General features: G+C 40.0%; 41 protein-coding genes (2 of these 41 running past the window's edge). 17 read left to right on the forward strand and 24 right to left on the reverse strand.

Going from position 1 to position 57,671, the window contains the following annotated elements; translation table 11 throughout:
• Positions 1–774, reverse strand: partial view of a phosphoenolpyruvate carboxykinase gene (locus GGR21_RS05380; protein WP_183306160.1) — the 5' end (the start) only. It extends 960 nt beyond the left edge of the window; 774 of the gene's 1,734 nt are visible here — the first part of the coding sequence; it begins with the start codon at positions 772–774; its stop codon lies off the left edge, out of view.
• Between the two features lie 253 nt (positions 775–1,027).
• Here GGR21_RS05380 and GGR21_RS05385 point away from each other — a divergent pair, with 253 nt between their 5' ends.
• Positions 1,028–2,086, forward strand: a complete 1,059-nt coding sequence (locus GGR21_RS05385; RefSeq protein WP_183306161.1) for a class I fructose-bisphosphate aldolase — start codon at positions 1,028–1,030, stop codon at positions 2,084–2,086.
• A 683-nt stretch (positions 2,087–2,769) separates the two neighbouring features.
• Here GGR21_RS05385 and GGR21_RS21120 read toward each other — a convergent pair.
• Positions 2,770–3,177: a DUF3795 domain-containing protein gene (locus GGR21_RS21120; RefSeq protein ID WP_183306162.1), complete on the reverse strand. Its 408-nt coding sequence runs from the start codon at positions 3,175–3,177 to the stop codon at positions 2,770–2,772.
• Positions 3,178–3,238: 61 nt separating this feature from the next.
• Between GGR21_RS21120 and GGR21_RS05395 the strand changes: the two genes are divergently transcribed.
• Positions 3,239–3,907 carry an HD domain-containing protein gene (locus tag GGR21_RS05395; protein ID WP_183306163.1) on the forward strand — a complete coding sequence of 223 codons (669 nt, stop codon included), beginning with the start codon at positions 3,239–3,241 and terminating at the stop codon, positions 3,905–3,907.
• Positions 3,908–3,912: 5 nt separating this feature from the next.
• Here the strand turns inward: GGR21_RS05395 and GGR21_RS05400 are convergent, their stop codons facing one another.
• The 4 genes from GGR21_RS05400 to panB form a co-directional block, all read right to left on the reverse strand.
• Complete coding sequence (locus tag GGR21_RS05400) at positions 3,913–4,311, reverse strand: hypothetical protein (protein WP_183306164.1); 399 nt, start codon at positions 4,309–4,311, stop codon at positions 3,913–3,915.
• Positions 4,312–4,313: 2 nt separating this feature from the next.
• Positions 4,314–5,045, reverse strand: a complete 732-nt coding sequence (locus GGR21_RS05405) for a hypothetical protein (RefSeq protein WP_183306165.1) — start codon at positions 5,043–5,045, stop codon at positions 4,314–4,316.
• Positions 5,042–7,114, reverse strand: a complete 2,073-nt coding sequence (locus GGR21_RS05410) for a DNA topoisomerase 3 (RefSeq protein WP_183306166.1) — start codon at positions 7,112–7,114, stop codon at positions 5,042–5,044. The genes GGR21_RS05405 and GGR21_RS05410 overlap by 4 nt, the downstream gene beginning before the upstream one ends.
• A gap of 331 nt (positions 7,115–7,445) precedes the next feature.
• A complete protein-coding gene (gene panB / locus GGR21_RS05415) occupies positions 7,446–8,264 on the reverse strand; it encodes a 3-methyl-2-oxobutanoate hydroxymethyltransferase (protein WP_183306167.1) in 819 nt (272 codons plus the stop codon).
• A gap of 263 nt (positions 8,265–8,527) precedes the next feature.
• Between panB and mfd the strand changes: the two genes are divergently transcribed.
• Positions 8,528–11,854, forward strand: coding sequence for a transcription-repair coupling factor (gene mfd / locus GGR21_RS05420; RefSeq protein WP_183306168.1), 3,327 nt, complete (start codon positions 8,528–8,530; stop codon positions 11,852–11,854).
• A 224-nt stretch (positions 11,855–12,078) separates the two neighbouring features.
• On the opposite strand, the gene GGR21_RS05425 is transcribed toward mfd, so the two are convergent.
• Positions 12,079–13,329, reverse strand: coding sequence for a hypothetical protein (locus GGR21_RS05425; protein WP_183306169.1), 1,251 nt, complete (start codon positions 13,327–13,329; stop codon positions 12,079–12,081).
• 40 nt (positions 13,330–13,369) lie between these two features.
• Positions 13,370–16,096 carry a TonB-dependent receptor gene (locus GGR21_RS05430; RefSeq protein ID WP_183306170.1) on the reverse strand — a complete coding sequence of 909 codons (2,727 nt, stop codon included), beginning with the start codon at positions 16,094–16,096 and terminating at the stop codon, positions 13,370–13,372.
• A gap of 267 nt (positions 16,097–16,363) precedes the next feature.
• On the opposite strand from GGR21_RS05430, the gene GGR21_RS05435 reads away from it, so the two are divergent.
• From GGR21_RS05435 to GGR21_RS05470, 8 genes are all read left to right on the forward strand, one after another.
• Positions 16,364–16,933, forward strand: coding sequence for a hypothetical protein (locus tag GGR21_RS05435; protein ID WP_183306171.1), 570 nt, complete (start codon positions 16,364–16,366; stop codon positions 16,931–16,933).
• Complete coding sequence (locus GGR21_RS05440) at positions 16,896–18,284, forward strand: TolC family protein (protein ID WP_246347998.1); 1,389 nt, start codon at positions 16,896–16,898, stop codon at positions 18,282–18,284. The genes GGR21_RS05435 and GGR21_RS05440 overlap by 38 nt, the downstream gene beginning before the upstream one ends.
• Positions 18,285–18,295: 11 nt before the next feature.
• Positions 18,296–19,513, forward strand: a complete 1,218-nt coding sequence (locus GGR21_RS05445; protein WP_183306172.1) for an efflux RND transporter periplasmic adaptor subunit — start codon at positions 18,296–18,298, stop codon at positions 19,511–19,513.
• 124 nt (positions 19,514–19,637) lie between these two features.
• A complete protein-coding gene (locus tag GGR21_RS05450; protein ID WP_183306173.1) occupies positions 19,638–20,381 on the forward strand; it encodes an ABC transporter ATP-binding protein in 744 nt (247 codons plus the stop codon).
• A 41-nt stretch (positions 20,382–20,422) separates the two neighbouring features.
• Positions 20,423–21,643, forward strand: a complete 1,221-nt coding sequence (locus GGR21_RS05455; RefSeq protein ID WP_183306174.1) for an ABC transporter permease — start codon at positions 20,423–20,425, stop codon at positions 21,641–21,643.
• 116 nt (positions 21,644–21,759) lie between these two features.
• Entirely contained in the window at positions 21,760–22,866 is a 1,107-nt protein-coding gene (locus GGR21_RS05460; RefSeq protein WP_183306175.1) for a sensor histidine kinase, read from the forward strand.
• Positions 22,863–23,585, forward strand: a complete 723-nt coding sequence (locus GGR21_RS05465) for a LytR/AlgR family response regulator transcription factor (RefSeq protein WP_183306176.1) — start codon at positions 22,863–22,865, stop codon at positions 23,583–23,585. The genes GGR21_RS05460 and GGR21_RS05465 overlap by 4 nt, the downstream gene beginning before the upstream one ends.
• A 607-nt stretch (positions 23,586–24,192) precedes the next feature.
• Positions 24,193–26,589, forward strand: coding sequence for a family 20 glycosylhydrolase (locus GGR21_RS05470; protein ID WP_183306177.1), 2,397 nt, complete (start codon positions 24,193–24,195; stop codon positions 26,587–26,589).
• 82 nt (positions 26,590–26,671) lie between these two features.
• On the opposite strand, the gene GGR21_RS05475 is transcribed toward GGR21_RS05470, so the two are convergent.
• The gene (locus GGR21_RS05475) at positions 26,672–27,880 is read right to left on the reverse strand and encodes a hexokinase family protein (protein ID WP_183306178.1); all 1,209 of its coding nucleotides are present in this window, start codon (positions 27,878–27,880) and stop codon (positions 26,672–26,674) included.
• A 346-nt stretch (positions 27,881–28,226) separates the two neighbouring features.
• Here GGR21_RS05475 and GGR21_RS05480 point away from each other — a divergent pair, with 346 nt between their 5' ends.
• The 3 genes from GGR21_RS05480 (at position 28,227) to GGR21_RS05490 (ending at position 34,021) form a co-directional block, all read left to right on the forward strand.
• Positions 28,227–29,330 (forward strand): efflux RND transporter periplasmic adaptor subunit, encoded by a 1,104-nt coding sequence (locus tag GGR21_RS05480; protein WP_183306179.1) that lies wholly within the window; start codon positions 28,227–28,229, stop codon positions 29,328–29,330.
• 16 nt (positions 29,331–29,346) lie between these two features.
• Positions 29,347–32,412 (forward strand): efflux RND transporter permease subunit, encoded by a 3,066-nt coding sequence (locus tag GGR21_RS05485; protein WP_183306180.1) that lies wholly within the window; start codon positions 29,347–29,349, stop codon positions 32,410–32,412.
• Between the two features lie 292 nt (positions 32,413–32,704).
• Complete coding sequence (locus GGR21_RS05490; RefSeq protein WP_183306181.1) at positions 32,705–34,021, forward strand: TolC family protein; 1,317 nt, start codon at positions 32,705–32,707, stop codon at positions 34,019–34,021.
• 206 nt (positions 34,022–34,227) lie between these two features.
• On the opposite strand, the gene GGR21_RS05495 is transcribed toward GGR21_RS05490, so the two are convergent.
• From GGR21_RS05495 to GGR21_RS05505, 3 genes are all read right to left on the reverse strand, one after another.
• A complete protein-coding gene (locus tag GGR21_RS05495; RefSeq protein ID WP_183306182.1) occupies positions 34,228–35,382 on the reverse strand; it encodes an acyltransferase family protein in 1,155 nt (384 codons plus the stop codon).
• A 110-nt stretch (positions 35,383–35,492) separates the two neighbouring features.
• Positions 35,493–36,254 (reverse strand): TIGR03915 family putative DNA repair protein, encoded by a 762-nt coding sequence (locus tag GGR21_RS05500; protein ID WP_183306183.1) that lies wholly within the window; start codon positions 36,252–36,254, stop codon positions 35,493–35,495.
• A complete protein-coding gene (locus GGR21_RS05505; protein WP_183306184.1) occupies positions 36,251–37,519 on the reverse strand; it encodes a putative DNA modification/repair radical SAM protein in 1,269 nt (422 codons plus the stop codon). The genes GGR21_RS05500 and GGR21_RS05505 overlap by 4 nt, the downstream gene beginning before the upstream one ends.
• A gap of 222 nt (positions 37,520–37,741) precedes the next feature.
• Here GGR21_RS05505 and GGR21_RS05510 point away from each other — a divergent pair, with 222 nt between their 5' ends.
• The 3 genes from GGR21_RS05510 to GGR21_RS05520 are packed head-to-tail and all read left to right on the forward strand — an operon-like array spanning position 37,742 to position 41,011.
• A complete protein-coding gene (locus GGR21_RS05510) occupies positions 37,742–38,950 on the forward strand; it encodes a C40 family peptidase (RefSeq protein ID WP_183306185.1) in 1,209 nt (402 codons plus the stop codon).
• A 15-nt stretch (positions 38,951–38,965) separates the two neighbouring features.
• Positions 38,966–40,105, forward strand: coding sequence for a dipeptide epimerase (locus GGR21_RS05515; protein ID WP_183306186.1), 1,140 nt, complete (start codon positions 38,966–38,968; stop codon positions 40,103–40,105).
• A 60-nt stretch (positions 40,106–40,165) separates the two neighbouring features.
• A complete protein-coding gene (locus tag GGR21_RS05520; protein WP_183306187.1) occupies positions 40,166–41,011 on the forward strand; it encodes a hypothetical protein in 846 nt (281 codons plus the stop codon).
• A 54-nt stretch (positions 41,012–41,065) separates the two neighbouring features.
• On the opposite strand, the gene GGR21_RS05525 is transcribed toward GGR21_RS05520, so the two are convergent.
• From GGR21_RS05525 to GGR21_RS05575, 12 genes are all read right to left on the reverse strand, one after another.
• Positions 41,066–44,092: a golvesin C-terminal-like domain-containing protein gene (locus GGR21_RS05525; protein ID WP_183306188.1), complete on the reverse strand. Its 3,027-nt coding sequence runs from the start codon at positions 44,090–44,092 to the stop codon at positions 41,066–41,068.
• Positions 44,093–44,516: 424 nt separating this feature from the next.
• A complete protein-coding gene (locus GGR21_RS20885; protein WP_317169864.1) occupies positions 44,517–45,167 on the reverse strand; it encodes a polysaccharide deacetylase family protein in 651 nt (216 codons plus the stop codon).
• Between the two features lie 35 nt (positions 45,168–45,202).
• A complete protein-coding gene (locus tag GGR21_RS05530) occupies positions 45,203–47,008 on the reverse strand; it encodes a glycoside hydrolase family 9 protein (protein WP_246347999.1) in 1,806 nt (601 codons plus the stop codon).
• A 160-nt stretch (positions 47,009–47,168) separates the two neighbouring features.
• The gene (locus GGR21_RS05535) at positions 47,169–47,924 is read right to left on the reverse strand and encodes a creatininase family protein (protein WP_183306189.1); all 756 of its coding nucleotides are present in this window, start codon (positions 47,922–47,924) and stop codon (positions 47,169–47,171) included.
• Between the two features lie 112 nt (positions 47,925–48,036).
• Entirely contained in the window at positions 48,037–48,798 is a 762-nt protein-coding gene (locus tag GGR21_RS05540) for a sugar isomerase domain-containing protein (RefSeq protein ID WP_183306190.1), read from the reverse strand.
• A 176-nt stretch (positions 48,799–48,974) separates the two neighbouring features.
• A complete protein-coding gene (locus GGR21_RS05545) occupies positions 48,975–50,135 on the reverse strand; it encodes an MFS transporter (protein ID WP_183306191.1) in 1,161 nt (386 codons plus the stop codon).
• 6 nt (positions 50,136–50,141) lie between these two features.
• Positions 50,142–51,101: an ROK family protein gene (locus GGR21_RS05550; protein WP_183306192.1), complete on the reverse strand. Its 960-nt coding sequence runs from the start codon at positions 51,099–51,101 to the stop codon at positions 50,142–50,144.
• 40 nt (positions 51,102–51,141) lie between these two features.
• The gene (locus GGR21_RS05555) at positions 51,142–52,629 is read right to left on the reverse strand and encodes a glycoside hydrolase family 10 protein (protein ID WP_183306193.1); all 1,488 of its coding nucleotides are present in this window, start codon (positions 52,627–52,629) and stop codon (positions 51,142–51,144) included.
• Positions 52,630–52,722: 93 nt separating this feature from the next.
• On the reverse strand, positions 52,723–54,189 hold the full coding sequence (locus GGR21_RS05560) for a glycoside hydrolase family 10 protein (protein ID WP_183306194.1): 1,467 nt from the start codon (positions 54,187–54,189) through the stop codon (positions 52,723–52,725).
• 23 nt (positions 54,190–54,212) lie between these two features.
• Entirely contained in the window at positions 54,213–55,694 is a 1,482-nt protein-coding gene (locus tag GGR21_RS05565; protein WP_183306195.1) for a DUF4623 domain-containing protein, read from the reverse strand.
• Between the two features lie 31 nt (positions 55,695–55,725).
• Complete coding sequence (locus GGR21_RS05570) at positions 55,726–57,603, reverse strand: RagB/SusD family nutrient uptake outer membrane protein (protein WP_183306196.1); 1,878 nt, start codon at positions 57,601–57,603, stop codon at positions 55,726–55,728.
• 19 nt (positions 57,604–57,622) lie between these two features.
• Positions 57,623–57,671: the end of a SusC/RagA family TonB-linked outer membrane protein gene (locus GGR21_RS05575; RefSeq protein ID WP_183306197.1), read on the reverse strand. It continues 3,467 nt past the right edge of the window; 49 of the gene's 3,516 nt are visible here — the last part of the coding sequence; its start codon lies beyond the right edge, outside the window; the stop codon is at positions 57,623–57,625.

Consider the following 57,671-nt stretch of genomic DNA (forward strand, 5'->3'; position numbering starts at 1 on the left):
ATCTTTATGGAAATATACGAAAGTAAGCATGTTACCGACCTTGGCAGGGAAGACAAACCAGTCGTCTTCGTTAAGAACTACGTTCAGTAACGGATTTTGCTGGTGTTCCTGGAATATACCATCGCGGGTATTACGTTTGGTATACGAAATATAAGGTGGTTGAAATACGACAGAGCTTATAAATGGTATAGAGGTTAGGCCTTTATATTCTATCGGACAGTTCCAGTTTACATCGTTAAGGGTAAGACCTGCGTTTGCCCCGGCTACCGACTGTCGATAGACACGGGATTCGCGCCCTACTACGGTTGCCTGTATACGGCGACCGGTAGAAAGGATAAGTTCGTTGAACATATCATTGGCCTGTATGAAGCGGACATTCTGAAGCCCGTCTCCTACCCTGTTGTTACGTACTATTGTATAGCGTTCCAACCTTTTCCAGTAGGCAAAGAGTACTTCTGTTACTTCGATGAAAAGATCCTTGTCTTCGAAGAATTTGGAATACTTATTATCAACAGCTACAACTTCCTCTATATTGAATACTGTCAGCAGTTTAAATACTTCGATCAAGGAATCTACAAGTTCATCTTCGCTACCAAAGTGATCGATATAGTAGTCGTAAATGACAACTTCTTCTTTTTTCAGTACTGTCTTTATAAAAGATTCTACCACACGCCTAAATCCGAAGCTATTAAGAAGTTTTTGCTTGGTATCGCAGTATTTTAGTGTGAAGTTGATCATTGCTCTTCCTCTCGAAAGGGTAAATTCATGTAGCATAATGTTCTATATATTGTTAAATTAATACAAAAGAGTTACTTCTTTTTGACAAACCAAGCAAAGATAACCAAATAAATTAACTTTTCAGTTATTTTGACACATTATAAATAAGGGCACTTTGTTAAATTATCTTTTACCTGAAGATTAATTAATATATTTTCAAAACTAAAGATAGACATGTTTTGTTTTAGTATGTAACAATAATTATATAAGAAATAAATCAAATTAAACTTATATATAAAATTTTAACATTATGGCAAATTCTAAGATTATTTCTATTCTGGGAGATCAGGCTGATTACCTGTTGGGACATGTGAGCAAAACGATAGATAAATCATTGATTCATGCACCGGAGCCGAATATTATCGATAATGTTTGGATAGACTCAGATAGAAATATACCGACATTAAACAATCTGCAAAGGCTTTTAGGGCATGGACGTCTGGCTAATACAGGTTATTTGTCCATCCTGCCTGTAGATCAGGATATAGAGCATTCCGCAGGAGCATCTTTTGCTCCTAATCCGATATATTTTGACTCAGAGAATATAGTGAAATTAGCCGTTGAAGCAGGTTGTAGTGCAGTTGCATCTACCTATGGCGTATTAGGGTCCGTAGCACGTAAGTATGCACATAAAATACCGTTCGTAGTAAAGATTAATCATAATGAGTTATTAACTTACCCTACTGCTTATGACCAGGTATTATTTGGTACAATAAAAGAGGCGTGGAATATGGGTGCTGCTGCTGTGGGGGCAACTATTTATTTCGGATCTGAACAAAGCCGCCGCCAGATTGTTGATATAGCCAAAGCATTTGAGTATGCTCACGAACTGGGAATGGCTACTATCCTGTGGTGTTATCTAAGGAACAGCGATTTCAAAAAGGATGGGACGGATTATCATACAGCTGCCGATCTTACCAGTCAGGCTAATCATATTGGGGTAACAATTAAAGCTGATATTGTTAAACAAAAGCTTCCAACAAATAATGGAGGTTTCAAAGCTATCAATTTCAGCAAATGGGATGAGCGCATGTATACCGAACTTTCATCAGATCATCCTATTGATCTATGCCGTTATCAGGTAGCGAATGGCTATATGGGTCGTGTAGGGCTTATCAATTCCGGGGGTGAATCGCATGGTGCTTCCGATCTGAAAGATGCTGTATACACTGCTGTTGTAAATAAGCGTGCCGGAGGTATGGGCTTGATTTGTGGACGTAAGGCATTCCAACGCCCCATGAAAGAAGGGGTAGAACTCATACATGCAATACAAGATGTATATTTAGACAAAGATATTAAGTTAGCGTGAGCTAAGTCTAGTGTTTTTTATTATAGTTGCTGGAGAATGTCCCTGTGCTTTTGTACAGGGCTTCTTTTTATTATTCATTTTCAAATATTCGATTAATTTTTGGCTGAATAAACCAAATACCTATGATTATAAACCAGAACATAAGAAAATAACCTATATAGTCTTCGGTAATAGCTGTATTATTGATTTCTATTGACTTCAGTGCTTTTGATATGAAATACATACAATAAAAAACACAAAACATCGAGAACAAATGTAATGGTAATACAATCAAAAATATTATAGGAAATATACCCAGCATCATTTCATTCATTTCTTGTATATTATTGATATTATAGAACATAATACTAAGAAGTATAAAGATAGATGAAATATATATTGTTGGAATGAAAAGGAATATCTTGAATTTATGTATACTCATATTCACATTTTCCGGAAGTTTCTTGTAAAGATTTGTTCCCAAGGCGTAATACCAACCAAAATAGAAAAGAATATATAAAATAAAATATACGAGAAATATTACAGGTATTGTAATGAATATAGCATCTGTATTAATATTTGCAATAACGCTATATACAATTAAGCAGATATAGATAATAAACGGCATAATATAAAGCATGCAAAACAATTGCCAATGCTTGATTTTAAGTAAAAATTTCATAGAAATAGATTTATTGATGTTATTAAACTAATTTTTTATTACATGTTGTACAAACGGTCTTATGCATACTCCTTATTTTGTTACAATGAGGACAAGTCCACTTTATTGATTCAGCTTTCATGAAAATTTTCGATCCGTTAACTTGAATATTTCGAAGATTCTCAATCAGGCTGATATGGTAATTCTGACTGTATCTCACATCCATTCGTCTAAGCCGGATACAGGGAAATTTTTCGCAATTGTAACAGAATCGGGTTCCTGTTTCTACTAGTTTTTCACAATTAGATATTCCACATGTAACGCAATGTTTCGGCTTATTCTCATTCAATCCGTTGCAACCTGGACATGGTTTACTGCTACGTAAATAAACGTAACAAACTCCACAATTGATTCCACATGGAGCAATCAGTTTTTCGTCCCAATTATTCATATCTAAAAAGATAAAGTTATCAAAATTTCTTATTTTTGCATACTTTTTTATAAGTTATAATATGAGCAGTAAAATTACATTCGACGATATAAAGGATTCTAAAGAGATACAAACATACATAAAGCAAGCGGATGCTTCGCTAAAAGCATTAGGATTTACGGAACACAGCTTTGCGCACGTAACCAAATGTGCAGAAGAAGCAGGTAAACTACTTCAGGAACTCGGTTACTCCGACCATGAAATAGAACTGGTTAAAATTGCCGCTTATATGCATGATATAGGCAATGTGATAAACCGGGTGAACCATGCGCAAAGCGGGGCTGTTATGGCCTTCCGTATTCTGGATAAGATGGGAATGGAACCAGAAGATACCGCCGCGATAATAACAGCTATCGGCAACCATGATGAGAAGGCGGCTTTCCCGGTAAATGCAGTTGCTGCAGCTGTAATTATAGCTGATAAAACGGATGTGCGCCGTAGTCGGGTACGCAACAAGGCAACTATTTATACCGATATCCACGACAGGGTAAATTATGCTGTGGAGAAGGCCGGATTGAAACTCAATAAAGACGAGAAAACCCTTACTCTTCACCTCTCTATCGACACAGGAATCTGCCCGGTAATGGAGTATTTCGAAATATTTATGGACAGGATGCTGTTATGTCGTAAAGCTGCGGATTTCTTTGGGCTTGCCTTTAAGTTGAATATAAATGGGACTGCATTGTTGTGATTAACTCAGATTTCTATTGGCTTAAAATCAAATGTTTCAAATATTTCATTAATGTCCAAATTACAATCCTTAGGTAAGTTTATAGTCGCTATTTTACCAAAATCTACTTGCCAATAACCTCCTGATTTCGTTATTTCCTCACCTAAAAGTTGATATTCCGATTCTTTAAATTGAGATGTGAGCTGAAAACGCTTTGTGATATATTCCGATTGTTTTATGATTCTTACTACTTCGTGTTTCTTTTCTGTATTAATTTTTGTCTCAAAAACAGTATCTAAAGTAAGTCGGCCGTCAATAATTTCATTTTGAATTGTTCGGAATATATTAGAGGAAATATGTTCTACTGATATTACCGTTGACGCCTCATTTTCAGAATTATGTATAGAAATCTCCACAACTTTCATAATTATTCATTACAATAATCAAATTCATTAATAGTCTTCCATCCTTTATCCTCATAATCAGGATTTACTGAGAATTCAGCCACGCCTATATCAAGATCTCCCGAGCAAGGAATACGGTATTGTCCCCATGCACATTTTTTTGATTTTCCGGTACGGTAGCTTTTCCATGTTCCAAGGTATTGATTGTTACAATAACCATCTGCATCAGCCATCAGGTCATCATAGAGCAGGTCATTGCTATTGTCCTTATACCAGTAAGATACCATTCGCCCCTTAAATTCACCGCTAGCAGACTGGCTTTTATCTTCCTGTAATGAAAAATCAGCGATAATATAACCTTGTTCTTTTACCTGTCCTTTCATTTCGTCATCGACACCGTAATAAAGTTGATCGAGCTTCCTTAATGCGCTGATCTTTATTATTCCGGTGAAATTGCATTCATTGTCCTTTACCCGGCTCTCTCCTTTTACGGAATATTCCGTGGCAGATATTTTTTCTATTTCGGTGAAGTATATGTAGAATCGTTGATAATCGTCACCAATATATCCCAGATAACAGGTACTGTTATCCATCAGGATATTGCTGAAGTTATAATTCTTCAGAGCAGTTAAGGGTAATGGTTTTGATTCTTCAGTAAGAATAATTTCATCTGTCCATGCCTTCGGATTACAGTTGTCCTGAGCATTTACAGGCAGGCTTAATATAAAGATCACAAATAAAAGCGACTTTTTCATTTATTCAGTATTTTAGACAGTTCTTCATCTGTAAGGTTTTCCCCCACTTCATCAAAAGATAACCTGAAAGTACAACCGGCTTTCCACTCTGAACATCCATAGGCAGACTTGCCTTTCAGTATTGTCCCTTTTTTACACAGCGGGCACACTAAAGATACTGTTGTTTTTTCTTTTATTGCTTTTTCCGCCTTCTTTTTTTCAGATGGTTTCTTTTCCTTTGGTGCTTTTTTCTTCGATTTTACGGCCTCCTCTTTCACTGCATCCACAATAGTAATGCTGCTGCCCCACTCGTTTTTCACATTGGTAACAATACCTGTCAGCATTTCTTTCAGTTCTTCTATAAACTGCCGAGGATCATATTCTCCCTTTTCTATCTGGCGAAGTTTCCTTTCCCAAATCCCGGTCAGTTCAGCGGATTTCAGCAATTCTTCTTTGATAGTGCCTATCAGTTCTACACCGGTTTGTGTCGCATACAGATTTTTACGCTCTTTGCGGATATAATTCCGTTTGAATAAGGTTTCGATGATAGCCGCACGAGTAGAGGGACGCCCTATCCCGTTTTCTTTCAAGGCATCTCGCAATTCATCATCATCTACCAGTTTCCCGGCTGTTTCCATTGCCCTTAGCAATGTGGCCTCGGTATAATATTTAGGAGGTTGTGTCCATTTCTCATTCAAAGCCGGTTCATGGGGGCCTTTTTCTCCTTTTGTAAATGCAGGAAGTATGCCGTCTTCTTCTTTTTCGGCATCATCTTCTTCCTGATTCTGATTTCCTGTATTGGCAGGTTTTTCGAAAACCACACGCCAGCCGGACTCCAGAATTTGCTTGCCACTAACCTTAAATTCTACTTTTGCAGCCTCACCTAAAACGGTAGTTGTGGATATTTTGCAATTAGGATAAAATGCTGCAATAAAGCGTCTTGTGATCAGATCGTAAACCTTCCGTTCATCACCTGATATATTATTTGCCCGCACGCCTGTTGGGATAATTGCATGGTGATCGGTTACTTTGCTATTATCGAAAACCTTCTTCGATTTTGGTATTTTAACTGCTAGTACAGGTTGCGTAAGTGTTTCATAACCGTAAAGCCCACGCAGTATAGCCGGAACTTTCGGATACATATCATCACTCAGATAAGTAGTATCCACGCGGGGATAAGTAGTCAGTTTTTTTTCGTATAACGATTGTATGGTTTTCAAAGTATCTTCGGCTGACATTGAAAATTTCTTGTTGCATTCCACCTGCAAGGCTGTGAGGTCAAATAATCGTGGCGCAAGTTCTTCACCTTTCTTTGTTGTGACATCGGTTACTTCAAATTCGGAACCTTTAATCTCCTCCAGAAATTTTTCACCTTCTTCTTTGGTTGTAAACCGGCCTTTTGTCGCCGAAAAGGTAGTATTCCGATAAATTGTTTTCAGTTCCCAGTAAGGCTCGGGGTTGAAGTTCTCTATTTCGAGTTGGCGGTTGACTATAAGGGCTAATGTAGGTGTTTGCACGCGCCCGATAGACAAAACGGATTTGTTTTGCCCGTATTTAACCGTATAAAGCCTTGTGGCGTTCATTCCCAATAGCCAGTCGCCAATGGCACGGGATAATCCTGCTTCATACAGTTTATCGAATACCGACTGGTCTTTCAGGTTACTGAAACCGTCTCGCATCGATTCTTCCGTCAGTGAGGATATCCACAAGCGCTTCACAGGGACTTTACACTGTGCCTTTTGCATTACCCAGCGCTGTATAAGTTCTCCTTCCTGTCCGGCATCACCGCAGTTTATTACTTCGTCGGCTTTTTCAATTAAGGATTCGATGACAGCGAACTGCTTTTTTACCCCGTCATTTTCTATCAGTTTGATACCGAAACGTGGCGGAATCATTGGAAGCACAGCTAAAGACCACGATTTCCATTGCGGAGAATACTCGTGTGGCTCTTTCAGTGTGCAGAAATGGCCGAAAGTCCATGTGACCTGATACCCATTCCCTTCGAAATATCCGTCACGGCGGGAATTGGCTCCCAATATGGCGGCTATTTCGCGGGCTACGCTTGGTTTTTCGGCTATGCAGACTTTCATATATTATATAAATGAAAAATTAAAAATATTTGTAATTGTTAAAACCTGACAAACCTGACATTTTTCTGGTTTCTTATAGGGGCAATCCCTTGTGGTTGCCCGAAAGTATAATAAGCGGGCAGGAACAAGCCACTGCCCCTACAAAACCTGACACATCTGACAGATTATTTCGCAAAGTCGCTAAGTTTAATTTTCCTTATTTGGCTCCGCCGATACTTTGCATTCATAATTTATAATTCATAACTCATAATTCTTAATTCCTTTATTTACATAGATAAAGTTTTTAAAGAAAAATGAAATTTATAACTGCTAATTCACAACTTATAACTATTTAATAACTTTCCTTTTCGTTCGGGAAATCCGCAGATTTCACATCTCTTATATATCCCTGTACAGCTTCGGTCATCACAGTGTGTAGGTCGGCATAACGGCGAAGGAATTTTGGTGAAAAACTCTTGTTTATACCCAGCATATCATGTACAACAAGTACCTGCCCGTCAGCATGTGGGCCTGCACCAATACCAATAATAGGTATAGTCAGTTGTTCAGCGATTTTCTTTGTCAATTCCGATGGTATTTTTTCCAAAACGATTCCAAAGCAGCCAATTTGCTGTAATAATAGAGCATCTTTTACAAGTTTGTCAGCTTCTGCGTCATCTTTTGCCCTTACGGCATAAGTGCCGTATTTGTTTATCGATTGCGGCATCAGTCCTAAGTGTCCCATTACAGGTATACCTGCATCTATTATTTTCTTTATATCGGCGGCGATTTCTTCTCCCCCCTCAATTTTAAGCGCGTCTGCCCCTGTTTCTTTCATCATACGGATAGCAGCATCCAACGACTTCAACGGATCGCCCGAAACAGTGCCAAATGGCATATCCACAGCCACAAGTGCCCTTTTTACAGCATTTGTCACCGAACGGCCGTGATAGATCATCTGATTGAGTGTCATCGGCAGAGTGGTAATATTACCTACCATCACATTCGATGCGGAATCTCCAACGAGGATAACATCCATTCCGGCCTGATCGATAATGGAAGCCATTGAATAATCATATGCAGTAAGCATTGATATTTTTTCGCCACGCTGTTTCATTTCTATCAGGCGGCTTGTGGTAACCTTCCGGTTGTCTTCGGTATATGTTGACATATTCTTTATGATTTGTTTGTTAATAATCCCGGCAAAGTTATAAAAAAGTAGTCAAAGGAGTTAAGTAGTCAGAATAGTTAAGTAGTTTTTTATCAATATTAAACTAATAACAGGTGGTATACAATATTTTACTAAACTACTAAGTAGCTTTGCTACTGATAACTACTTGACTACTTTGACTACTATATATTTCATGAATTATGGCATATTTTTTGATCAGTTTTTATTAATTTTGCACTTCTTATATTAAATAGGCTATCACATTGAAACTATCGACACTACAAGAGGCTTTTGAAACTCACAAGAATATATCTGTTGTTACAAATATATTAGGTAAGCATAAGAATATTTATGTAAAAGGATTGCAGGGATCTTCCTCTGCCATACTTGCCGCGGCATTATATCATAAATCGAACGATTGTTTCCTGTATGTACTTAACGATCTGGAAAGTGCCGGATATTTTTATCATGATCTCAATCAGATACTGGATTCCGAAAATGTGCTTTTCTTCCCTTCTGCTTATAAACGGGCTATCAAATACGGACAGATAGATGCTGCCAATGAAATTCTCAGGACTGAAGTATTGGGGAAGATCCAAACGAATGATAAACACCTGATCATTGTTTCATATCCTGAAGCTTTAGCAGAGAAAGTGGTTTCGAAGAGTATTCTTGAAAAGAATACGATACACATGAGGGTAAATGAAGAGATAGACCGGAACTTTGTTTCAGAAATGCTCGATTCATTCGGGTTCGAATATGTAGACTATGTATATGAACCGGGGCAATATGCTATCCGTGGTAGTATTCTCGACGTATTTTCTTTTTCGTACGAATTTCCCTTCCGTATTGACTTCTTTGGAGATGAAGTCAGTACGATACGTACTTTCGATATAGAAACACAGTTGTCTAAAGAAAAACTGCAACAGATACAGATAATTCCAGATATGCAGAAATCTGATCTGGACAGGGAATCTTTTCTTAAACTTATCCCGGAAAATACCATCATTGCATTTAAGGATTATGCCTGGGCCAGCGAGAAAGTAGAAGCTGTTTATGTTGATTCGACCATTCTTGACAATCCTGAATATGAAAAGGATGTACAGAATAAGCTAACGACAAGGGAAGAATATGATAACCTTGTAAAAAAATATAAACATTTACATTTCGGAGCGAGGGAACAAGGTGTAGCTGATGCTGTTGTTGAATTCAAGACAAATATTCAGCCTTCTTTCCACAAAAATTTCGATCTGATAAGTGAGACTTTTCATAAATATATTGACGATAATTATAAGATATACATACTCAGCGACAGTGAGAAGCAGCATAAACGCCTGCAATCAATATTTGAAGACAGGGAAGACAAAATCAATTTTGTTCCTGTGGAAAGAACCCTTTCCGCAGGTTTCATAGACGAAACGCTGAAAATATGTTGCTTTACCGACCATCAGTTATTCGACCGTTATCATAAATACAATCTGAAATCAGACAGGGTACGCTCGGGAAAATTCGCTTTATCCTTAAAAGAACTGCAACAATTCCAGATCGGGGACTATATTGTACATATCGACCATGGAGTCGGTCAGTTCGGTGGATTGGTACGTTCGGACATGAACGGAAAGATGCAGGAGTTGATAAAACTTATATATCTTAACAACGATACCATCTTTGTATCACTGCATTCGCTACATAAAATATCAAAGTACAGAGGCAAGGAAGGCGAACCTCCCCGCATCAATAAACTGGGTACCGGCGCATGGAATAATATAAAAGAACGTACCAAGAGCAAGGTTAAAGACATTGCCCGTGACCTGATACAACTCTATGCCAAACGACGTCAGGATAAAGGATTTAAGTTTTCTCCCGACTCATTCCTGCAGCACGAACTGGAGGCTTCATTCATTTATGAAGACACCCCTGATCAGTTCAAGGCTACTAATGATGTAAAACTGGATATGGAGAATGAAAAGCCCATGGATCGTCTTATTTGCGGTGACGTGGGTTTTGGGAAGACAGAAGTAGCCATACGTGGAGCATTTAAGGCTGTGGCCGATAATAAGCAGGTTGCTGTACTTGTTCCTACTACGGTACTTGCCTATCAGCATTTCCAGACATTTAAGGAGAGACTGAAAGATTTTCCGTGCCGGGTGGAATATATCAGCCGCGCCCGTAGTGCCGGAACAATAAAGGACGTACTGAATGATGTAAAAGAAGGTAAAGTCGATGTATTGATCGGCACACACAGGATTGTAAGCAAGGATGTACAATTCAAAGATTTAGGATTACTTGTTATAGACGAAGAGCAAAAATTCGGAGTAGCTGTAAAGGAAAAGTTGAAGCAAATGAAATCCAATGTAGATACATTGACAATGACAGCCACACCTATACCACGCACACTACAATTCTCATTGATGGGTGCCCGTGATCTGTCTTCGATAACAACACCTCCACCAAATCGTTATCCGATACAAACCGAAGTACATACATTCGATCCACGCATTATTCGTGAGGCTATCGAATTTGAAATGAGCCGCAACGGGCAGGTGTTTTTCATCAACAACCGTATAAAGAATATTTACGAGATAGAAGATATAATCCGCCGTGAAGTTCCTGATGCCCGTGTGGCTGTAGGCCACGGACAAATGGATCCCGCAAAACTGGAATCTACTATTATTGACTTCGTAAATCATGAATACGATGTATTGCTTGCCACAACTATCATAGAATCAGGCATAGACATACCCAATGCCAATACGATCATTGTAAACAATGCCCAGAATTTCGGATTGAGCGACCTGCACCAGCTCCGCGGGCGAGTGGGACGTAGTAATAAAAAGGCGTTTGCCTACCTGCTTGCTCCCCCACTCCATACGTTAACTCCCGAAGCCCGCAGACGGTTACAAGCCATAGAAAACTTTTCAGAGCTTGGACATGGATTTCATATCGCCATGCAGGATCTGGATATCCGTGGCGCCGGCAACCTGCTTGGAGCCGAACAAAGCGGCTTTATTGCCGACTTGGGATATGAAGTTTATCAGAAGATACTTACAGAGGCTGTAAATGAACTAAAGAATGACGAGTTTGCAGATATTTATCACAGCACCGAAGATGATGAAAAGATAGAGGGAGATAAATTTGTAGATGACGTGCAAATAGAGAGCGACCTCGAGCTTCTGTTCCCAGCAACATATATACCAAACGATTCGGAGCGTATCACCCTTTACCGGGAACTGGATAATATGTCCCGCGAAGAGGATATTTTTAAATTCAGGGAAAGGCTCGAAGACCGTTTCGGCAAAATCCCGGCAGAAGGGCGTGAACTGATTCAGGTAGTTCGTCTTCGTTCTCTGGCAAAAATACTGGGTATAGAAAAAGTTGTACTGAAAAGCGGGCGTATGAATCTGTTTCTGATATCAAATTCGGATTCACCTTATTATCAGTCTAAAGCATTCGATAAATTATTGGATTATATACAAAAATATCCACGCAATTGCGAACTTAAAGAACGAAATGGAAGACGATCGGTCGGCATCCAGCATGTCCCTAATGTAGAAACAGCCTGTATGGTACTATCGGAAATTATCGGATAGGGGGGTAAATCAAAAGAGCACCGGGGAGGCACTCTTTTTGTGTAGTTTGAGATAAGTGTGATAAGTTGGGGATCTAATTCATTCATTACAAAAATATCTGTTTCGATTGAGATATTTGTAAATATTTACAATTCCTAACCACAAGTTTTTTATTCAAGCATAAAAATAAAAACGGGCAGAGATAAAATCTCTGCCCATCTCATTGTTACACAGCGTGTTTTTTATTATAGTTGTCTAGTCCATCCAGCTGTCCAGTTGTTGTCGGCAGGTACAGCTCCTTTGTATTCGGCTTTTGTAAAGAAGCTATCAGAAGACAAATCTTTACCTCCGGCGACAGTGCCAACATATCCGTTTGTAAATGTAATGACCTGGTTTACTGCATTGCCTGTTTTATTTTCAAGGCCGAGTGCTGCATTGTTCTCATATTTAAATGCTTTGTCGGCATACAGATACTCTACAACAGATTTACCATCAAGGAAACTTTGTTCTGTCTGTGCAGTAGCTGTTGTCAGCGAATTAGTTTTGCCCTTTACCAAAACATTATACATTTTAACGTAAGTTCCTGCACGCAGGCGGATTCCTCTTTGTTGTTGGTTTGTATCATTATTCCCCACCAGAGTCAGATTGGCTATTGTAGGACAAGATATTGGAGTATTCGTAAAATTATCTTCTCGGTTATCTGCTTCAATAAGGCAATCACCTTTGGCTGTACCATCAGCTCCCGGAGCAGTCTGATCTTGTATAGCTACCCAGAACTGTCCTTTTCCTATCCATCCGTCTGTCCAGTCGAAAGAATCATCTTCACTCGCTGTAGAAACAAGATATTTTGCATTTACCGTACCGCCAAACCATTCGAAGCCATCGTCTGCTCCTTTATAAGTTTGTACATACTCTATAGTTGTTCCGTTACCTACACCATACATTGTAAGTCCATTCGACTCTTTTATTTCACTAAAAGCAAAACCCGTATATTCGAGGCGTACATATCTTAGTGTTCCCGAATTATCAGCCGGATTAGTTCCACCGAATACCACGTCTCCAATTTCAGATATACCCTTTCCTCCTGTCAGGTTTATAGGAGCTCTACCACATATGTGCAAGCCACCCCATGCCCCTGCTTTTTGTTCGGAAGATGTCATCACAATCGGCTTATCCTTTGTTCCGTTCGCTTCTATTTTACCACCCTGCTCTATTAGTATATAGTCCGGATTTCCACTCGAACGTGTAGCTACAATTGTTACGCCTTCTTCAATAATAAGCTTTCCACCGTCCTCTACATGGTATCCTTCTATCAGGTTATATGTATTGCCAGCCAATAAAGTACGCTCTCCTGTTAATGATCCTTTCAGTTCGAATTCGGTAGGATCGGTCTCTCCTGTTATTTTTTTATCATCGCTACTACAACCTATCGATATTGCAGCCACAGAACACATTGTTAAGATGTAAAATCCTAATTTTGAAAAATTCTTCTTCATAATAATTGTCATATTAAAAAATGGTTGATAATCTGTTTATTTAAAAATTCATTGAAAATCCGATCCCTAGCGATAAGCCTTTCTTATAGTATTCTACAACTTCATCCTTACCTGTTTCAGATATTTCCTGTGTAAATTTTTGCTTTTGGTTTATAAGGTTTTTTGCCTGTAATTTCAGTTTCATACGGGGATTGAAAGAATATCCTGCGACAAAATCGAGGGAATTAAATGATTCTTCGATCACATTATTCACACCGTTTATACCTACCGAGCTGATACGTGGTCCGCGCAGATTATATACGATAGAAAAGGAAGCCTCTCTTTCCTTTGTGAATTTAGGTGAATAATTTATATCAAGATTGAATAAATATGGAGAAGCTCCCTGTAGTTCACGTTTTTTATCTGTGTAGATTCCATCCTCGGGTAGTGATATATGCGTATAAATGTAGGATGCATTAAAATCTACCCTGACATCCTTTATCAAATATTTGCGGACTTCCAGTTCCGCACCGGCTACGGTGCCTTTGTCTACATTGTCGAAACTTTGCATTGCCGATCCTGAATATTTCTGAATACGTTCTATTGGAGTTTTCAGATGCTTATAGTATGCCGATAGGGAAAACATATCGCCCGAGGCCGGAAATATTTCATAGCGAAGGTCAAAATTGTAATTATAGCCATTTTCTATATTCTCATTACCCCTAACTGATGCCCCTCCATAAGATTCTTTGTATTCGAACGGAGCCATTTCGATAAATGAAGGACGGGTTATCGTACGCGAAAAACTTAATCGCAGGTTTTGCTTATCATTCAGGCTATACCGCAAATTAACGGCAGGAAAGAAGTCATCACTGTTAAGTTCGGCAAGCTTTTCTTGTCCTTTATCATCCCAGTAACGTACCCATTGCTCGGAATGTTCGTAGCGAACTCCGGCGGCAACCAATAATTTATCGACAGGATAATACTCCGCATCCACAAATACCGCATATATATCAGACCCTGCGAAATATTTATTACGTTTAGGAGCATTTTTTTCAATGGAAATAATTCCGTTTGCGATATTATTGTAATTCAGATAATTATCAGTGCTAAATATATCGTTTACATTAATATCAATGTTATCAATATTATAGTAATAATTAGTCGAATTGAAGTCGCGTGTTTTTTTACGTAACGATCCGCCCAGTCTTACAAAATCCTTATTTTCTTTGGCATCATTCAATACATATTTCAGCTTCAGATCACCGTTCCATTCGTCTTCGAACAATTCGCCGAAATAACGCATCGTCCCTTGCTGGTTTAGTTTAAATAAGGAATATTTGCCATCGTCATTTTTTGTATATACCACCTGTCTGCGATCTGGTTCGTCGCTCGTTGTACGGCCATATGACACCTGCCAGTCTGTATATATATTACTGAACTGATGCTTACCTGTTAATTGGCTGTTCAATAGTGTATACAGGTGATAAACACTATTACTGTTTTTTATTGCCACTCCCTCCGCATCATATCCGTCCCGTATCGAATAATTGTCTTCGCTATTGTTCACATACATTGCGTTGAGTGATATGATATCATTTTTCCTCAATGTATAACTCAACTGCCCTATGGCTGTCGCAGTAGTTTCATAGCTGTATTTATTGTAATTGAACATATCACGGACTACACCTTGCGCATTGACGGTGGACACATAAGCATCGTCGTATATAGTGTATGAGTTATCAAAATTGATGCCGAGCATCGCATTCAGTTTTTGCCCGCCGACATTCCATGAGTGGCCTATACCAAATTCGAGCCCCAGTTCGGGCAATCCTTTATTTTTACTGATGTTGAATGTCGTTTCGAAAGGATTATTATTGAGGATATATGTAGAAAATTCACCGGGTGTAAGGTCTTTTATATTACCTGACTGGTTAAACCCTTTGCTGATGCCAAAGAAAGGTATACCTACCCCACCTTTATCGGAAGAATAAAAGTCTTTGAATAGCGTATTTGTCTTTCCGCCGGTAGACACTCCCACGGTGATATAGTTATTCCCAATATTCTCTTTTGTTTCCACATCGATATGGGCTCCTGAATAATCCCCGAATACAGACGGCTGATATACTTTGCTTACAGTCACATTTTTTACGACAGATGTAGGAAATAAAGTCAGAGGAATAAGCTTATTATCAGGATTGGGCGAGGCGATGGGAAAACCGTTGAGTGATGTCATGCTGTAACGGTCTCCCAGTCCCCGCACAAAAACTTTAGTGTTGCCCTCCATAGATATTCCTGTTATTTTCTTTATCCCATCAGCGACTGTCGACAAGCCCTTATTCGACATTTCCCTTGCACCTAAATTTTCCACTGCCACAGTAGCTCTCCGCCGTTCCATCATCAGATTCATTTCCGACTCCATGTTCTTGCGGGCTACCACTATCACATCATTTAGATTTTGGGCAGCTTCTGTCATTGGTATATCCAGTATAGCCGGTTTATCTTTCTCTACGACTACATCTGTTATCTCCATTGGCTGATATGCGATGTAAGATGTTATCACAGTATATTTTCCCGGAGATACATTTAGTTGATAATTACCGTTCTCATCACTAATAGCTCCTAATGTTGTACCTTTTATGGAAATGGTTACTCCGGGAATAGTTTCTTTAGTTTTCGAATCCCTTACATTCCCTTTTATTATTGTCTGAGCAGACAATACATTTACCACCAGTATGAATATTGCAGTAAACAGAAATTTTAATACATAAATCTTGTTCTTAAACATAGTTTGATTCAATCTTTAATTATCCTTGAAATTCACATTGCAAATCACACTTATTTTTGTTACAGGCAAACTACGTATCTGATAAGCTTGAGTAAAGGAATTTTCTCTTTTTTATTACGTCAGGCTTAACATCGTTAAGAAATACCAGAGATTTGGGGGCTATTATGCCTCTCAAAACGGCTATACGTCGATAAAATCAACCTGTCTGTCGATTCTTATTGACCACTTGCGCAGAAGGGTATAATTTCGGTGTAAAATGAAAATAAAATGAAAACATTAGCAACAGTAATATTGTTATCAATAAGTATTAATCTGGTAGCACAACCTCCTATGGGAGGGGGCGGAGGTGGCAGACCACCGGGAGGTCCGGGTGGCGGGCGTCCTCCAATGCATAGTATGAATCAGCAGGAAGATAACTTTATTATAACCGGATTGCCGGATATTCAGGACTTGTCACTGAAACAACGGGAACAATTAAGTAAAGCTCTTTCAGATGAAAGAAAAGATGTTTCGAAGCTAATGAAAGAGAAACAGGAACTGGAAAGAGAAGCCCAGAATCCGGGACTAGCCAGTAAAGATCGGGTGAAAATGATGGAAAAGGCTGAAAAGACAGATGATAAAATAAGGAAGAAAGAAGAAAAATACGATAAAAAAATACGTAAAATTCTTTCTGACGAACAATACTTGCAATTTAAAGAAAAGAAGAATGAAATCCGTTTCCTGGATCAAAGAAGACCTAACGGGCAAAGACAACGTCCCGATGGTAAAGACAGGCAGGATCGTCCGATGACACCTCCTGATGAGCCTATGGGCGGAATGGGTGAAGATATGTTTTAAACAAGAGAAGAATACTTTTATGCACACACAAGGTATAATAAAGTTGTTTGGTTTTATAGTTTTCACAGTAGCCGGACTAACGTTCCCGGCTACTGCCTTTTCACAAAGAGTGTGGACTTTGAAAGATTGCATCGATTATGCCCGTAAGGAAAATATTCAGGTAAAGAAATCGAGCATTACAGCAGAATCGTATAAAGTCGATCTGTCGCAATCGAAAGCCGAATTGTTTCCTTCATTGAGTGGTAGTATAACGGGCAGATATACGAATTCCAAATCACAGGAAAAAAATTACCAGTACGAAGGTTTATTTAATGGTCAATATGCTATCAGTGCCAGTTGGACATTATATAATGGTGGTAAGAACAGGAATAACATCAAACAGGCCCAATTGCAAAAAGACGCGCAGGACCTGACTACCGAATATACCCGGAACGAACTGGAAATATCAATTACTCAGGCTTATCTGCAAATACTTTACAGCAGGGAATCTATCAAAAACAATGAGAATATACTGGCTTCGTCAGAAGAGCAGCTAAAACAGACCAAAGATTTTCTTGATGCGGGTAGTATAACCCGTAGTGAATATGCACAGGTAGAAGCGCAATACAGTTCAGACAAATACAATCTGATACAAGCGCAAAGTTCGTATGATAATTACAAATTGCAATTGAAATTGTTACTTGAATTGGATTATGACAAAGATATAGACCTGGAGTTCCCTGTCATTGATGATAACGATGTTTTACAGTTCATTCCTTCAAAATATGAGGTGTATAAACGAGCTTTAGCTATCATGCCGGAAGTTGCCAATAGCAAATTGAATATACAGATCGCTGATCTGAATAAAAAGAATGCCAAAGCCGGTTACCTGCCGACAGTATCGCTGACAGGAAGCCTTGGAACAGGGAATATATTCAACAATTCACCTTCATTCGGCACACAGATCAATCATAATTTTAATCAAAGTATAGGTGTTACTGTAAGTATTCCTATATTCGACAATAAGAGTAACAGTTCGAATGTAAAAAGAGCCGATTTACAGATACAAACAGCCCAATTAGATTTATTGGATACCGAAAAAACGTTGCAGCGTACTATCGAAAGCCTGTACCAGGATGCCGTATCGGGGCAAAGCAAATATAATGCGGCTAAGGACAAGCTTAATTCGGCCCTACTTAGCTATGAACTTGTGCAGGAACAATACGCCCTCGGCATGCGCAATACAGTGGAATTGACTACCGAGAAAAATAATTATGCCAATGCGCTTCAGGATCTGTTGCAAGCTAAATATACAGCACTGATTAGTGTGAAGTTATTGAATTTCTATCAAGGACAAGATATTACTTTATAAAGAATAAGGAGATGAATAAAAAAGTAAAAAAATACCTGATCATTATTGCTTCGGTGGTTATCGTTGCAGCTCTGGCGTACTGGCTATTGCCGTCGAATAGAAAAACATCTATTACTTTAACAACAGCTAAAGTTGAAAAGGGTAATATCTCAACATCGGTCACAGCTACAGGGACAGTAGAACCCATAACACTAGTCGAAGTAGGTACACAGGTTTCGGGTGTTATATCTAAAATATATGTCGATTTCAATTCGGAAGTAAAGGCCGGACAAATACTTGCCGAACTGGATAAGAGACTTTTATCTTCGGAATTGGAAAATGCGAATGCGACCCTTCAGTCAAGACAAGTGGATCTTGATCTGCAGAAAAAGAATTACGATCGGCAGAAAATGCTTTGGGAAAAACAAGCGATAAGTAAGGTTGATTGGGAAAATGCCGAATCCACTTATAAAACCGCACAGCTTGCGGTTACTTCATCCAGAGCAGCTGTGTTGAAAGCGGAAACAAATCTGGGGTATGCAACCATTACTTCTACGATTGACGGAGTAGTAGTGTCAAGAGCCGTAGAGGAAGGACAGACTGTTGCCGCATCGTTCAGTACTCCTACCCTTTTCACTATTGCCAACGACCTGACTAAAATGCGTGTGATTGCCAATGTGGACGAAGCCGATATAGGTGGAGTGAAAGAAGGACAACGTGTTTCCTTTAATGTTGATGCTTTTCCCGATGACCAATTCGAAGGAAAAGTTGTGCAAGTAAGACTGGAAGCGACAACGACATCTAATGTAGTAACATATGAAGTAGTGATTGATGCTCCCAATCCCGATCTGAAACTTAAACCCGGGCTTACCGCCAATGTATATATTTATACGCTCGAAGAAAATGATGTGCTGACTGTTCCTTCCAAAGCCTTGCGTTTTAATCCAGATCCTGATATAATAAAACAAATAGAAGGGTTAAGTATGGATGATAAACCTGCTGCTATAAACCCTGATGAGAAGAATAAAAAGGTAGTTTGGGTCAAATCCGGGAATGTTATTACAGCGAAACAGATCACTACCGGAGTTACCGATGGGGTAAATATTGAAATTAAAGATGGTATTGCTGCCGGAGAAGAGGTCGTGACAGGCATTGCTCAAAAAACAGATAGCCCTGCACCTGAAGCAAACGGATCGAACGGAGAATCAAGCCCGTTCATGCCTCAGCGTCCCGGTGCGAAAAAGAAATAAATATACTGTGTTTTTTACTGAGAAAATACTGGTAAGGTGCCCGTTAGTATTACAAATCCCTTATTCATAACTGCAATAACCCAACCGAACCGGTATTTTCTCAGTTTCACTAATGATACACGATATGACAAAGGAAATAATACGGGTAGAAAATATAAAACGAGACTATGTAGTTGGTGAAGAAGTCGTGCATGCCCTGCGTGGTGTCGACTTTACCATACATGAAGGCGAGTTTGTAACCATTATGGGAACAAGCGGCTCGGGGAAATCTACCTTATTAAATATTATAGGATGCCTTGATACTCCTACTGAAGGTGAATATTTTCTTGACGGGACATCTGTCCGCAAAATGGGGAAGAACGACAGGGCTACTTTGCGCAACCGCAAAATAGGTTTTATATTTCAGTCATATAACCTGTTAGCAAAGACAACAGCTGTGGAAAATGTTGAGTTACCATTAATGTATAATCCCGATATATCATCAAAGGAACGACACGAAAGAGCTATTAAAGCATTGCAGGATGTAGGTTTGGGCGACAGGTTGAATCACAAGTCGAACCAAATGTCGGGAGGCCAGATGCAACGTGTGGCCATAGCCCGGGCTTTGGTAAACGAGCCTGTGATTATTCTGGCCGACGAAGCTACAGGGAATCTCGACACTCGTACGTCGTTCGAAATATTGTCGTTAATGCAACGTCTGCATGCGGAAGGCCGCACCATTATATTTGTTACTCACAATCCTGAAATATCTGCATTCAGCAGTCGCAATATAGTTATTCGCGATGGGCGTATTAAGGAGGATAAGGTGAATAATAATATCCAATCGGCCAAAGAATATCTGGCAAAACTACCTAAGGAAGATAATTAAAAAGCAGTCGGTGAAGTCACGGAGTTAAAGTAGTAAGAATAATGAATATAACTAATCTGTTCAAAATAGCACTCAAAGCCCTTAGTGGTAATAAATTCAGAGGATTTCTTACCATGCTGGGAATTATCATAGGGGTGGCTGCCGTTATCTGTATGCTCGCCATAGGCCAAGGTTCTAAAAAGAGTATACAAGACCAGATATCTACCATGGGTTCAAATATGATAAACATACGCCCCGGAACAGGCCAGTTTGGAGGAGTACGCCAAAGTTCATCGAGTATGCAGACTCTCAAGCTTGAAGATTATGAGGCCATTGTAAACAATGCAGAGTATATTACCGCCGCAACACCCGAAGTGCAATCTTCGGGACAGGTGATCTTTGGGGCAAATAATGCACCGACTTCCATTTACGGAGCCAATCCGTCTTATCTCGATATACGTAAATATAGCATTGCACAAGGTGAAATGTTTGATGAACAGGATGTAAAAACATCGGCTAAAGTATGTATCATTGGACAAACTGTTGTAGAAAACCTGTTCACTAATGGAGAAGACCCCGTGGGACAAACAATCCGTTTCAATAAAATACCGTTCAGAGTAATCGGGGTATTGACATCTAAGGGAGATAACACAATGGGTATGGACCAGGACGATCTGGTGATTGCACCCTATACTACTGTGCAGAAACGTATTCTGGCCATTACATACATACAATCTATAGCAGTTTCGGCCGTAACGGAAGATGCTACAGAAGATGCCATAGCCAGTATTGAAAGTATTCTTCGCCAGCAGCATAAGATAGGACCTAACGATGAAGATGATTTCAATGTACGATCCCAGAAGGAACTTATCTCAATGATGAGTTCTACTACCGATATGATGACAGTCCTGTTAGCTTGTATAGCCGGGATATCACTTCTTGTAGGTGGGATTGGCATCATGAATATAATGTATGTATCTGTAACCGAACGCACAAGAGAAATTGGTCTGCGTATGTCTATCGGGGCAAAAGGGATAGATATACTAATGCAGTTCCTTATCGAAGCTATTCTGTTGAGTGTGACAGGTGGTATTATCGGAGTAATATTGGGAGTAGGCAGTTCTTATGTAGTTAATAAAGTTTTGGCATGGCCTATCGACATACAGGTGTATACCATTGCTTTATCATTTATTGTATGTACGGCGACAGGTATATTCTTCGGCTGGTATCCTGCAAAGAAAGCGGCGAAACTGGATCCGATAGAAGCTTTGAGATATGAGTGATAAAAAATTATAAATTATAAGTTATGAGTTATAAATGAAAAAAGTGAAGAATGCGACAAATCACAGCTTATAACTTATAACTCTTTTCTTACCTTTGTTATACGATTCGATTGATTATGAAAAACTTTATCAAGATATTTCCGCATATAATTATCTGGGCCATTATTCTCATTGTGCCTGTATATCTCATTTCCAGAGAGGGAACTATAGATTATAAGCCGTATTTGAATTATGTATTGCAGATAGGGGTGTTTGTGATTTTGTTCTATGCGAATTATTTATATCTGATTGATAAATTCTTCTTTAATAAGAAATTTCTTCTGTACATATTAATTAATATAGGTCTTATTGTAGTTTCTGTAATTATTCGCTATTATATATCCGAATCGATGCGCCCTATTCCTATGGATATGCCTGGAATGGATATAAGAATAGATGATATGAATATGGAAGGCCGTCCTCCTAAATTTGAAGGTCATCGCCGTCCGGTAGGACCTCCTTTCTTTATGCGGATGATATTCGATTATGTTTCTATTATCTTCGTCATAGGGCTAAGTGTGGCCATTAAAACGACAGCCCGCTGGTACAGGGATTCAATCAATCTGGAACAAGCGAAAACTGTGCAGCTGGAAGCAGATCTCAGAAATCTAAAAAGTCAGTTGAATCCGCATTTCCTGTTCAATACACTTAATAATATATATTCGCTTATAGCTGTTAATCAGGATCGTGCACAAGAAGCTATTCATCGGTTGAGTAATCTTCTCCGGTATGTGATGTATGATAATAATGAAAAATTTGTACCGATGGACAAGGAACTGGAATTCACCCGTAACTATATTGACCTGATGAAACTTCGCCTTAGTCCCGAGGTTAAACTAAATGTCACTATTGATGGCAATGGCAGCAGGGATCTGATTGCTTCACTTATGTTTATGACACTGATTGAGAATGCATTTAAGCATGGTATCAATAGCGGGAAAGACAGTTTTATTAATATAAGTATACTGGTAGACTCAGGGAAAGGGGTTCTCTGCACTGTTGAAAACAGTACATTTGAAAAAGAAAAAAATATGGAGTCACGCACAGGTATTGGTCTGACCAATTTATCCAAAAGGCTCGAACTATTATATCCCGACAAATATGAATTTGTTACAGAAAAGCGGATTGATAGCTTTTTTGCCTTATTAAGGATAGATTTCGGTAAACAAAAAGAATTGTCATGAAACTGAAATGCATAATTATAGATGATGAACCTCTGGCCATTGACCTGTTGAGAACCTATGTGGACAGAACTCCCTATCTGGAACTGGTCGCCACTTTCAATAATGCGCCGTCAGCAATGGAAGCCATAGGCAGCAATCATGTCGATATCTTATTTCTCGATATAAATATGCCCCAGATTACAGGCCTGGAATTTTCAAGAACCATCCCCTCCTCCACCCGGATAATATTCACTACAGCCTATGATCAGTATGCTGTGGAAGGCTTCAGGCTCAACGCACTCGATTATTTGCTGAAGCCGATCAATTATACTGAATTTTTGCAAGCTGCAAACAAGGCTTTGGAATGGTTTAAATTAACATCTGAAAAGAATAGCACGGACGAAAATACAATATCAGGCTCCAGTATCTTTATTAAATCGGGATACCGGATTGAAAAAGTAGATTTTGAAAACATTCTATATATCGAAAATCAAAAAGATTACGTAAAATTTCATCTGGAGAATGAAAAAGAGCCGGTCAGTTCTCTTATGAGTATGCAATCACTGGAAGAGAAACTGCCTTCAAAGCTTTTTATGAGGGTACACCGTTCATTTATTGTTAATCTGGATAAGATTAAGACCATTGAGCGTAACTGCATCGTTTTTGGCAAAGAATATATCCCTGTATCTGAATCTTATAAAGCTAAATTTATGGAATTTCTGAATAAGAATTTCTTTTAAAATTTCTGTCTGCGACTTCTGTTTTTTCTAATTTATGCCAATTAGCAGTTGAAATTATTATAATTGTAAAAAATAATCGTTCAATATTACTAATGCGCCATCGAAGATTGCTTGTGTTCCTTTTGCCCAAAGCCGCAAAAGGAACCAAAAACGCTTTTGCGCCATCTTCTTCCGACGGATGCCCCGTACGCTCAGCTAATGGCGCTGGCTGACGCACGATAAGGCTGATTAGAAGAAACTCTCGGGCGCATTGCGGCTCCGGCATCATGTCCGCAGCAGGGGCACCCACCCTGCGAAAGCAGCGTGAAACTAAATACTGTCTGAGCCGAAGGCGAGTTTATTTAGTTTAGTCGCTGAGCAGATGGTGGGTCTGTGAGGACTGCAGCCTTGATTTTTTGTAACTTTTGTATCAAGACAAAAGTTGAGAAAACAAGCCGGCAGGCGCATTAGTAAAATGAACGATTAAAGTTTACTACTGATTCGCATATTTTATTAAAAGTACATTAATCTCATCAGATGTTAATTAACGTTTTTCGTACATTTACAATATTAACAATTCTTATATTTGTTATACGAAAGAAAATCTATAAATTAAATCAATGTGCTGATGAAAAAATTATTCCCCTCTATTTTGCTGACAACAACTATGTTAGTAGCATGTGGCGGACAAGAGAAAGTTGTTGAAAAACCTTATAACAAAGGAATAAACATCACTCCCCTACCGGCCGAACTACTCCAAAAGGAAGACACATTCAAATTATCGAAAAGCATAGTTTTTGTAGCCGATAATGTCACAACAGAAAAGGTAGCGGTTTATTTTGCTGCAAAAATTAGAAACTCTACCGGTTATGACCTTAAAATCGAAAAAGTAAAACCTGCTATCGGATATATCAATCTGGAACTTACTCAGGATCCAGATATAAATGAAGAAGGTTATTTATTAGATGTTTCCAAAGACGGAATAGATATAAAGGCGAAAACTGCCAATGGAGTATTTTATGGCATGCAAACAGTGATGCAACTATTTCCGGCAGAAATAGAAAGTCCTGTTATCGTTAAAAATATAGCATGGCAGGCATCAGGCGTGACAATTAAAGACGAACCACGTTTCAAATACCGGGGGATGCATCTCGATGTATGCCGTCATTTCGCGAGTGTAGAATTTATTAAAAAGCAGCTGGATGTACTGGCAATGTTCAAGATCAACAAATTTCACTGGCATCTGACCGAAGATCAGGGCTGGCGTATCGAAATAAAGAAATACCCTAAGCTTACCGAAAAAGGAGCTGTGCGCACCGAAGGAGAAGGTAACACTTATGGTCCTTTCTATTATACTCAGGATGAAGTAAAAGATGTGGTAGCTTATGCCAAAGAACGATTTATAGAAGTAATACCTGAAATAGAACTTCCCGGTCATGCCGTAGCCGCTATTCATGCCTATCCCGAGTTATCGTGTACTGGTAAAGAAATAGATGTCAGAAACTACTGGGGAGTTGCCAATGATGTATTTTGTGCTGGTAATGATAGTGTATTTCAGTTCCTCGAAGATGTGATTGCCGAAGTTATTCCCTTGTTCGAAAGTGATTATATCCATATCGGAGGGGATGAATGTCCTAAAGACCGTTGGAAAGTATGCCCTAAATGCCAGGCCCGCATCAAGGATCTTGGCTTGAAGGCAGAGAAAGGGCATTCTGCTGAAGAAAAACTTCAAAGTTATTTCGTACAGCGTATAGGTAAATTCTTAGAACAGCATAATAAAAAAATGATTGGTTGGGATGAAATACTGGAAGGTGGCCTTGCTCCTAGTGCGACAGTTATGAGCTGGCGTGGTGAAGAAGGCGGAATTGCTTCTGCCAATATGGGGCACGATGTGATTATGACTCCGGGTGCCTGGTTGTATCTCGATAAATACCAGGGAGACTCTAAGCTTCAGCCTGTAACTATCGGAGGATACCTCACTTTGAAGAAAGTGTATGGATATGAACCTGTACCTGAAAAAATAGCAGAAGATAAGAAACACCATATATTGGGAGCGCAGGCTAATGTATGGAGAGAATATAAATACACAGATGAGGGAACAGAAAACGATATATATCCCCGCATTATTGCTCTGGCCGAACTGAACTGGACTCCCAAAGAAAAAAAGGATTATAATGATTTTGAACGCCGGATCGGCAATCAACGAGTAAGACTGGATATGCATGGCATCAATTATTATATACCAATGCCGGAGGACAAAGGCGCTTTCACTGTAAATTATTGGGGAGACTCTGTCAGTGCGCCGGCATCCTGCAATTTTGTAGCGTTTATTGATAAAGCCACACTTGAATTTAAAATAACGGAGCCTGCAAAAATAGTTTACACTACCGATGGTAGCGAACCTACACTAACGTCGGCGATATATAATAACGCTCTTACATTTACTGAAAATACGACATTGAAACTCCGTTCGGTGTTATTATCGGAGAAGATGAGCCCTGTGCGTACAATCACTATAGAAAAACAAACTTATGCGCCTGCCGTGGAAAAGACAGAAGGTACACAGCCCGGACTTAAAGCCGAATATTATAAAGGTATGTGCCTTACAGTAGCAGGACTCGAAGGTAAAACTCCGGATGAAACAGAACAGGTAGCCACGCCACAAAATGGCAAGTACCGGGTAATGAATTATTCTGAAATTTATCCTGAAGATTATTGCTCTACTGTTCTTACAGGCTATATAAATATACCGGAAGACGACATATATTATTTTAATACTGACAGTGAACTATGGCTGGATAATAAATACCTGATATCTAACGAAAAGGATAATAATGGCACCGCCCGTCGTTTTTCCCGTAGCGATAAATCGATTGCACTGGCAAAAGGAGCTCATGCTATAAAGATTGTAAGGCTTGGTGCTATATTTGGCGGATGGCCTACTCAATGGGAAAATGTCACGGTATGGATGCGTAAAGCTGAAGAACCTGTATTTACACTTCTTGATGAATCTTATTTTAAGTAAATATATATATATATGCACATTGTAAAAAATCCCTTGTAGATAAATTCTACAAGGGATTTTTATTTTGATATATATTTTATATTTAAGATAATGCTGCTATAGCCGACCCAATCAGATTGGCATTATCCATTTTAGATACATATACATGAACATCTTTCAGACCCATTTCATCAAGAAGATCCTGAAGCTCAGCCATTACAATATTTTTATAGTTTTTACCTTTTCTGTATTCACTCCAGAATAAGCTACCTTCGGCAACAAGCTTAATGCGTTTTATTGATGGATCGTTCTCTACAAGGACCAAAGCCAGTCCTGCCAGTGATGCAGCCACAAGCTTAGCCGAACGCTCATATATCTGGGCAGCCACTTTTACATATTTTTTCTTATGTATATCAGGATAGTTCATTATACTGGTCAGCTTTTGAGCATCGAATCTTTCTTCAAATTCATCGCAAGGGAAAACAGCTTTCAATATTTCACCCAGATACATTCCCGATACGGCTTTCTCGAAGCGTTGAGCTCCTTTAGCATCAGAACGGGCATCGACATTCTCATCAACAACTGTCAGATGTGGAGGGTTGAAATTTCCGGATTCCAGATTTACCGGGATCAGGCCACCTTCTTTATAATCCGGGTTCAGCTTTTTAATGTTTTCCGATTTTATGAAAGTCGCCATATTTGTACCCGTTCCTACGATCAATCCAATGTATGCATCGTAATTGCTTTCAGTAAGTCCGGCGAACAGGCTGGCAACAGTGTCATTAATGACTTTTATCCCGGTAAATTTCACTTCATTTCTTTTGTTCAGATAATCTACCAGTGGTTGGCCTACAGGCTTACCTATCATTTCTTTGATATCTACCCCTTTAGTCCAGCGAAGAAGTTTGGCATCTCCGTTAAGCATCGACTCGGCTGGATAAGAAAAACAATAGCCGATTGGATTTTCTTTTGTACGCTTGATTTCACCTATCGGATCTGCTTGTTCTTTAAACAGATCTTCTTCTGTGAATCCCGGGGTTTTCATTACTGACAGATCTTTTTTCCATCCGTTTTCAGGGTGAATTGTAGGCTCTCCGTTCTCGAAATCAACCACAGCTACCCGATAATTTGTTCCTCCCAAATCGAGAACAGTAGCCTGGCCGTTTATTCCCGAAGTTTTAGGATTTATATAGGTCGGGATACATTGCACCTCGGCACCTTCTTCTCTTAGTCCTGTTTCTACTTTTAATTTCAAAGACTGCGCAATTTCCACAAGCTGCTTCGTTTTCAGATGAAAGACATTCTTCTTCATATGGTATTTTTGTTAATTAAGATGTTTCTAGACATGCAAATATAGATAATTGATATCATATTACAGCTTCTACTTTCATTATAATAACTATTTTTATACAAGCATTTATATTCATTATCGATTAAATTTGCAGTTTAATTAATAATTGTTTATCAATGCAAATAAATACTAAAGTTACTTCTCCGAATTAAACCTTTTGTGTTATTTTAGATCGGATTAGCGTGAGTTTTTGAGTTAACTCGGTTTTAGGAAAGATTTAAAGAAATCAATCTGTTGTAATTTTACTGGATTCTATGCTTTTTATATAATAATAGCATAGTTTTCCATATTATCTATAATTCTGATTATGAATAAAAAAACGAGAATTGCTCTTATTGTTGTTATTGTCCTGTTCATTGCAGGAATGGCTTTATACCCGAAAATTAGTGCATGGATGTCGGCTGACAACAACCCTTCATCCTCTTCCGGTACAGAAAATGGAGGCTCTGGCCGTCGTTCCCTGAATGTAAACGCCCAGATATTAAGGTTTGAGAACCTGACGGACGAGATACGGACAAAAGGATTGTTAATTCCGGATGAAGAAGTAGACCTCTCATTTGAGACCTCCGGTAAAATTACAGAAATTCATTTTAATGAAGGTTCTGCTGTTAAAAAGGGACAATTGCTGGCGAAAGTAAATGATAAACCATTACAGGCCGAATTGAAGAAACTGGAAGCACAGATCCCTTTGGCACAAGACCGGGTATTTCGTCAGAAAGCCTTATTAGCCAAAGATGCGGTAAGCCAGGAAGCTTATGAATCGGTAAATACCGAACTGGAAAAACTAATGGCCGATATAGAGCTGGTAAAATCTCGTATATTACAGACTGAATTAAGGGCTCCTTTCGATGGAATAATAGGTCTTCGCCTTATAAGTGAAGGAACATATGCATCTCCTACAACAATAGTATCCCGCCTGACAAAAATTTCTCCACTCAAAATAGAATTTTCAGTTAACGAAGCGTATGTAAATAATGTAAAAGCAGGCACACCACTGACATTTACAATAGACAATGATATGAGTACTTATCACGCTTCGGTCTATGCCGTGGAATCCAACCTTGACAGAAGTACGCTGACATTGAAGGCCCGTGCATTATATCCTAATCCGGGAGGAAGGCTCAAACCGGGACTTTCTACTAATATCAATATAAAATTACAGGAGATAAAGAATACTATAGTAATTCCCAGCCTTTCTACTATTGCCGAAATGGGACGGGATATTGCTTATGTATACAAGAACGGTAAAGCCCAGCAAGTAGAACTCCGCAAGGGTATGCGTACGGCTTCATCGATACAGGTAATAAATGGGCTGAATGCAGGTGATACATTATTGGTTACAGGCGTAATGCAATTACGTGATGGAGCCCCTGTAGTTATTGACAATTTTGTAGATAATGTGAGCAATTAAGATTTGAAATAAAGAGATGACAGTATCAGAATTAAGTATAAAACGCCCCGTATTATCCACAGTATTTGTATTGATCATATTCCTGCTGGGAATGATCGGTTATACATATCTTGGAGTGCGGGAATATCCGAATATCGATAATCCGATCATTTCTGTGAATGTTTCATATCCGGGAGCAAATGCAGAAATAATCGAAAACCAGATAACCGAACCTCTCGAACAGAATATCAATGGGATTCCGGGAATCCGTTCTTTGTCAAGTAGTAGCAGCCAGGGACAATGCCGCATTACAATTGAATTTGAATTATCTGTCGATCTGGAAACAGCGGCAAACGATGTGCGCGATAAAGTTTCACGTGCACAGCGCTACCTTCCCAGCGACTGTGACCCACCAACCGTTTCAAAATCGGATGCCGATGCCAGTCCTATCATTCAGATAAGTATCCAAAGTGAAAAACGCTCATTATTAGAATTGAGTGAAATCGCCGAACTTACTGTAAAAGAACGTTTACAAACCATACCAAATGTAAGTGCTGTAGAATTATGGGGACAAAACCGTTACTCGATGCGTCTTTGGCTCGATCCGGTAAAGATGGCTTCTTATGGCATTACTCCTATGGATGTAAAAAGCGCAGTGGACAGGGAAAATGTAGAATTGCCTTCGGGAAGCATCGAAGGTGACGCTTTGGAATTATCTATCCGCACATTAGGGTTAATGCAGACACCAGAGGAATTTAACAATATGATTATCAAGGAAGATAATTATAATGTTGTCCGATTCAAGGACGTGGGTACGGCAGAACTGGGAACAGAAGACCATCGTAGCCTCATGCGCCGTAATGGTGTACCGGCCGTAAATACGGTTATTATACCACAGCCGGGAGCAAACCAGATAGAGATATCGAATGAAGCGATGATTCGTATCGAACAACTGAAGAAAGACCTTCCCGAGGATGTTATCATAGATGTAGCCTTTGATAACACCAAGTTTATCCGGGCGTCCATTTCCGAAGTGGAAGAGACTGTATATATTGCCTTTATACTGGTAGTAATTATCATATTCCTCTTCCTTCGCGACTGGCGTGTAACACTTATTCCTTGTGTGGTGATACCCGTTTCGCTGGTAGGAGCATTCTTTGTTATGTATGTTGCAGGATTTTCCATTAATGTATTGTCTATGCTTGCGGTAGTATTGGCAGTGGGGCTTGTGGTGGATGACGCCATTGTGGTCACGGAGAATATCTATCTGAAAATAGAGGCCGGAATGACGCCAAAAGAAGCCGGGATAGAAGGTTCGAAAGAAATATTCTTTGCAGTAATATCCACGACGATAACAGTGGTTGCCGTATTCTTCCCTATAGTTTTCCTCGAGGGTATGACCGGGCGTCTGTTTCGAGAATTTAGTATCGTGGTGGCAGGAGCTGTGCTTATTTCAGCATTCGTAGCACTGACATTTACCCCGATGCTGGCAACTAAGTTGCTGAAGAAAAGAGATAACCCGAATTGGTTCTATCGCAAAACCGATCCTTTCTTTGTCGGAATGACCAATGGCTATCATAACTTGCTTAATAAATTTCTGAAAGCAAAAATTATTATCTGGCCTATAATTATTGTAACTCTCGTATTAATTGTATATCTGATGAAAGCAATACCGTCTGAAATGGCTCCATTGGAAGACCGCTCTCAGATAACAGTCAGAACAAGCGGGCCAGAAGGTTCTACTTACGAATATATGCGCAATTATACAGAAAAAATAGCAGTTATAGCCGATTCTGTCGCACCGGAAAGACTTATAAACACAATGCGTGTATGGACAGGAGGAGGGTTTATTAATGTGAGTCTTCCCGATATAAAAGACCGTAAGCGCAGCCAGATGGAAATTGCAGGTGAACTGACAAAAGCCGTAAGGGGAGAAACTGCTGCAAGAGCATTCGTCCAGCAGCAATCTACATTCGGCGGACGGCGGTCAAGTATGCCTGTGCAGTATGTTTTGCAGGCGCAGAATCTGGCTAAACTGGAAGAGTTTATTCCCGAATTTATGCGCAAGGTTTCGGAAAGCCCTGTATTCCAGATGTCTGATGTGAATCTGAAATTTACTAAGCCCGAAACACGTATTATTATTGACCGCGACAAGGCAGCACTTTTGGGTGTAAGTACGCGGGATATCGGGCAAACACTACAATATGCACTTAGTGGCCAGCGTATGGGATATTTCTATATGAATGGTAAGCAATACCAGATTCTGGGAGAGATAAACCGTCAGCAACGTAATACCCCACTCGACCTGAAATCTATCTATCTGAAAAACCTCACAGGAAATATGATCCAGATGGATAATCTTGTAAGGTTGGAAGAAAGTGTTGCCCCACCTCAATTATACCGGTATAACCGTTTCAACTCTGCGACCGTTTCGGCCGGACTTGCACCGGGAGTAACTATCGGGGCGGCTCTCGACGAAATGGACCGTATAGCAAAAGAAACTCTTGATGATACTTTCCGCACTGCATTGTCGGGAGATTCAAAAGAATTCAGGGAAAGTTCGTCCAGCCTTATGTTTGCCTTTATTTTAGCTATTCTACTAATATTCCTCATATTGGCAGCGCAGTTTGAAAGCTTCAAAGACCCGTTTGTGATCATGCTCACGGTACCACTGGCTATTGCAGGAGCACTTATCTTTATGTATCTTACGGGGGTCACGATGAATATATTCAGCCAGATCGGTATAATTATGCTTATCGGATTGGTGGCCAAAAATGGTATCCTTATCGTTGAATTTGCCAACCAGCGGCAAGAAATGGGTATGAGCAAAATGGAAGCAATACAGGGAGCTGCAGTCCAGCGTCTCCGCCCTATTCTTATGACTAGTTTTTCTACCATACTGGGGCTGATCCCATTGGCGTTGGCTAGTGCCGAAGGAGCTAACGGACGTATAGCTATGGGTACGGCTGTAATAGGTGGAATGCTTGTTTCCACTATGCTGACCATATTTATTGTTCCGGCTATGTACCTGTATATATCCACAAACAGAGGTGGAACGAAGACCGCAGAAGAAGTTGTGAATGAAAATAATGATATATTATAAATTTGCATTTTTCTTGGGAAACTTTATCTATGTAAGTAAAGTAATTATAAATTATGAGTTATAAGTTATGAATGTGAAATACAAAAACCTGAAAATTATTCTTTGCGTCTTAGCGACTTTGCGAGATAATCTGTCAGAAGTGTCAGGTTTTGTTTTCTGTCATGCTAGAGCGAAGCGAAGCATCCGTAATGTAGAACCTTTGTCCCTGAGGATGACAAAAAAGCATATGCTCTGCCCAAACGAACAAAGAAAAAATTAAAATATGCGTCAACTTTGTCAACTTTTTTATAATATGAAAAAATATATACCACTAATATTATTTATATTAACTCCTGTTGTTTGCAGTTCGCAAGCCATATACGATCTGAAAAGTTGTATCGCATTAGGTTTACAACAAAATTATGATATCAGAATTATTCGTAATAATCAGGAAATATCGGATAATAATTTCACAATCGGTAATGCCGGCTATTTACCTACTGTCGATCTGACCGCAGGATATTCAGGTACATCAAATAATGTTACCCAAAATCTGGCAGATGGAGGACAGAATAAAAACAATGGTGTAAACAACCAGTTGCTGGATGCTGGAGTAAGCCTGAACTGGACTGTATTCGACGGATTCAATATCCAAACAAATTATAAACGGCTGAAAGAATTACAACAGATGGGCGAACTGAATACCCGTCTCGAAATCGAAAATTTCATTTCTAATCTTACAGCAGAATATTATAATTATATCCAGCAGAATATACGACTTAATAATCTGAAGTCAGCAGTTAAATTGTCGAAAGAGCGTCTTCGTATCGTTGAAGCCCGTTACGAGATAGGTGCAGGTTCGCGCCTGGAGATGCAACAAGCCCGTGTTGACTTCAATAGTGACAGTTCCAGCCTTATAAAACAGCAGGAAATCCTATATACTTCACGTATTACTCTTAATCAGTTGATGGCGGTAGATCAGATAGATCAGTTGATAATAACCACTGATACAGTAATAAAATTTGATGAATTCCTGGATCGAAGTAATGTATGGGGTAGGACGTTATCTCAAAACACATTCTTGCTATTGGCCGATAAAAATAAGAATCTGAGTGTTTTAGATCTAAAAACCGCACAAAGTGAAAACTATCCGTATCTCAGACTGAATGCAGGATATGGTATATCTAAGAATATATATAATACGGGAACTATTGATAATCAGCGTACGTTAGGTTTAAATTATGGCTTTACTGTCGGCTTCAACCTTTTCAGCGGATTTAATAGAAAAAGAAAGCAACGTAATGCTAAAATAGAGATAGAGAATAAGCAACTTCAATTCGAACAAACAACATTATCCTTGAAGGCCGACCTGTCGAATATGTGGATGGCTTACAAGAATAATATAGAATTGACAAACCTGGAACGGGAAAACGTAGAAACTGCCCGAGAGAACCATGAAATAGCAGTGGAGCGTTATAAACTGGGTGATCTGGCCGGTATAGAATTACGTGAAGCTCAGAATAGTTTGCTTGAAGCCGAGGAGCGTCTCGTTACGGCCGAATATAATACAAAACTCTGTGAAATATCGCTTATGCAAATCAGCGGACAGGTAATGAATTACGCAGAATAATTATTAGAGTTTATATTCAATAAAAGAGTAAGCTACATATTTTTAGTTTTTTTTTAGTTGCCACGACTTTCAAGTCGTGGATAATGATACCGATAGTAAACGACTTTAGTCAAAACATTTTGGCTAAAGCTATTATCTGATTGGATTATTATCCTCCAGCTAAAGCAGGAGGCAATTAAATTACAGAGAATAAACCATATATAATTTTATTGAATATTTATATTCTTCTTTTGTTTAAGAAAACGATTCGTCAGGTATTTTCGTACAGGCATATCATAAAACTTCAAACAGATGTATGCCAGAATAATACTACCGATGACAACTCCTGCCGCACCGGGCAATGATTCCTCAAAAGTGAGGTTATTATTTTTCACCCAGGCAAAATACAGATAAATAAACGGGTAGTGCACCATATACAAAGGATAAGAGATATCGCCCAGAAACTTGCATATCCGGGTCGTATACTTGTCGGTGCTTTTTCCTGAAGCCCCAAGGTAAACAAGGAGTGGAAAAAAAACAATACAGCACATTGTATCATACATTCCGTTCATCCATAAATGTTCGGCTCCGCCGATACGTGGTACAGCCAAAAGGGCAACAACGGACAAGCTGCATATCCAGAAAGCTGCCTTTACCTTAGCCGGTTTGAAAATACGGGAAAGGAGTAATCCGGCAGAAAAAGAAAACAGCAATCGTAGGGAGCCTCCGGTGAATTCAGTCCCGGTCAGTGAAAATCCGACGCATATATCACCTAACGGCCCTAATATGGCAAATGAAGCCAGACCACATCCGGCAACAAAAACGAATGCCGCAAGAGCTTTGGTCGAAAATTTACGGATAAACAAAGCATAGAGGATATTACCGATATATTCAAAGAATAAAGACCAGCTCGGGCCATTCAGAGGGAACATTTCTCCCACACCCCGTATCTCGGTCCCGGGAGTAGCCGGAATCAACAGCATGTTAAGAAATGTAGCAATAAACAAAGCTATGGCAGGCACTACCGACACATCCCATACCGGGCAGCCTTGGGTATAAAACATAATCGCTCCTATGAGAGCTCCCATAACAACCATTGGGTGTAGACGTATAATCCTGCGTTTGATAAAGTCTTTTGTCTTCATTTTACCCCACCGGTCGTCATAAGCATAACCTACTACAAATCCCGACAATATGAAGAAAAAATCGACGGCCAGGTAACCGTGATTGATGCGTTGATCTAAATGGCTGGTAGCAAAAGCTTCAAATATATGGAAGCATACTACTGTAATAGCCGCTACTCCACGTAAGCCATCGAGAATATTGTAGTGTGGTTTTGTGTCGGCAAACGCAGCAGCAGTAGATATATGTGTTTTTAGCATAAGGTAAATTCCCTGTTTTAATAATCCGCTTTTTCGAAAGAAAGTTCCAAAAGTAAGCAATTCATCTTATGATAGAAAATAACAACGCATAATATTAAGACCATAATGTGTTATTGTTTCTCAGTCAGATATTTCCAGAATCGCTTGGGCATGTGCTGTCGCTGAAGTTTCAAATTAATACGTTCTTTTATGGTCATAGAATTGAAATATCCTTTCCAAAGTTCCTGGAATATCTTTTCATCTTCGGCCATTAATTTTTCATCCAGTTTTCCACTCAGCAAATGTTCATCGTTATCGAGAGTCATCTCAACGACCGAATGTAAGTCATAGTAAAAGCCATAATGGCGTTTCACATCATAAATGACCCATTTCTGATCGGAAAATCTGTCTTTGAAGTGGTTAATGGCTAAGGGTAATGCATTGTGACGAGGCGATACCGGCGCGAAAAATATATCATCCGCAGCCTTTTGGAAACGGACAAACATCATCAGGTAATGTCTTTCGTGTGATACCCTCTTGGCCATCTGATGTATTTCTAGCACATCACTATCTCCAAAATTCGTTTCTATAGGTATCTTGCTATCTAACGTTTTCCTTATATAGCGAAAAATAAGATCATCACTCCCCTCTTCTTCCGATAGCCACGCATAGGTAAGCATATTGCGGGCAAGCGCGCTCATTTTCTTGTCTAAGGCTTTCCATACACGGGTAGCCCGGTCTTCCTGGGTGGTTACAGTATAACTATGTTCCATAAATAAAGGAGGGACATCTCCTTCTTTTAGCAATTTATCGGGGAACACTTTTCGGCTATACGCATCGAATATAGCTGTTAATAACCCTTCGAATGTATTATCGTAAAAGAATACTGTCATACCTGATCGGGAAAAACAATTGATAGCTGATTATCATCTTTTTTCTTCTTCTTCGGCTCGGTCAGTATTTTCCGGACATATTCGGGGGTAGCCTCATTTACTGTACGCATTGCCAATTCGTTACAAGTAATGAAATACTGTGCTTTCTTCATCACTACACCTATTTTTTTCAGGTGTGATGCATTTAACCGCCCATGCCTTCGTGACATAACTATAAACTGTGCCGATTTTACACCTATTCCCGGCACACGAAGTATCATCGCATAATCAGCCTTGTTTATATCCACAGGAAACATTTCGGGATGGCGCAATGCCCATGCCAGTTTCGGATCTATTTCAAGATCGAGGTCAGGGTATGAATCGTCAACTATTTCATCGGCACGGTACTGATAGAAACGCATCATCCAATCGGCCTGATATAAACGGTTTTCCCTTACTAACGGAGCTTGCTTCAGTGCAGGCAGGCGACTGTCATAACTGTTTACAGGAATGAATCCTGAATAATATACCCGCCGCATTTGCGTTTGCTGGTAAAGTATGGATGAAACACGCAGTATATCTTTATCCCGTTCATTTGTTGCTCCTACAATCATTTGCGTACTTTGCCCTGCCGGGACAAAACGGGGAGCTTTACGAAATTTTTTACGGTCTTCGATACTTTGCAATACTCCCTGTTGTATGTATTTCATCGGTTTATATACACTGCGATGATCCTTTTCCGGGGCAAGTAGTTTAAGATTTGTCTCGGTGGGTATTTCCAGATTCACACTCATACGATCGGCATATAGTCCGGCTTCATCTATCAATTCCTTACTGGCTCCCGGTATACTTTTCATATGGATATACCCATTGAAACGATGAACTGTACGCAGATCTTTTACGACCCGAACCATACGCTCCATTGTGTAATCGGGATTATTGATCACTCCCGAACTAAGGAAAAGACCTTCAATGTAGTTTCGACGATAAAACTCGATAGTAAGCTCTACCAGTTCCTGTACGGTGAAGGTTGCTCTTCTTATGTCATTGCTCCGGCGATTGATGCAATAAGCGCAATCATAAATACAGAAATTCGTCAGCATTATTTTTAGTAACGACACACAGCGCCCGTCTTCGGTAAAGCTATGACAGATACCCATTCCGCCCACAGTATTACCCAGACTGCCCGCTTTATTTTTCCGGACAGTCCCGCTGGAAGAACACGAAACATCGTATTTCGCTGATTCGGCCAGGACCTTGAGCTTTTCGAGTACATTATCGTTCATACTTATACAAAGAAAAGCATTTCATAATGAAAAACGTTATCCAGAATTGCTAAAAATTTTCACTTGTTGAAAAGTCATTTGGTTAATATTCAAATACATATTTTAAATAAAATTAATTATGCAAAAGCGGAAAAGAAATTAATAAAATGTCTCTATTTATACGGACTTTTATTATATTTGTATATAAAGTCGAAATAGGATAAAACTACTTTTCCTGAATATATGAGAAAACTATATATAACAATATTTGCCGTTCTCTTTTCACTTAACGCACTCTGTCAGAAAGAAAAAGCAGTATATAAATATGCTGGACTGGAAGTCATAATTGGAAACATACAAAAAGAATATATACCGGATAAACGGGTGAAGGTATATGAAATAGAAGTTGATACATCACAGAAGCAACCAACCCTGATAGGAGTAACATCTGATTTAACGGCATATGAAAAGTTAGTCAGTCTGGCTACAGAAACATACGGTTCGTCATTCGTTAATAAAGTGAACCTTTTACCTTCCAAAGATTTAGGAGATAAAACATACGGTGCCATCAACCTTTCGGTAGCAGACATAAGGGAAGAAGCTAATTTTACGTCAGGAATGGCAACACAGGCTATTCTTGGCACACCTATCCGCATACTTCAAAAAGATGGCTGGTACAGGATACAAACTCCTGACGGGTATATAGGCTGGTCGCAGCATTTCAACTTCCACCCAATGACAAAGGAGGAATTCAATTCGTGGACAACTGCTAAAAAGATAATCTTTACCGGTTACTTTGGTTTTGCATACTCTGCTCCTGATAAAAACAGTCAGACCATATCTGATCTGGTGAATAGTAATATACTCAAATATGATGGCGAACAAGGTGACTTTTATAAAGTTTCTTATCCTGACGGACGAACAGCTTATGTATTGAAATCCCAGTCTGAATTGTATGATAACTGGTATTCGTCTTTACAATTAACAAAAGAAAGTATTGTGAAAACAGCCTTCACTATGATGGGAATACCTTATGTATGGGGCGGCACATCGGTAAAAGGCATGGATTGCAGCGGCTTTACCAAACAGATACTTTTTATGCATGGAGTGATACTTATGCGTGATGCCTCGCAGCAAGTCAATACAGGTATACCGGTCGACATTACCAAAGGATATAATAATCTGCAAACAGGAGATTTAATGTTCTTTGGGAAAAAGGATGAGAAGACCGGGAAAGAACGGATACGCCATGTCGGATTCTATATTGGAAACAACGAATTCATCCATGCTTCGGGTTATATACGTATAGGTAGTCTAGATCCCCAAAAAGAGAATTACGACGAAGTTAATACAAAAGAATTTATACGAGCCTCCAGAATAACCGGAGCTATAGACACAGAAGGAATATGGTCTATTGCCAATAATCCTTTTTATAAAACCATTACAGAATAACGAAGTATATTATATATGACTCAAACAAGAAGAAATTTTCTGAAGACAGCTGCCGTTACGGCCATTGGTGCAGGAATAACTGCAAGTCCTCTGAATGTATTCGCACAGAATAACAGAACGGTCATATCATTGTCTAAGAAAATGAAATTGACCTTCAAGCCATATGACCTGCAATTACGCCATGTTTTCACATTGGCAAACTCTTCGAGGAAAACAACTCCGGTAGTGCTTACTGAAATAGAATATGACGGCATTGTTGGCTATGGAGAAGCCTCTCTTCCACCCTATCTGGGCGAAACGCAGGCTTCGGTAATAGAGTTTCTGAAGAAAATCGATCTGGAACAATTTCCCAGCCCTTTCGATTTGGAAGAAATCCTTACCTATATAGATAAAATAGCTGATAACAACACTGCGGCAAAAGCATCTATTGATATTGCGTTGCATGATCTGGTCGGCAAACTGATGAACCAACCTTGGTATAAGATATGGGGATTGGATAAATCAAAGACTCCCGATACAACCTTTACCATAGGTATAGACACGGATGAAGTCGTAAAGCAGAAAACCAAAGAAGCAGCACCTTACAATATACTTAAAGTAAAGCTGGGGCGTGATACCGATAAGCAAATGATAGAAGCTATTCGTTCGGTAAGCGATAAGCCAATCGCCGTAGATGCCAATCAGGGCTGGAAAGACAAGCACTATGCGCTGGATATGATCTACTGGCTGAAAGAACGGGGAGTGAAAATGATAGAGCAACCTCTCTCAAAATACAATCTTGATGATGCGGCATGGATCACCGAAAGAAGTCCCATTCCTGTATTTGCAGACGAATCATTTCAACGGCTGTCTGATGTATTAAGACTTAAAGGAGCATTCTCCGGCATCAATATAAAACTGATGAAGTGTACGGGAATGCGTGAAGCCTGGAAAATGATGACTGTAGCACGTGCTGCTCATATGGATGTGATGATAGGTTGCATGACCGAAACTTCATGTGCGATATCGGCTGCCACACAGCTTTCTCCTGGAGTAGTCTGGGCTGATCTGGATGGCAATTTGCTGATCAGTAACGACTGCTATAAAGGGGTAACGGTAGTTAACGGAAAAATGACTCTGAATGACCTGCCTGGCATCGGAATTGAAAAACTCTGATATAGTCGGTTCAATGCTTATTTTTGTATATATTTGCAACAATTTTAAAGATATATATTTGTGATTCTTTTAGCAGAAAGTGGTTCTACGAAGACTGAATGGTGTCTGGTTGACAGGGATGGGATAGCTGAACATTTCTTGTCGGATGGTATCAATCCTTTTTTTCAGACAAGGAAAGAGATTAGCCGTTTGGTCAGGCTGCAACTTCCCCAGATATTCTTCAGGGCAAAGATCACCAATATATACTTCTACGGAGCAGGATGTTCTTCCATAGAAAAGAAGAATGTAGTGAAAGCATCCCTGGAAGCTCAATTCAAGACTCCCTCTGTCATAGAGAGCGACCTTTTAGGTTCAGCACGAGCCTTGTTTCAGGATGAAGCGGGAATTGCATGCATACTCGGCACAGGATCAAATTCATGTTTCTATGACGGAGAGAATATTATTAAGAATGTTAAGTCTTTAGGATATATTCTTGGTGACGAAGGCAGTGGCGCCTCTTTAGGTAAAGTGTTCCTGTCCGATTGCCTGAAAGGCCTTGCACCAAAGGAACTGATAGAACCTTTCTACAAAAAATATAAGATAGACCCGGATGAAATAATGGATTATGTATACTCTAAACCGTTTCCAAACCGGCTTCTTTCCGTATTATCTTTCTTCTTGTATGAATATCTGGAGCATCCGTACGTAAATAACCTGGTACGCAAGAATTTACGGTCTTTCTTCGAACGGAATATATTGCAATATGAATATACAGAATACCCGATACGTTTTGTGGGTTCAATAGCCAAGATGTATTCTTTCATATTGCGGGAGATAGCGCAGGAGATCGGGATCTATATCGATGTGATCATTGAAAATCCCATCAAAGGCCTTATCGAGTACCACCACGACAATGGACATGTATAAAAAGAAAGAGCACAAATCTTGAAATATGTGCCCCTTCTCACCTTGTGTATTAACCTAATACCCGGACATAAACGACAAGACAGCTTTCATCAGACTATCCCGTTCGCTTTCGCCCTTTATCGTTTCAAATGGAAATCCCAGTATAAGAGTTTTATAGTCACCTTTATAAGCGACTCCAGCGCTCAGGTTATTCTCAGAATATCTGAAAACTGTTTCACCACCATTTCCAACAGGCTCTATGGCATCCGGCGATTCCACAGCATAGAAGTCAGAATTCAATTTTGTATAAAATTCATAATTACCTGTAAGAGAAGGATAAGGCGAAACAACACTTTTAACTTTGCCTTCCACAGCAGCCCTGCCTACGCGCCATTTATACTTTAATATATCTGTCGCAAACTTCTTGTCTGTTTCCTGTGCATCTGGCGTATCCCACAGATCGGAAGCCACATAAGCGCCACTGACAAATATATTCCCTCCCTGTTCACAATATCCTGCAATCTTATCCTGTAGTTCTTTAGGGAAAGTCTTAAACCCAGCAGGGAAAGCTCCTCTTCCTATTTTGGTTTGCCGTTGTTTACCCAGGATGAGATCAACCAGTTTAAAGTCGTTCATATTAACGTAGCCTTCAATCACAGCATCCCGGTTGGCTGAAACAAACGAATATCCGGCTTTTGCAATAGACCGTCCGTGCAGTGCCGGATAATCGAAGATATTTCCTGCGACGACCGTCGTTTCAAAGTTAGCATTACTTGCTCCAAAACCTGCTGCATCGTCATCCATCCATGGAATAATACGCCTGAATTCGTACTGGCTGCCTATGTAGTTATATTCCACTTTATCAGGTACTCCATGATCGATAAAGTCTACAAAACCTCCGATGCTATCTTTTGTAGCAAAACTATAAGGAGCAGAGAGACGGTCGAAACCGTTTATTATCAACACTTCGCCCAACTGATCTGACTTGCGGCAAACAGATAATATTTCGGATGGGAAACTTTCCCCTCCTTTATTCAGGGCCGCAACTTTAAAACTGTATACCTTATCTTTTGTTATAGGAAGGCGTACAGTAGAATTATCCACAACGATTCCATTATTGAAATCTCCATCGCCTGCACGGGTGTAAACAATATACTTTTCAGGTTTGGCTGTGGACTCGGAAACATCTTCTACCCCACTCCATTTCAATTCGACTTCGGTATCTCCTGAAAATGATGCGCTGAAAGATTTCACTGGCAATGGCTGTACTACATAATCATACCCATATTGCTTAGCCACAAATTTCAGCATACCTTTATAAATAGACCGGCTGACTGTAAACCTGAAACCAGGATCGAGTCCATATTTCATATCAGCAAAATTCTGATGAGATAACAGTTCCAGCAACATAGTCGGTACGTTCGGAACCCGGGCTTCGCTGTACGAGCGGTTCCAGACATGGCGCCGTGTCCAGTTCGGCTCATATTCCCGACGGATATCATTCACTATCTCATCCATTATGACCATCGACAAATCGCGCGATGTCCAGCGGGTTTTGCCGTTTTCGAATTTTTCATCATTATGATGGGTCATGTATATTCCTAATGTGCCGATAATGGAATCATTGAATGTTGTTCCGGCATCGGTATGGAATGCGAAAGCGAGATCAACAGGAATATTCAGACCATCTTGTTTTGGTAAGGCTGAAGAACCACCAGCCAGATAATTCACCCAAAATCCACGGCTCTGATAATCATCTGTATAATCATTCCTGCTTTCACTTTTGTTATAAACACTGTCGGGGACTCCCGCCCATTGCAGCCAGTAACGTGCTCCTTCTGTATAGCGGGGATAACCGCTGATCCCGGGCTTATAATCGGCTTTGGGCAAAAGTCTTATATTATCTGCATTGATCGATTCCGAACTTTTTGTATTATTCGTCACAATCCCGTCCGGATGCGGCATACGTGCTATATTACCCATCCCCCCGCCTATCTTTACAGCATCGGCAGTCAGTATACGTCCGACCTTATCACTTTTGTTTGTAAGTACGATTTTACAATGGTCGTTAACACCTTTATCGAAAGAGAAGAAACCAAGGAATATCCATGTACCGCCACCCATTTTCTGATTGACTGTAAAATCGGTCTTTCCTCCCAGATGATAAACACTGTATAAGGCATCGTCCGTACTGTTCTTTAATGTTTTATAAGATATATAAACCGCATAGCTGCCCTTTTCTGGAATATCGGGAACCCATTCGCAAAAACTTGCTTCCGGTTCTTTATTCACAGTCTTCACCTTGCGGTAAGAGCCTGCTCTGAATGGATTTTCTCCATCCAGATAGCTCTTCTTCATATATGCAAATCCTTCATCAGAGCCAGCTGTCCAGCTGTCTTTTCCGTTTGTTTCTTTATATTGTGATCTGTCCCACACCTTGTCATTATCCACTATAACCTCATGCCGTTGTATGTCACGTTCGCGGGGCAATAATACGTTTGCTCCTGCATTTTCGAGCATTGGCACCAGATAAGGCAATACATAACTTTGCGTATACAAGTCTTCTACTGTCTGGAAAATGCGCGCCCTCTGCCATTCCCACCGTGTCAGTTTTTGTTCGTAATACCAGCCATGACTCTGCCACATGGCGAGATGGTGGTTTTTCAATCCGTTTTCCGGAGAATAGGGTTTTGAAGTATTGGTTACCAAAGGTTTCGTCAGCTTGTTGGCAAACAATTCTTTCTTATCCCGGTTGAAAGTAGCAAGGTCTTCTATTTTTCGTGTATCGGAGATAAGTTCGACTTTATACTTACGAAAATCTTTGGGTAATACATTTTTTATATGTCTGTAAATCTCTTCTACATCATTATTGGTAAAAGCAATATAAGATAGATTAAGTGAAGCAAAAAGGCTTACAGTCTTTTTCTTAACATCCACAGAGTCGATCCTGACATTCCTTACACGAACATCCTTATTCGAAAATTCTGTAAGATACTTCCCTATTTCCTTTCTTATGCTGTCGGAAATGGTTTGAGCTTTTGTCTCATTTATAAAAAGAAACAAAAGAAATGTAGTAAAACATATTGTATATAACCTCTTCATCTTATCTAAATTATTAAAACCTGACACACCTGACACTTCGCAACGCTCCGTTCAATGTGCTAATTAGTAAATGTGCCAATGATGACAGTCAATAAAGAACTCCTGTTACTCTATGCTTCAAAAAAGTTACAATCAACGATCGCCGAAGCGGAGGCGAGGCAAATGTTACACTTTTGCAGCTTTTTTAATCAAAACCTGATAGATTCAGTTGACAGTCAGCATTAAACAATTTTATTCTTTGCGTCTCTGCGCCTTTGCGAGAGGCTTTTTTTGTTAAAACCTGACACTTCTGACAGATTATCCCGTAAAGTCGCTAAGTTTAATTTTCCTTATTTGGCTCCGCCGATACTTTGCATTCTTAATTTATAATTCATAACTCATAATTCTTAATTCCTTTACTTACATAGATAAAGTTCTTTTAAAATTATAAACGGTTGAATGTGTATCCTTTCTTTTTTAGCTGCTTAATTATTTCATCCAGCCGGAGATATAGTTTATCGGTACGTTTGTAATGCGTTCCCGGATGGATAAGTATAATCGCCCCATTCAGTCCGTTTTCTTCTTCGAAAACAAATAACAGGTCGATAAGTTGCTGCGACGACATATAATTCTTCATGTCGGGCGTTGTATAATCGGCTGCCGTTCGAAGTCCCGAAGTAAAATTGACAGATACTTGCCCCTGGGTTTCAATCAGCCTTACCGTTTCCCTGTTATACCACTCCGATGGTGGCAGATAATAATCCACGTTTGAAATATCTACTCCAAACTTTTCAAGTTCAGCCATATTTCTGCGGAAATCATTTATCAGGCTGTCAGCACTCACTCTTGTATTTTCTCTTTCGGCACCCCAGCCGGCATAAAGAATATGTTTATCGGAATGCCCGCCTATATAATGACCTTTCTTTATAATTTCCTTTATTACAGCCTCATGCTCTTTCATTCTTAAATTATTACCTGTAAGAAAGAACGAGCCTTTAATCTTGTGTTTATCCAGTGTTTTAAGTATCGAAGTCGCTCCTTCGAATGTTGAATCTGCCGGAAAAATCAGGTGGACTACTTTTCTGTCTGCATTGATACGGACAGTAGCCCCCTGATTATCCGTTACATTATTTACTTTTTTTTTTGAGTCTTTCCTGTTTTTTCCATTGTCGACAGGTAGAAACTCAAACTTGCAGTGCCATCCATTGTTGGTTCGTTGGAAGAATAATCCCCCGGATCGTCATGATACACAGCAGCTCCGAACTGGAACGGCGCATACGCATCGTCGTATCTCAGATGTATCCCCAGCAAACTTTCATAAATAGTTTTATATATAGGGCCATCTACTAAACCGCCATAAGGAATATCTTTCATTAGTTCCGATACAAAGGAGTGCGGGCGTGTAGGTGAATCTCCATCTGCCGGAAATCCGCAAATCATAGATGTCCCCCAAGGGTTACAACCAAAAAGCCAGTCGCGAAGAGCCGCTTCCATTTCCAGATAAGACTCGTCGCCCGATGCCTGATAGTAAAGCTGTGCATGTGTGATAGCTGCAGTGACAAGATTATTCGAACACCAGATGAAAGGCACCCCATTCAGAAACGGATCATCATACTCTTTCGCTCTCTTCATCAGGCAATCGAGCCCTTTTTTCATAAAACCTTTATATTTATCACTGACGCCCTTATCGTTTGCCTGAGCCATATAGAAATGTCCCAGATTTACAAACGGATAGTATTGGTAATGGCGTGCCCTGCCAAGCTCCATCCATGGAGTAACTTCCTCGAGTACACCCCAGTAATCAGCCTTTTCCAGCCATGACTGGTCACGGCTTATATTATATTTAACAGCGGCGGCAAGCTCCATATCATCCACCCAGTTGTCTTCTTCATAGAAGTATGGAGATTTCAGGCAAGCTGTCTGGAAATTACCAAGATCGGAAGCTGCAAAACTATATGCCGGACCTGCCTTTTCTTTTAATACAGCAGAAAAAGCCGGATCGATATCCTTAAATACATCTACCCCCAATGCAAACGCAGAGGCAAATTTAGCTGCACTTGACGACACGCCTGTACTGCGGTTTTTATGCTTGCCAAGTCCCTGCGATTTACCTTCGATAAAATAAACAGGGCGGCCTTTACCTTCACCCCATCCGTAATCAACAAAATCGCGTGATGGATAACGCATGCTGGCATGGTCACGGTCGTCAGCTATTTGATTGAACATGACGGCTGAGTCGGGGTTCATCCGTACCATCCAGTCCAGTCCCCAGCGTATTTCATCAATGATGTCAGGTATGCCGTTGCTGCCTTTCTTGCCCATTGCATCGTGCTCATCCTTAAAGATGGTTTTATCAGGAGTTTGCTGCCATGCGAATAGCATCTGAAAAGTAGCGTTTGCCGATGTCGGCAGGTATTGCAGATAGTCTGACGCATCGTGCCAACCACCGCGCACATCTATTTTCTCGCCCGTACGTGTCGGATGTTCTACTATAAATCCATCGTGCTGATGACAAAGTGTATCCAGATACGGATTGAATCCGCAGCGTTGCTGACGCATATACTTCAGGATGAAATCGGCGGAACCGTCATAAACATCTGCATTTATCTTGAATACAGGCGATTTCACACCGTTGGATTCTACATAATATTCACCGTCTTTTTCCACCGAAGTAAATGGCATGCGTAAGGCGGCCTTCATGCCCCAGCGGGCAGCATTAGTTTTTGTAGCCTGTCCTTTGTAAACAGACGTATTTGTTTTTGCATCCTTCACTTCAAATGCCAGGTTATCTGTTTCATTTTGTGAAATGAAAACAGCAACCTTTACACTCTTAGGCAGGTAACCAAGCTGGTTGATCCTCACCCATGAGCTTTGTGCTGACATAGAACAGAATAGCGTGAGTGTGAGCCATGTAATGATTAGATATATTCTTTTCATGTTTTCTGGTATTTTTTTAATTAGTAATTAAAGGAGTCATCATTCGCCACAATCATTAGTAATCAAGTAGTTAAGAGTAATTTACCCCTACTTTAACTACTAAGTTACACAGCAACTTATAACTTAACTCCATTGATTCCTTTAACTACTCATTTTTTTATTAATAGATATTCTGTGTCACCAGTTCCTTAAATAATAAGGCAATCTTATCGGTAACAACATTAGCAAATTTCTCTCCTTTTCCGGCAGAAGATTTCCGGGGATCGCCCACGCCCGTATCAACAGAAGCCTTACTCCAGTTGCGGGGAACCCATGCAATTTTTTTATTCAGCGAATCGATGGCAAAGGGTTTACCTTCACCCGATCCGGCCATACTAAGCTCTACCAATTCCGGATGATAGTGCATCATAACCGATGTTTCCATCTCTCCCGCATGGTCATCAATATTTTCAAAATAGCCCGTCTGCGGTTCAACGGCAAACCAATCGCAATTAGCGATGAGCAGATCAGGAAAATCGATTGTCATATCACGGATTATGGGCTTAAAGTTATTTCCTCCATGTCCGTTCATAATAACTAATACCCGGATTCCCTGATAACTTAGCGATTCGGCTATATCGTACAGGATATGCTTTTGTGTTTCGTAACGGGTATGCAGGCAAAAAGGCAATTCGCGCTGTCCCGGATTTTGAGCGCCAAGAGGAATAGGCGGCAGCACCATTCCCCTCACATCATACCGTTCCCATGCCTTATTGGCGGCATCCACAGCAATATCATGCGCCAGATAACAATCCGTCAGATAGGGCAAATGGTAATTGTGCGGTTCGGTTGCACCCCATGGCAATACGGCGAAAGAGTATGGCTTGTCTTTCAGATTACCATAATTTTCAATAGTGAGATCGGTATGGGTTTTCATATTTATATGTTTTTTGGCCCCTCCTTGCCTCCCCTCTGGGGAGGTTATGGCAAAGCCACGAGATATTCTCTGAACTATCTAATCCCTCCCCTTTGGGGAGGTTAGGAGGGGTCTATACTTTCGACACTCTTTTCTTATATTCTGCCAGACAAGCATCGAGACGTTCGTGAGCGGTTGTATCCCCAGGAACGTTATGCGATGGATGAATGTATAGTTTCACCCCCCTGTCGGCCAGAATTTCAGCAACTGTTGTAATAGTCATCCACACCAAGGTTACAAAAGCCAATGTAGATACAGGCCCTATTTTATCCTGATGATTTTTCAACGGAACACATGCGTCAACTACAGGGACACATGAGTCAACCACTATATCGGCTATTTCAAATATTGTCTTTCCACTTGGGTGGCGTGTTACCTTTCCTTTGGCCTCTGCCGCTGATCCGAACACGATGACTTTCATACCCAGTTCTTTTGCACGTAAAGCTACATCAATATTTACATTATTGATGCCTGTATGCGAAAAAATCCAGATACAATCCTGCTGATCGAAGTTATACGCTTTCATTATGGCATCGCCATATCCCTGTGCACGCTCAAGAAAAAGGAACTGGTGAATACCCATCTGGCCTGTAATACCTGTAAAAAACGTCATGGGCAATTCTACCATAGGATGGAAGCCTACAAAGCCTCCGATGCGCGGGTACATTTCCTCAACAGGGATTGTCGCATGTCCGCAACCAAAAGTATGTACCCAATGATTCGATCCTATGGAGTCAGCCATTGCTTCGGCCGCTTTCTTAATGTTTTCTAACTGTGTGTCTTCAATTTTCTGCATAATGCCACGGGCATTTGCCAACCATTCTAATGCTAACATAATTCTTTTTAGTTTTTATTATTAATATGTAAGTAGTTGTCACTCATTTTATTTATCAGTAGTTAAAGGAGTTATCACTTGTGTTGCTTGTTAGTAGTCAGAATAGTCAAGTAGTTTATAAAATTTACTTCTTTACTTTAACTACTAAGTTGCGTAACAACTGATAACTCCTCTGACTACTTTGACTCCTTATTTATAATTTTTGAATTCATAATCACTATTAATCCCTGTAACACAAGCAATACGGCGAGGAATACAGGGAACGACGATATTTCGAATGTCTTGGAAATATATCCTATCAGGTAATTCAGTATAGAATTGCCACTTAATGCGATAACCAATGCAAAACCAATAGCCGTACCTGTTGTTTCTTTGAATATGGAGCCGATAATACCGATCACAACCGGAAATCCTGCGGCGAGACCGAATCCTATGATAAACAGACTGGTAGCTGCTAATGGAAAAGAGGTGGCATAATTGAGTATGATCACTCCCATTATTGACAAAGCTATACTACCGATAAGTATATAATACTGCTTTATTTTCTGTAAGAGATAGCTCAACAGCAAGCGTGCAATGGTCATACCTAATACCAGAAAAGTGAGTGTAAGTACTATATCACCTTCTTGTATGAAAGAAACCGATTTAAGGTAACTTGTCGTCCAATTATTGAATAAACCTTCGAGTCCACTTTGGAAAAACAGGAAAAAGCTCAATATAAGCAGTACAGGTTCCTTGATCATTGACAGAGTCTTCTTTATCGGAAAACCCTGAGCAACTTTTGGTGCAGGAAATTTTATAGCAACGAAATATACAACACAAAGGAGCATAAATATAGCAGTCCACTGCAATATGATTTCATACGAGTATATTTTTGATAACCCACCAAGCAGTACTGGCACACCTAGTGCTCCTATTCCGTAGAATACGCCTAATATACTTAAACGTGATGCCCGTTCCTTATCGTCGGAAATATCCGAAGCAAGCGCATTGGTTGAGCCGTTGAGCATCCCCCCTCCAAATCCTATACAAAAGACACAAAAGCGGAGTATATTCAGATCGTTAAACAGTGACAAGCCCAATAATCCCAGCAATGCTATAATTGTGCTTACTATCAGTAATATCTTATATCCAAACCTGTCAACTACCGGCCCGAACACGACTGATCCTAATAAAATACCTACAGGCAGGAATGTCACCAGTGAGGAAGCACTCACATGATCAAGTTCGTACTTTCCGGTAAGGGATGGCAGAACCGATCCCATCACGATAAAAGCTATACCGAAAAAGGCCATTCCGATACAAGCTGCTGCATATACGAGATTTTTCTTATACATAAGCTTTTATTTTAATGAAAGAATAGCTAAATATCCTGCCCCAAAGAGTCCAGCATCACCATCGAGATATGATTTTTCGAAGCTTACCTGTTTTATAGCGATAGGCTGCGCCCACCGGCAGGCTTCCTTATATATGCGATCGAGGAAATAGGCTGCCGGGCCGAATACTCCCCCACCCCAGATAATTTTTTCGGGATTGAACAGACTGACTAAATTAGCTGCTGCCATTCCCCACATCTTTATGGCATTATCCAGGACATGCATAGCTAACGCGTCTTTTTCCTCATATGCCACAAATATATCTTTGGCTTTGACTGAGCTAATGTCTATACTTCGTAAAGAGCTTTCTTTATATTTGGTCTTATCTTTTAACAGCTTCTTTGCCTGAAATGCAATGCCGTTACCGGATGCGTTCCCTTCGAAGCAACCATAAATTTTATATTCTTCTTCATAAGTAGGACACAGGGCAAGCCATCCTGCAGCACCTACAATATCGCCATGTCCATGCAACACCTGTCTATCGACCAAGATGCCTATACCAATACCTGTCCCTACGGCAATAAAAAGCGCATTGGAACATCCGATTGCCGATCCTTTCCATGTTTCACCCAGGATGTAGCATGTTCTGTCACTGGCCACATCTACTTTTACAGCCGGATTATTTATATGATTTTCAATCTCCTCCTGTAGTGGGTAATCATCCCAACCTTTTATATTAGGCGCCCATACCCTCTTGGTTTTACTATTGGCTATGCCGGGAACACAAATACCTATGGCCTTTACCTTTGAATCATTTCCTTTGTAAGAATCTATGAGTTCATCGATAATATGTCTTACCAATTCTCCTACTTCATTACCTGCGCGCTCTAATAATAAGGATGATTTTTTCTCCATGATATATCCTTCATTATTAAAGATCGCTCCGATAATCTTTGTTCCTCCCAGGTCGATTCCTATAACAGCCATAAATTAGATTTGAAAATTTAAAAATTTCAGGATTTCAAGATTAATCAAAATATACTATTGAACTTTCGGAATGGGACGGGCTCAGGCTCGTAATCCCATAGCGATATTTTTTCAGGTCTTTTTTCTTTACTGGTAATGATATTTCGGTCAGGCCTGTCACTTCTACTATATTTTCAGGATTATCGATATTCACCGGTTTATTCCGCTTGAACTTATAGATAACAAAACGCTTGGCATCCTTTCCCCGCTGCCATTTCAATTTTATATTCTTATCGTCTACGATCTCAATAACCGGTTCAACCGGATTTTGAGGTTCTATACGCTTTATCCTGTTATTTTCGGGTGAAAGAGACAGGCTTTTATATTCTTTCCTGGTCAGTTGTTTTTGCAGATTAACATCCGGTTTATTAAATACGGATTTTGCACTGAAGTATATCTCTCCTTTGATATTAGGATCAGAGAAATTACGGTTGATTTGTTTGATAAGTTCTTTTGAATTATGCCATTGTTTATCTTTCGCCTTTTTCGATACCCGGTAAGGGGCTAAACCTGCATATACATTCGCCCCGTAATTGTATTTCGACCACCAGTCGGACAATACGGCATAATCGGCAATAGGGTATCCTATATAGAAATACAATTGCGGCAGCACATAATCGATCCAACCTTTTTCCTGCCATAATATTATATCAGCATAGAGGCCATCATAATTAGTCATAGCCTTCGTGTCTGAACCACGTGGATCTTCCGATTTATTCCGCCAGACAGCAAACGGAGAAATACCAAATTCTATCCACGGCTTTTCGGCCTTTATAGTCTCGTTTATTTCTTTAATGATCAGGTTTACGTTATTCCTGCGCCAATCTTCTTTATTGGTAAATCCGCGCGGATATTTCACAAATGTGAGAGAATCAGGGAATTCCTCCCCTTTTATTTTGTATGGATAGAAATAATCATCCATGTGTATTGCATCAATATCATAGTTTGCTACGATGTCTTTTACTACATCGCAGGTAAATTTGCGGACTTCATCCAGTCCGGGATTGAAGTATTTGGCTTTCCCGTAGTTTATTACCCACTCCGGGTGTTTATTTATCACATGGTCTTTTGCATATGTATTGTTGTGTACCGTATCGTTGTTTATACGATAAGGATTAAGCCATACATGGATATATATTCCACGTTTGTGGCATTCGTCTATTGTAAATTGCAGAGGGTCGTAACCTGGATCTTGTCCCTGTACGCCCGTCAGCCAATAGCTGTATGGCTCGTATTTCGATTTATAAAAAGCATCGGCTGTTGGTCTTATCTGAAAGACAACAGTATTCATGTTATGATCTTTTACTTTATCGAGCAAACTGATCATTTCCTGCTTTTGCTCTTCGGCTGTCAGGCTTCTTTTTGTAGGCCAGTCGATATTTCCGACAGTAGCTACCCATACACCTCTCAGTGCCCTTTTGTTGGGCTGGGCAAAGCATATAGTAGTAAAAAACAACAGAGATAAGCTTAGATAAATGATTTTTTTCATGAGAATAAGGTCTTTTCCTCAGAGAATCTGAAGGAAAGAGTAACAGTGTACTCTTCCCTTAGAATCTCTAAAGCATAAATGGATATTTTCTTTTTATTTATAAGAAACAATATCAGATACAGCACTCTCAACATTATCTATGTTAAGAGTAGTCAGGCAGTAATCGCCTTTTTCAGGCAAAGAATATTCTTTATCCCATGTGATGGCTACAACTGTACCTTTCTTATCGGCAACTTTATAGATAACCGTGCGAAGTCCGCTTCCGGCACTCCACTTCAGATTATTGCTGCTTATGGTAATATTTGACGCAGCAGCAGGATCAGCCGCAACTTTGCGCCCGGCAAAAGGTATTACGGCAGGGTTTTTATATATCTGATTTTTGAGCACGTCTATTATTCCCAGTTTGTTTTCCTGGAAATATTTAGCACTATACATAATGCTTCCCAGTACTTTCGACTGAACATTAGCCAGCCGGAACTGTTCAACCAGTTCGCTGGTTGTCTGGAATTTAGCTCCGGACTCTCCGTCTCCGAATTTATATAATCCATATCCAATCATTGTAACGGCCTTATAGCTATACTGTGGCCACCATGATACACGGTAATTGAAACTGGAGGTGGCATCACCTGTCGAAGAATAAAGTTGAGGTATAAGAATATCTACCCAGCCTTCCTGGCACCATTTGGTTACATTCGCATAAAGTGAATTCACATTATAGCTGTTATCACCGGCAGGACTGACAGAAAATACTGCATCCGGCTTATTCTGGACAACCACATCATATATTTTTTTAACTACTTTATCCACGTTTCCTTTACGGAACTCTGTTATTGAAGAATAATCCGATCCGTATTTTGCGTATTCCTCTTCATCTTCTAAAGATGTATAATCGGCAGGATCGGGATAGAAGTAGTCATCGATATGAATGCCATCAACATCATACTTTGTGATAATGTCCTTTACTATGTCTGCTATACGATCCTGTACCTCTGGCAAAGCCGGATTATACATACGTATCTTATCATATTCTTTTACCCATGCCGCATTTATCTTAGGATCTAATGTGGTAGGGAAAGGAGAAGTCTTATCAGTCCTTCTTTCTATGCGGTATGGATTTAGCCATGCATGGAATTCCAGATCACGGTTATGCGCCTCTTCCAGCATGAAATCCAATACATCATATCCGGGATCTTTTCCCGGCACATTAGTAATCCACTTACTCCAAGGTTCATAAGGAGAATTATAGAATGCATCGCCATTTGGCCTTATTTGAACAAATACAGCATTTACGCCACTGTCTGCAAGTTTATCCAGAAGGTCTGTATATTTCTTTTTCTGGCTGGTTGCATTATAGTCAGATTGTGGCCAGTCGAGACTCCAAACGGTAGCAATCCAGGCTCCACGCATTTCTTTTTTCTGCAATGTGATATCGGTAGATGGCGGATTAGGATCTCCGCCATTACCTCCACCGTTGCCGCCGTCATCGTCGTCGCTGCCTCCACAAGAGGCAGCAAACGCGATAATGGCTGAGATCAATAAATATCTGAAATATTTTTTCACGATTTCTTATTTATCAGTTAATATTACTGGTTTTCTTTCACTTTTTTAGGAATTTCGAACACAGCGAATCCGGCCTGTACACCTCCTGCCAACAGATATAGTGTTTCGTCACCGTCAGCAATCCAGGCTGTAGATATTGATGCATTTGCAGTAGGGATAGCTCCACCCAGCGAGTATTCGAACAGAGGAGTAGCAACATTTATTAGTTGGAGTGCATCCATAGTTGTGCTACCAAGTGTGATATCATATACCCTGAATGTGCCGGAGCCGCTACTCATCGTTATTAAATAACGCTCGTTATTAAATACAACTACTTTTGCATCAGCACCATTTCCCATACCAATAAGCGCAGCAGGGATCTCGTATAATATACTACCACTTCCATCCATTAATCTGACAGTCATGTAAGTATTGTTAAAACTACTGTTATATCCGCTGTAAATATACTCTTCAGCTTTACCCGGTACGCGGTTGAAGCTGGCCCATGAACCTGGGTGAGGACTTACTGCGCTATTTACCAATGAAACTGAATTCAGGGTTTTGAATCCGGAAATAGAAGCCTTGATCAGACTACTTGGCTGAGCATTATTGGAATGCGTAAAGAGATAACCATTTCCTTCGTCGTCGATATCGACAGATACAAAACCTTCATAACGCCCTGCATATCCGGCAAGACCATCAGCTGTGCTTACTGTGGTTCCGGAAGTAGCCACACTCGCATTAGTAATCCTTGTTGGAGAAAGTTCCGGATGAGCTTCTTCCCATACATCAAAGGATATGCTGGTAGCAGCTCCGTTACAGAGGTATATATGTCCGTTTGCCATTGTACCGCCGTTCACACCGAACCAACCGCTATTAAATCCGGTCAGAGGTGTTGAATTGATCGTTCCCTGCTTAAGATCAGACAGTTTAAGTAATTCAGGAGTTCCTGTCGCAGGACGGCTTGCCACTAAAACATTAGTAAGGCTTAACCCGTATTGACGGCCATAATCTGCGGCACTAGCCAGATACATAGGTTGGTCTGTACCACCGGCATATTCCGCCAGGTTAGGTGTTGCACCCGAATAGTCATAGACCTTAACTTTGCTCTTACTGAAATCGGCACCCCATACAGGTACATCCAGTCTTATAGTCACATAATATTCCCGTTTACGCAAGCCGTTGACTACAGCGATAGTCCGTTTATACTGGCTGGCTCCTTCCGGTATGAGAAAACTATATTCGGTGGAGTCCAGATGCGCCCTTTCAGAAACTGAAGCTTCAAACCTGACTTTGGAAAGGTCTGTTTCCATATGGACTTCGGGGAAGGTAATTTCTTTCGTATTTTCATCCACTGTTCCCGTAACAACCTCATCACCGTTGACTCCGGCGTTTAAAATCTGAATGTTGTAGATAACCGTTTCGTCAGCTGTAGTATCAGGATAACTATCGTCATCGCTACATGAGACCATTATCAAAGAAAATGGTATAACTAGTAGTCCAATATATCTTATTATACTTTTCATAGTTTCTTATCTTTTATTTTACATCATAATTTTACAGATCAGAAGGCCAGCCTTCTGTTTGAGCCAGATCATAACCCTTGTCCATATAGCTAATGCGTTGTGTTTTACCTACAGGAGCCAGATAAGCATTCATTCCGGCAACACCAAGGAAAGGTAAACGTCCCTGTATATTAGTCGGACTGTAGAATCCCACCATCTGAGCAGCATTAGACCCATTATATGTTGTAACAGTTCCACTAAGATCAGTAACAGCTACTACCCCAATATTTGCTGGTGTAAGTAGTTCAGGCGCATCGACAGGTATATTCATCCATGTTCCTCTCAATATATCGGCATTCTGTGTATCATCCATATAATCGAGTTTTTTCCAACGACGAAGGTCCAGTATGCGGGAATGTTCAAATGCCAGTTCCATACGTCTTTCACGGCGTATTTCCCATATAAGTTGCGATACATCTCCTCTATTAGGACTATTCGGCATATTTGATAAATTCATATCGGCTGTTCTTTCTACACCAAGTGCTGTAGCAGCTGCTGCTATAGGACGGTTGCGAATTTTATTTATTGTTGCATCAATATCAGCCTGAGTAACGGCATCTCCACCCAAAGTTGCCAATTCGGCTTTAGCTTCGATAAGATTTAGCAGTACTTCCGCATAGCGCATTACAGGATAATCATTTTCATTGTAAGTTGATGTATACTGCGATTCAGGAGATCCACCTGTATCCAGATATTTAAGGCCGTCCCTGTTTATAAACTTACAAACATACAGATATGAGCCTCTACCCTTTGATGTCACCTTATTATAGAAAGTAGCTTCGAAACGAGGATCACGTGTCTTGATCAGATTTGCCATTGAAAAATCCCTGTTATTGACGTCAGTAGAGGTCTGCCAATCAGAACCATCATTACAGATAAATGATTTTACCAGTGCTAAAGTAGGACTGTAATAACGGCCGTCCACCAGATTATTATTAGTTGCTATCGAGTGAGATACCCCTTGCCCGATATCATATGCCCTGTAGAAAATACAATCTTTGTTCCCGCTTAGATCCTCTGAGCCAAACAGGCTGCGAAAATCTGTTACTATATCATACTTTCCGGTAGCACGGATTATTTCCGCTGCCTCCACTGTCAGATTTAAGAATTTTTGAGCTCTCTCTGTATTATTCTTATGATATTTTTGCCATGTTCCTTCAAACAATGCCAGTCTACTGACATAACCTGCAACTACGTCTCTGTTCACATAGAGGTTTCCATCACTCTGTCTTACATTGTTCATAGCGAAAACAAGGTCGTCATATACAGCATCCATAACCTCGTTCCGAGGTGTACGTTGCTTGTAAAGTTCATCAAATTCCTTATCACCTATTTCACGGTCATAATAAGGGACATCTCCGAATACGGTCACCAATCCGGCATATTCCATAGCCCTAAAAAAACGGCCTATTCCTAACCAATGGTTCTTTTCTTCTTCGCTGAGAATTCCACCCATGCGCGTCTCGATACGATCGATCATGATATTTGCTTTTCGCACCCATGAGAAGTTCCATGTCGGACCGGAATATTTCTCTATCCACGGAATATTAGTTGCTCCGGTAGCCGTAGCAGAAGGAGTTTCTCCTCTCGAATTAGGTACCGATAGTTCAAATTGTGTTTGTGTCCCATTGTATAAGATGTCATCACTGAACATATATCCCAGATATGCTGCATATTCCGATCTGTTTGCGACATTATATCCGACAAAATGGCGCGGATAAAATTCATTAGCATACAATCTTAGTTTTTCTTCGCTTGTCCAATAGTTTTCATCATCGTACGATGTCAATTGCGGTCTGTCGAGAACATCGTCACAACTTGAAAGCAAGAAGATAAACAATGATATAAATAATAATATTTTTGTTTTCATATTTTCCGTTTTTACTCGTTTAGAAACTCAACTGAACACCTACAGAAGCTGACTTAAAGACTGGTGTC

Source organism: Dysgonomonas hofstadii, from assembly GCF_014196915.1.
GTDB classification, from domain to species: domain Bacteria; phylum Bacteroidota; class Bacteroidia; order Bacteroidales; family Dysgonomonadaceae; genus Dysgonomonas; species Dysgonomonas hofstadii.

Excerpts from the sequence above, each read along its gene's own strand:
- GGR21_RS05510 (WP_183306185.1), top strand. The coding sequence starts at position 37,742 with ATGAGAAAACTATATATAACAATATTTGCCGTTCTCTTTTCACTTAAC.
- GGR21_RS05490 (WP_183306181.1), top strand. The coding sequence starts at position 32,705 with ATGAAAAAATATATACCACTAATATTATTTATATTAACTCCTGTTGTT.
- GGR21_RS05395 (WP_183306163.1), top strand. The coding sequence starts at position 3,239 with ATGAGCAGTAAAATTACATTCGACGATATAAAGGATTCTAAAGAGATA.
- GGR21_RS05435 (WP_183306171.1), top strand. The coding sequence starts at position 16,364 with ATGAAAACATTAGCAACAGTAATATTGTTATCAATAAGTATTAATCTG.
- GGR21_RS05525 (WP_183306188.1), bottom strand. The coding sequence starts at position 44,092 with ATGAAGAGGTTATATACAATATGTTTTACTACATTTCTTTTGTTTCTT.
- GGR21_RS21120 (WP_183306162.1), bottom strand. The coding sequence starts at position 3,177 with ATGAATAATTGGGACGAAAAACTGATTGCTCCATGTGGAATCAATTGT.
- GGR21_RS05530 (WP_246347999.1), bottom strand. The coding sequence starts at position 47,008 with ATGAAAAGAATATATCTAATCATTACATGGCTCACACTCACGCTATTC.
- GGR21_RS05385 (WP_183306161.1), top strand. The coding sequence starts at position 1,028 with ATGGCAAATTCTAAGATTATTTCTATTCTGGGAGATCAGGCTGATTAC.
- GGR21_RS05470 (WP_183306177.1), top strand. The coding sequence starts at position 24,193 with ATGAAAAAATTATTCCCCTCTATTTTGCTGACAACAACTATGTTAGTA.
- GGR21_RS05465 (WP_183306176.1), top strand. The coding sequence starts at position 22,863 with ATGAAACTGAAATGCATAATTATAGATGATGAACCTCTGGCCATTGAC.
- GGR21_RS05515 (WP_183306186.1), top strand. The coding sequence starts at position 38,966 with ATGACTCAAACAAGAAGAAATTTTCTGAAGACAGCTGCCGTTACGGCC.
- GGR21_RS05405 (WP_183306165.1), bottom strand. The coding sequence starts at position 5,045 with ATGAAAAAGTCGCTTTTATTTGTGATCTTTATATTAAGCCTGCCTGTA.
- GGR21_RS05430 (WP_183306170.1), bottom strand. The coding sequence starts at position 16,096 with ATGTTTAAGAACAAGATTTATGTATTAAAATTTCTGTTTACTGCAATA.
- GGR21_RS05440 (WP_246347998.1), top strand. The coding sequence starts at position 16,896 with ATGAGCCTATGGGCGGAATGGGTGAAGATATGTTTTAAACAAGAGAAG.
- GGR21_RS05460 (WP_183306175.1), top strand. The coding sequence starts at position 21,760 with ATGAAAAACTTTATCAAGATATTTCCGCATATAATTATCTGGGCCATT.
- GGR21_RS05445 (WP_183306172.1), top strand. The coding sequence starts at position 18,296 with ATGAATAAAAAAGTAAAAAAATACCTGATCATTATTGCTTCGGTGGTT.
- GGR21_RS05545 (WP_183306191.1), bottom strand. The coding sequence starts at position 50,135 with ATGTATAAGAAAAATCTCGTATATGCAGCAGCTTGTATCGGAATGGCC.
- GGR21_RS05495 (WP_183306182.1), bottom strand. The coding sequence starts at position 35,382 with ATGCTAAAAACACATATATCTACTGCTGCTGCGTTTGCCGACACAAAA.
- GGR21_RS05455 (WP_183306174.1), top strand. The coding sequence starts at position 20,423 with ATGAATATAACTAATCTGTTCAAAATAGCACTCAAAGCCCTTAGTGGT.
- GGR21_RS05565 (WP_183306195.1), bottom strand. The coding sequence starts at position 55,694 with ATGAAAAGTATAATAAGATATATTGGACTACTAGTTATACCATTTTCT.
- GGR21_RS05555 (WP_183306193.1), bottom strand. The coding sequence starts at position 52,629 with ATGAAAAAAATCATTTATCTAAGCTTATCTCTGTTGTTTTTTACTACT.
- GGR21_RS05425 (WP_183306169.1), bottom strand. The coding sequence starts at position 13,329 with ATGAAGAAGAATTTTTCAAAATTAGGATTTTACATCTTAACAATGTGT.
- GGR21_RS05535 (WP_183306189.1), bottom strand. The coding sequence starts at position 47,924 with ATGAAAACCCATACCGATCTCACTATTGAAAATTATGGTAATCTGAAA.
- GGR21_RS05450 (WP_183306173.1), top strand. The coding sequence starts at position 19,638 with ATGACAAAGGAAATAATACGGGTAGAAAATATAAAACGAGACTATGTA.
- GGR21_RS05410 (WP_183306166.1), bottom strand. The coding sequence starts at position 7,114 with ATGAAAGTCTGCATAGCCGAAAAACCAAGCGTAGCCCGCGAAATAGCC.
- panB (WP_183306167.1), bottom strand. The coding sequence starts at position 8,264 with ATGTCAACATATACCGAAGACAACCGGAAGGTTACCACAAGCCGCCTG.
- GGR21_RS05400 (WP_183306164.1), bottom strand. The coding sequence starts at position 4,311 with ATGAAAGTTGTGGAGATTTCTATACATAATTCTGAAAATGAGGCGTCA.
- GGR21_RS05480 (WP_183306179.1), top strand. The coding sequence starts at position 28,227 with ATGAATAAAAAAACGAGAATTGCTCTTATTGTTGTTATTGTCCTGTTC.
- GGR21_RS05550 (WP_183306192.1), bottom strand. The coding sequence starts at position 51,101 with ATGGCTGTTATAGGAATCGACCTGGGAGGAACAAAGATTATCGGAGCG.
- GGR21_RS05485 (WP_183306180.1), top strand. The coding sequence starts at position 29,347 with ATGACAGTATCAGAATTAAGTATAAAACGCCCCGTATTATCCACAGTA.
- GGR21_RS05505 (WP_183306184.1), bottom strand. The coding sequence starts at position 37,519 with ATGAACGATAATGTACTCGAAAAGCTCAAGGTCCTGGCCGAATCAGCG.
- GGR21_RS05500 (WP_183306183.1), bottom strand. The coding sequence starts at position 36,254 with ATGACAGTATTCTTTTACGATAATACATTCGAAGGGTTATTAACAGCT.
- GGR21_RS05570 (WP_183306196.1), bottom strand. The coding sequence starts at position 57,603 with ATGAAAACAAAAATATTATTATTTATATCATTGTTTATCTTCTTGCTT.
- GGR21_RS05475 (WP_183306178.1), bottom strand. The coding sequence starts at position 27,880 with ATGAAGAAGAATGTCTTTCATCTGAAAACGAAGCAGCTTGTGGAAATT.
- GGR21_RS05540 (WP_183306190.1), bottom strand. The coding sequence starts at position 48,798 with ATGTTAGCATTAGAATGGTTGGCAAATGCCCGTGGCATTATGCAGAAA.